Annotated in this window: 47 protein-coding genes and 2 pseudogenes (2 of these 49 running past the window's edge); 24 read left to right on the top strand and 25 right to left on the bottom strand. The window is 66.0% G+C overall.

The annotated features are described in order from the left end of the window. The 3 genes in view from E0E18_RS13590 to E0E18_RS13580 are tightly spaced (at most 8 nt apart) and all read left to right on the top strand, a layout consistent with a single transcriptional unit that may run on beyond the window. Positions 1-809 carry the 3' portion of an alcohol dehydrogenase catalytic domain-containing protein gene (locus E0E18_RS13590; RefSeq protein WP_066585018.1) on the top strand. It extends 310 nt beyond the left edge of the window, so 809 of the gene's 1,119 nt are visible here — the last part of the coding sequence; the start codon falls outside the window, past its left edge; its stop codon occupies positions 807-809. An 8-nt stretch (positions 810-817) separates the two neighbouring features. Beyond that, positions 818-2,386 carry a hypothetical protein gene (locus E0E18_RS13585; RefSeq protein WP_202616780.1) on the top strand — a complete coding sequence of 523 codons (1,569 nt, stop codon included), beginning with the start codon at positions 818-820 and terminating at the stop codon, positions 2,384-2,386. Continuing rightward, positions 2,383-3,852 (top strand): NAD-dependent succinate-semialdehyde dehydrogenase, encoded by a 1,470-nt coding sequence (locus E0E18_RS13580; protein ID WP_066585013.1) that lies wholly within the window; start codon positions 2,383-2,385, stop codon positions 3,850-3,852. Before E0E18_RS13585 ends, E0E18_RS13580 begins: the two co-directional genes overlap by 4 nt. A 21-nt stretch (positions 3,853-3,873) precedes the next feature. Here E0E18_RS13580 and E0E18_RS13575 read toward each other — a convergent pair whose 3' ends face one another. Together E0E18_RS13575 and E0E18_RS13570 are read right to left on the bottom strand one after the other, a co-directional pair. Next, positions 3,874-4,842 (bottom strand): SGNH/GDSL hydrolase family protein, encoded by a 969-nt coding sequence (locus E0E18_RS13575; protein ID WP_237559841.1) that lies wholly within the window; start codon positions 4,840-4,842, stop codon positions 3,874-3,876. A 43-nt stretch (positions 4,843-4,885) separates the two neighbouring features. Further along, complete coding sequence (locus tag E0E18_RS13570; protein WP_227871007.1) at positions 4,886-5,290, bottom strand: GNAT family N-acetyltransferase; 405 nt, start codon at positions 5,288-5,290, stop codon at positions 4,886-4,888. Positions 5,291-5,613: 323 nt separating this feature from the next. On the opposite strand from E0E18_RS13570, the gene E0E18_RS13565 reads away from it, so the two are divergent. The 7 genes from E0E18_RS13565 to E0E18_RS13535 all read left to right on the top strand — a co-directional run bounded on the left by E0E18_RS13565 (position 5,614) and on the right by E0E18_RS13535 (position 12,997). Then, entirely contained in the window at positions 5,614-6,750 is a 1,137-nt protein-coding gene (locus E0E18_RS13565; RefSeq protein ID WP_130841837.1) for a hypothetical protein, read from the top strand. A gap of 242 nt (positions 6,751-6,992) precedes the next feature. Then, positions 6,993-8,753, top strand: coding sequence for an FAD-binding protein (locus E0E18_RS13560; protein ID WP_130841835.1), 1,761 nt, complete (start codon positions 6,993-6,995; stop codon positions 8,751-8,753). Then, the gene (locus tag E0E18_RS13555; protein ID WP_130841833.1) at positions 8,750-9,166 is read left to right on the top strand and encodes a 4Fe-4S dicluster domain-containing protein; all 417 of its coding nucleotides are present in this window, start codon (positions 8,750-8,752) and stop codon (positions 9,164-9,166) included. Before E0E18_RS13560 ends, E0E18_RS13555 begins: the two co-directional genes overlap by 4 nt. A gap of 17 nt (positions 9,167-9,183) precedes the next feature. Then, the gene (locus E0E18_RS13550; RefSeq protein ID WP_066585001.1) at positions 9,184-10,188 is read left to right on the top strand and encodes an ABC transporter substrate-binding protein; all 1,005 of its coding nucleotides are present in this window, start codon (positions 9,184-9,186) and stop codon (positions 10,186-10,188) included. After that, entirely contained in the window at positions 10,185-11,105 is a 921-nt protein-coding gene (locus E0E18_RS13545) for an ABC transporter permease (RefSeq protein ID WP_066584993.1), read from the top strand. Before E0E18_RS13550 ends, E0E18_RS13545 begins: the two co-directional genes overlap by 4 nt. Beyond that, the gene (locus E0E18_RS13540; RefSeq protein WP_066584990.1) at positions 11,102-11,863 is read left to right on the top strand and encodes an ABC transporter ATP-binding protein; all 762 of its coding nucleotides are present in this window, start codon (positions 11,102-11,104) and stop codon (positions 11,861-11,863) included. Before E0E18_RS13545 ends, E0E18_RS13540 begins: the two co-directional genes overlap by 4 nt. A 132-nt stretch (positions 11,864-11,995) precedes the next feature. Then, positions 11,996-12,997 (top strand): oxygenase MpaB family protein, encoded by a 1,002-nt coding sequence (locus E0E18_RS13535; protein WP_161972314.1) that lies wholly within the window; start codon positions 11,996-11,998, stop codon positions 12,995-12,997. Between the two features lie 43 nt (positions 12,998-13,040). On the opposite strand, the gene speB is transcribed toward E0E18_RS13535, so the two are convergent. Together speB and E0E18_RS13525 are read right to left on the bottom strand one after the other, a co-directional pair. Continuing rightward, positions 13,041-14,030, bottom strand: a complete 990-nt coding sequence (gene speB / locus E0E18_RS13530) for an agmatinase (protein ID WP_227871008.1) — start codon at positions 14,028-14,030, stop codon at positions 13,041-13,043. A 93-nt stretch (positions 14,031-14,123) separates the two neighbouring features. Next, positions 14,124-15,485: an MFS transporter gene (locus E0E18_RS13525; protein ID WP_130841829.1), complete on the bottom strand. Its 1,362-nt coding sequence runs from the start codon at positions 15,483-15,485 to the stop codon at positions 14,124-14,126. A 663-nt stretch (positions 15,486-16,148) separates the two neighbouring features. Between E0E18_RS13525 and E0E18_RS13520 the strand changes: the two genes are divergently transcribed. The 3 genes from E0E18_RS13520 (at position 16,149) to E0E18_RS13510 (ending at position 19,792) form a co-directional block, all read left to right on the top strand. Further along, positions 16,149-17,504: a dicarboxylate/amino acid:cation symporter gene (locus E0E18_RS13520; RefSeq protein ID WP_130841826.1), complete on the top strand. Its 1,356-nt coding sequence runs from the start codon at positions 16,149-16,151 to the stop codon at positions 17,502-17,504. A 19-nt stretch (positions 17,505-17,523) separates the two neighbouring features. Further along, entirely contained in the window at positions 17,524-17,901 is a 378-nt protein-coding gene (locus tag E0E18_RS13515) for a PH domain-containing protein (RefSeq protein WP_066584978.1), read from the top strand. A 385-nt stretch (positions 17,902-18,286) separates the two neighbouring features. Then, on the top strand, positions 18,287-19,792 hold the full coding sequence (locus E0E18_RS13510) for a purine-cytosine permease family protein (RefSeq protein WP_130841824.1): 1,506 nt from the start codon (positions 18,287-18,289) through the stop codon (positions 19,790-19,792). A 3-nt stretch (positions 19,793-19,795) separates the two neighbouring features. Here E0E18_RS13510 and E0E18_RS13505 read toward each other — a convergent pair whose 3' ends face one another. From E0E18_RS13505 to E0E18_RS13485, 5 genes are all read right to left on the bottom strand, one after another. Next, on the bottom strand, positions 19,796-20,677 hold the full coding sequence (locus tag E0E18_RS13505) for a hypothetical protein (RefSeq protein ID WP_130841822.1): 882 nt from the start codon (positions 20,675-20,677) through the stop codon (positions 19,796-19,798). Between the two features lie 105 nt (positions 20,678-20,782). After that, a complete protein-coding gene (locus E0E18_RS13500) occupies positions 20,783-21,712 on the bottom strand; it encodes an ornithine cyclodeaminase family protein (RefSeq protein WP_130841820.1) in 930 nt (309 codons plus the stop codon). A gap of 41 nt (positions 21,713-21,753) precedes the next feature. Further along, positions 21,754-24,174, bottom strand: a complete 2,421-nt coding sequence (gene xdhB / locus E0E18_RS13495; RefSeq protein ID WP_130841818.1) for a xanthine dehydrogenase molybdopterin binding subunit — start codon at positions 24,172-24,174, stop codon at positions 21,754-21,756. Further along, positions 24,171-25,346, bottom strand: coding sequence for an ABC transporter substrate-binding protein (locus E0E18_RS13490; RefSeq protein ID WP_130841816.1), 1,176 nt, complete (start codon positions 25,344-25,346; stop codon positions 24,171-24,173). The genes xdhB and E0E18_RS13490 overlap by 4 nt, the downstream gene beginning before the upstream one ends. A gap of 59 nt (positions 25,347-25,405) precedes the next feature. Then, positions 25,406-25,918, bottom strand: a complete 513-nt coding sequence (locus E0E18_RS13485; protein WP_130841814.1) for a nucleoside deaminase — start codon at positions 25,916-25,918, stop codon at positions 25,406-25,408. 60 nt (positions 25,919-25,978) lie between these two features. Here E0E18_RS13485 and E0E18_RS13480 point away from each other — a divergent pair, with 60 nt between their 5' ends. After that, positions 25,979-26,938, top strand: a complete 960-nt coding sequence (locus tag E0E18_RS13480; RefSeq protein ID WP_202616778.1) for a LysR family transcriptional regulator — start codon at positions 25,979-25,981, stop codon at positions 26,936-26,938. Here the strand turns inward: E0E18_RS13480 and E0E18_RS13475 are convergent. Genes E0E18_RS13475 through E0E18_RS13465 form a run of 3 tightly spaced genes read right to left on the bottom strand, consistent with a single transcriptional unit; the run spans position 26,885 to position 30,139 of the window. Then, positions 26,885-27,259 (bottom strand): AtuA-related protein, encoded by a 375-nt coding sequence (locus E0E18_RS13475; RefSeq protein WP_237559840.1) that lies wholly within the window; start codon positions 27,257-27,259, stop codon positions 26,885-26,887. The genes E0E18_RS13480 and E0E18_RS13475 overlap by 54 nt on opposite strands. After that, entirely contained in the window at positions 27,259-28,665 is a 1,407-nt protein-coding gene (locus tag E0E18_RS13470) for an acyclic terpene utilization AtuA family protein (protein ID WP_130841809.1), read from the bottom strand. The genes E0E18_RS13475 and E0E18_RS13470 overlap by 1 nt, the downstream gene beginning before the upstream one ends. A 40-nt stretch (positions 28,666-28,705) precedes the next feature. Continuing rightward, positions 28,706-30,139 (bottom strand): CitMHS family transporter, encoded by a 1,434-nt coding sequence (locus E0E18_RS13465; RefSeq protein ID WP_130841807.1) that lies wholly within the window; start codon positions 30,137-30,139, stop codon positions 28,706-28,708. A 147-nt stretch (positions 30,140-30,286) separates the two neighbouring features. Here E0E18_RS13465 and E0E18_RS13460 point away from each other — a divergent pair, with 147 nt between their 5' ends. Next, positions 30,287-31,324 carry a LysR family transcriptional regulator gene (locus E0E18_RS13460; RefSeq protein WP_161972313.1) on the top strand — a complete coding sequence of 346 codons (1,038 nt, stop codon included), beginning with the start codon at positions 30,287-30,289 and terminating at the stop codon, positions 31,322-31,324. On the opposite strand, the gene E0E18_RS13455 is transcribed toward E0E18_RS13460, so the two are convergent. Beyond that, complete coding sequence (locus E0E18_RS13455; protein ID WP_130841803.1) at positions 31,275-32,156, bottom strand: alpha/beta fold hydrolase; 882 nt, start codon at positions 32,154-32,156, stop codon at positions 31,275-31,277. The genes E0E18_RS13460 and E0E18_RS13455 overlap by 50 nt on opposite strands. Positions 32,157-32,225: 69 nt before the next feature. On the opposite strand from E0E18_RS13455, the gene E0E18_RS13450 reads away from it, so the two are divergent. The 3 genes and pseudogenes from E0E18_RS13450 to E0E18_RS13440 form a co-directional block, all read left to right on the top strand. Next, positions 32,226-32,729, top strand: a complete 504-nt coding sequence (locus tag E0E18_RS13450) for a CGNR zinc finger domain-containing protein (protein WP_130841801.1) — start codon at positions 32,226-32,228, stop codon at positions 32,727-32,729. A gap of 27 nt (positions 32,730-32,756) precedes the next feature. Beyond that, positions 32,757-33,584 carry a haloacid dehalogenase type II gene (locus E0E18_RS13445; protein WP_337189544.1) on the top strand — a complete coding sequence of 276 codons (828 nt, stop codon included), beginning with the start codon at positions 32,757-32,759 and terminating at the stop codon, positions 33,582-33,584. A gap of 330 nt (positions 33,585-33,914) precedes the next feature. Continuing rightward, positions 33,915-34,787, top strand: a pseudogene (locus tag E0E18_RS13440) (IS30 family transposase); the annotation flags it as partial. 166 nt (positions 34,788-34,953) lie between these two features. Here E0E18_RS13440 and E0E18_RS13435 read toward each other — a convergent pair. Then, positions 34,954-36,552, bottom strand: coding sequence for an ATP-dependent nuclease (locus tag E0E18_RS13435; protein ID WP_130841799.1), 1,599 nt, complete (start codon positions 36,550-36,552; stop codon positions 34,954-34,956). 108 nt (positions 36,553-36,660) lie between these two features. Further along, complete coding sequence (lepA, locus tag E0E18_RS13430; protein ID WP_130841797.1) at positions 36,661-38,511, bottom strand: translation elongation factor 4; 1,851 nt, start codon at positions 38,509-38,511, stop codon at positions 36,661-36,663. A 255-nt stretch (positions 38,512-38,766) separates the two neighbouring features. On the opposite strand from lepA, the gene E0E18_RS13425 reads away from it, so the two are divergent. The 5 genes from E0E18_RS13425 to E0E18_RS13405 all read left to right on the top strand — a co-directional run bounded on the left by E0E18_RS13425 (position 38,767) and on the right by E0E18_RS13405 (position 42,655). Continuing rightward, positions 38,767-39,333, top strand: coding sequence for a type II toxin-antitoxin system PemK/MazF family toxin (locus E0E18_RS13425; protein WP_066584918.1), 567 nt, complete (start codon positions 38,767-38,769; stop codon positions 39,331-39,333). Positions 39,334-39,336: 3 nt separating this feature from the next. Then, the gene (locus E0E18_RS13420; protein WP_130841795.1) at positions 39,337-40,002 is read left to right on the top strand and encodes an alpha-ketoglutarate-dependent dioxygenase AlkB family protein; all 666 of its coding nucleotides are present in this window, start codon (positions 39,337-39,339) and stop codon (positions 40,000-40,002) included. Further along, the gene (locus E0E18_RS13415; RefSeq protein WP_066584913.1) at positions 39,995-40,618 is read left to right on the top strand and encodes a DNA-3-methyladenine glycosylase I; all 624 of its coding nucleotides are present in this window, start codon (positions 39,995-39,997) and stop codon (positions 40,616-40,618) included. The genes E0E18_RS13420 and E0E18_RS13415 overlap by 8 nt, the downstream gene beginning before the upstream one ends. Positions 40,619-40,829: 211 nt before the next feature. Continuing rightward, positions 40,830-41,099, top strand: a complete 270-nt coding sequence (gene rpsT, locus E0E18_RS13410; protein WP_066584901.1) for a 30S ribosomal protein S20 — start codon at positions 40,830-40,832, stop codon at positions 41,097-41,099. A 164-nt stretch (positions 41,100-41,263) separates the two neighbouring features. After that, positions 41,264-42,655, top strand: a complete 1,392-nt coding sequence (locus tag E0E18_RS13405; protein WP_066584898.1) for an NAD-dependent succinate-semialdehyde dehydrogenase — start codon at positions 41,264-41,266, stop codon at positions 42,653-42,655. Positions 42,656-42,841: 186 nt separating this feature from the next. On the opposite strand, the gene E0E18_RS14360 is transcribed toward E0E18_RS13405, so the two are convergent. Further along, positions 42,842-42,964 carry a hypothetical protein gene (locus E0E18_RS14360; protein WP_272914269.1) on the bottom strand — a complete coding sequence of 41 codons (123 nt, stop codon included), beginning with the start codon at positions 42,962-42,964 and terminating at the stop codon, positions 42,842-42,844. A 109-nt stretch (positions 42,965-43,073) separates the two neighbouring features. Between E0E18_RS14360 and E0E18_RS13400 the strand changes: the two genes are divergently transcribed. Further along, positions 43,074-43,988 carry an alpha/beta hydrolase family protein gene (locus E0E18_RS13400; RefSeq protein WP_337189543.1) on the top strand — a complete coding sequence of 305 codons (915 nt, stop codon included), beginning with the start codon at positions 43,074-43,076 and terminating at the stop codon, positions 43,986-43,988. Positions 43,989-44,000: 12 nt separating this feature from the next. On the opposite strand, the gene E0E18_RS14060 is transcribed toward E0E18_RS13400, so the two are convergent. The 9 genes and pseudogenes from E0E18_RS14060 to E0E18_RS13355 form a co-directional block, all read right to left on the bottom strand. Further along, positions 44,001-45,737, bottom strand: coding sequence for a hypothetical protein (locus E0E18_RS14060; protein WP_202616777.1), 1,737 nt, complete (start codon positions 45,735-45,737; stop codon positions 44,001-44,003). Between the two features lie 187 nt (positions 45,738-45,924). Then, positions 45,925-46,485 carry a hypothetical protein gene (locus E0E18_RS13390; RefSeq protein ID WP_130841791.1) on the bottom strand — a complete coding sequence of 187 codons (561 nt, stop codon included), beginning with the start codon at positions 46,483-46,485 and terminating at the stop codon, positions 45,925-45,927. A gap of 650 nt (positions 46,486-47,135) precedes the next feature. Continuing rightward, a complete protein-coding gene (locus E0E18_RS13385) occupies positions 47,136-48,611 on the bottom strand; it encodes an aldehyde dehydrogenase family protein (RefSeq protein WP_130841788.1) in 1,476 nt (491 codons plus the stop codon). Positions 48,612-48,690: 79 nt separating this feature from the next. Continuing rightward, a complete protein-coding gene (locus E0E18_RS13380; protein WP_130841894.1) occupies positions 48,691-50,541 on the bottom strand; it encodes a flavin-containing monooxygenase in 1,851 nt (616 codons plus the stop codon). Between the two features lie 492 nt (positions 50,542-51,033). Continuing rightward, entirely contained in the window at positions 51,034-52,017 is a 984-nt protein-coding gene (gene holA / locus E0E18_RS13375; RefSeq protein ID WP_130841786.1) for a DNA polymerase III subunit delta, read from the bottom strand. A gap of 98 nt (positions 52,018-52,115) precedes the next feature. Continuing rightward, positions 52,116-54,374, bottom strand: coding sequence for a ComEC/Rec2 family competence protein (locus tag E0E18_RS13370; RefSeq protein WP_130841785.1), 2,259 nt, complete (start codon positions 54,372-54,374; stop codon positions 52,116-52,118). After that, complete coding sequence (locus E0E18_RS13365) at positions 54,367-55,281, bottom strand: ComEA family DNA-binding protein (protein WP_130841784.1); 915 nt, start codon at positions 55,279-55,281, stop codon at positions 54,367-54,369. Before E0E18_RS13365 ends, E0E18_RS13370 begins: the two co-directional genes overlap by 8 nt. Positions 55,282-56,048: 767 nt before the next feature. Continuing rightward, a pseudogene (locus E0E18_RS14275) lies at positions 56,049-56,579 on the bottom strand (DegV family protein); the annotation flags it as partial. Positions 56,580-57,025: 446 nt separating this feature from the next. Continuing rightward, a protein-coding gene (locus tag E0E18_RS13355; protein ID WP_066584872.1) for a histidine phosphatase family protein crosses the window boundary here: on the bottom strand, positions 57,026-57,671 show its 3' portion. Its footprint extends 134 nt past the window's final position; 646 of the gene's 780 nt are visible here — the last part of the coding sequence; its start codon lies off the right edge, out of view; it ends in the stop codon at positions 57,026-57,028.

Raw genomic sequence — 57,671 nt, 5'->3', positions numbered from 1 at the left:
GGTGCCGGACCGACGGTCGTCTTCCCTGCGAGCGGGGCACGGCGTCCAACACCGCCGGAACCCTGCTCCACGGCACCCGTCACCTCACCCGCGACGGAGAGACCGTCCAGCACCACCTCGGAGTCTCCGGCTTCGCCACCTACGCCGTCGTCGACCGTGCCTCCCTGGTCAAGATCGGCAACGACGTCCCGCCGGCCATCGCCGCCGTGCTCGGGTGTGCGGTCCTCACCGGCGGTGGGGCCCTGCTCAACGCCGTGCAGCGCCAGCCCGGCGAATCCGTCATGATCGTGGGACTCGGCGGAGTCGGTATCTCCGCGCTCATCTCCGCGGTCGCGGAATCCGCCGACGGGCAGGGCGGCGACGTCATCGCCGTCGACGCACTCCCCGAGAAGCTGGAGCTCGCCCGGTCGCTCGGCGCGACCGCAGCCTACACGCCGGCCGAGGTCGCCGAGAAGGGCATCCGCACCACCCACACCCTGGAGTGCGCCGGACACCCCAGGGCCTTCGAGACCGCCTTCGCCGCGACCCGCCCGGGAGGGAGGACCGTCACCGTCGGCCTGCCGCACCCGGACGCCAAGGCCGAGATCGCCCCCGCCGTCGTGACCGGCGAGGCGCGCACCATCATCGGCAGCTACCTGGGCTCCGCCGTCCCCCAGCGCGACATCCCGAAGTTCGCCGACTGGTGGCGCTCCGGCAAGCTCCCCATCGAGAAGCTCATCTCCCGGACCATCCGGCTCGACCAGATCAACGAGGCCATGGACGAACTCGCTGACGGCAGGGCCGTCCGCCAGGTCATCCTCTTCGATTAAGGACCCCGATGTCACGTAACTTCGCAAGGCCCTGGAAGGTCGGGCCCTTCTCCGTCAACCTTCCCGGTGTCCACTACCGCTTCGAGTGGCAGGACTACACCCAGGGTCTCATCATGTGCGCTGTCGACCTCAGCGCCATCCCGCTGATGACCGAACTGCTCGGCATGCCTTTCGAGGCAGCCCTGTCGATCGTCGTCCTCAACGGACTGCTCTACCTGCTCCACCATCTGCTCGGCGACCCCGTCGTCCCCGGCTGGATCACCCCGGCGATCCCCCTGCTGATGCTCTACCTGCAGGACTACGACATGGACGACCGTGTCCACGCGCTCGTGGCCTTCCAGATAGTGCTGGGCGTGTTCTGTCTGTTCCTCGGTGCCACCGGACTGGCCGCGAAGGTGGTCCGGGTCGTACCGAACGCGATGCGTGCCGGCATCGTCGTCGGAGCCGGACTTGCGGCGATCCAGGGACTGTTCACGGAAGGCGGCAGGTTCGAGCAGTTCCCGTGGGCCATCACCATCTGTGTCGGTTTCGCGTTCTTCCTGCTGTACTCGAAAATGTTCCAGCGCTGGCAGCTGCACTACCGGTGGGCCCGGTTCGTGGGCAACCTGGGAATTCTCCCGGCGATGCTGTCCGCGGTGATCGTCGCCCCCCTGTTCGGTGAGGCGTCCTGGCCCAGCATCGAATGGGGCTTCAGCACCCCCGACTTCGCCACCCTGTACAGCGAGTACACCGTCTTCGGTGTGGGCTTCCCGCCCGCCTCCATGTTCCTCACCGCCGTTCCGACCGCCCTGGCGACCTACATCGTCGTCTTCGGCGAGGTGATCCAGGCCCGGGCCATCCTCGACGAGGCCAATGAGGTGCGCACCGACCGGAAGATCGAGTACAGCGAGAACCGCTCGCACCTCATCGTCGGTTTCCGCAACACCTTCATGAGCATCTTCGGTCCGGACACCGCCATGTGCGGCCCGTTGTGGGCGGCGATGACCGTGACCACCGTCGAGAGGTACAAGAAGGGCCGGAAGTCGATGCAGTCGATCTTCAGCGGTGTCGGATCCTTCCGCTGGGGGACGAACACCGGACTGTGGCTGCTGCCGATCGTCTCGCTCATGCAGCCGGTCCTCGGTGTCGCCCTCGCACTGACCCTGCTCATCCAGGGCTTCGTGTCCATCCGGGTCGGTCTTCTCGAGGCCAGGTCCCGCACCGAGCTGGGGATCGCCGGTGTGATCGCCGCGGTCCTCGCCACCAAGGGTGCCAGCTGGGGATTCGTCGCCGGCATCCTGCTGTGCCTCATATTCTTCGCCCGGGATTTCTTCCGCGGCGAGAACGACGGTGTTTTCACCGAGGCACCGGCCGGCAAAGCGTCCCCGGAGGACACGATCGGGTGGGCGGAGAAGGACGGTTTCGACGCCCCCGGTGTCTCCCCCGTCGCCGCCGCTGCGCCTACTGTTGAGGCCGGGAAGCAGACCGTCCAGGTCCACTCCACGACCCCGAACTCCGCGACATCGGACTCCGGTGGTCCGGAAAGTTCACAGAGTTCCATCTATCCCACAGATTTCACAGATAAGGACAAGCAATGACAGACATCTCCGCCGTCCTCGCCAAGGTCCCCACCGGCCTGCTCATCAACGGCCGGTGGCGTGACTCCTCCGACGGCGCGACCTTCGACGTCGAGAACCCCGCCACCGAGGAGAAGCTCGCCACCCTCGCCTCCGCCACAGGTGAGGACGCCGTGGCCGCCCTCGACGCCGCGGTCGCCGCCCAGGAGGAGTGGGCACGGACCTCCCCGAGGTTCCGCTCCGAGATCCTGCGCAGGGCCTTCGAACTGGTCACCGAGCGTGCCGAGACTTTCGCCACGCTGATGACCCTGGAGATGGGCAAGCCCCTGGCGGAGGCCCGGGGCGAGGTGACCTACGGTGCGGAGTACCTCCGCTGGTTCGCCGAGGAGACTGTCCGCCACTACGGACGCCACACCGTGGTTCCGGAGGGCACCCTGCAGATGACCACCCGCCACAAGCCGGTCGGCCCCTGCCTGCTGATCACCCCCTGGAACTTCCCGCTGGCGATGGCGACCCGCAAGGTCGCCCCCGCCGTCGCCGCAGGCTGCACCATGGTCCTCAAGCCGGCGAAGCTCACCCCCCTGACTGCGCAGTACTTCGCCCAGACCATGCTGGACGCCGGCCTGCCCGCAGGTGTCCTCAACATCGTGTCCTCGAAGTCCGCCTCCGGGATCTCCACCCCGCTCATGGCGGACCACCGGCTGCGCAAGGTCTCCTTCACCGGTTCGACCGCCGTCGGTGTCACCCTGCTGAAGGCTGCCGCCGACAATGTGCTGCGGACCTCCATGGAGCTCGGCGGCAATGCCCCGGTCATCGTCTTCGACGACGCCGACATCGACGTCGCTGTCGAGGGTGCCCTGGCCGCGAAGATGCGCAACGGTGGAGAGGCCTGCACCGCCGGCAACCGTATCCTCGTGCAGGAGGGCATCGCGGAGGAGTTCACCGCGAAGTTCGCGGAGAAGATCGCCGCCCTGAAGATCGGCAACGGTCTCGACGACGGTGTGAACGTGGGACCGATGGTCGAGGCCAAGGCCGTGGCCAACCTCGAGTCTCTCGTCACCGACGCCGTGGACAGGGGTGGCCGGGCCATCGTGGGCGGCACTCCGGTCGAGGGCGCGGGGCACTTCTTCGCCCCGACGGTCATTGTCGACGCCCCGAAGGACGCCCGCGTCTTCCGCGAGGAGATCTTCGGTCCGATCGCCCCGGTGTTCACCTTCAGTGACGAGGCCGAGGCGATCGCCCTGGGCAATGACACCGAGTACGGTCTGGCGTCCTACGTGTTCACCGGCGACGCCGCCCGGATGTACCGCATGGCGGACGGCCTCGAGTTCGGTCTCATGGGATACAACTCCGGTGTCATCTCCAATGCGGCCGCACCGTTCGGCGGTGTCAAGCAGTCCGGTCTGGGCCGCGAGGGCGCTGCCGAGGGCATCGAGGAGTACTCGACCGTCCAGTACATCGGTCAGCGCGACCCCTACGCCGTCTGACCGAAATGACCGGGCCGGGCGTTACCCGCCCGGCCTCCGCCCCCACAGATCCCTGACCCGGGCCGTGACCTGCTCTGCGAGCAGCTCATTGGTCCTCGTGGTCAGATGGACTCCCCCGGCGAAGATGTAGCTCTGGTCGGCGTGGGGTGCGACCAGTGAACCGCTGTCGCAGGAGGACGCCCCGGGTACCGCGCAGGCGTCGACGCTTCCGCCGTGGGCGAAACCGTGGGCCCCCGGTGCACCGACGAACCCGTCGACGAGGGCCCGGGTGTCGAAGACCCCCACCCTCGGATCACCCGGGAACTGTTCCTCCAGCCCGTGCAGCAGTCTGTCGTTGTAGGCGGAGACCAGCGCCCTGACTTTCTCCTGCCCGGCAGTGCCGGCACCACCGAACAGCGGCGTGTAGGCGAGGTCGAACACCGTGAACACGAGGACGTGTTCCGCCCCCGCCCCGAGAATTCGGGAGACCTGTCCGACTTCGGCGTCCGCTGCGGCGGAAACGGCCGCGTCGGCAGCGGCGGTGTCCACCCCGGCGGTGTTTCCCGCAGTGTTTCCGGCGAGGACGTCATTTGTGCCGATGAACAGGGTGACCAGCTGGTCCGGGGAGAATGACCTGTGCTCCGACAGGTACCGGTCAAGCTGCCCGGCGACCGGGAGGGGGCCTCCGTCAGTGGACGCGGTGACCCGGGCACCGCCCTCGGCGTAGTTGGGTCCACCGTCGACCGCCGGCGCGGTGGACAGCCCCAGGTCCCGGGCCAGGATCTGGGACCACACCAGTCCCGGCATTGTCGTGAACCGGGTACCGGAGGTGCCGGCGTCGGTGAGACTGTCGCCGAAGAAGACTGCGTCAGAGACGACATCCGCGATGCTTCCCACCTCTGACTGTGCACCGGCCCCGTCAGAGACCACCGCGCCACCGGTCCCGGAATCCTGGGACCGGTCCGCCGGCCCGCAGGAGGTGACGGTGGCGGCGGCCAGTCCGGCGGCCACCAGTCCGGCCCACCACCGGTCTGCCCACCACCGGTCGGCCCTGCTACGCCTGGTCAGCGACCCAGTCCTCGACCTCGTCGGTCACCGGTGCGACGGGACCGTCCCAGTTGTTCTTTCTGATCCATCCGGCGACATAGGAGCAGACCGGCACCACCCGGAGTCCCCGGTCCCGGGCCTCATCGAGGGCTCTGGAGACGAGGACACCGGCAAGTCCCCTGCCGCCGAATTCTTCACCGACCACTGTGTGGTGGAACACTCTTTCGGCGACTCCGTCGGCACCGGTGCGGTCGAGGAAGTGCGCCCGGCCGACGGGTTCACTGTCACCGGGGAAGAACAGACCGTAGGTCTCGCCGTCAGGAAGCAGGCGAACCTCGACCGGGGCCCCGGTACGGTCGGTGAGCTGTCCGTTCCCGGAACCCGTGCCGTCGCTGCTGTTCATCTCGCTCATGGTGGCGTCCTCATCCTGTTCTGTGCTGTCGGTCCCTGCCTGACCGGATGCATTCCTCAAAGAACACTCACTGTCACTGTAGTCCGTGCGCGTACCGGCCGGGCACCCGTTCCCACGATCATGGAACGGTCACTCCACAAAACCCCTTCTGCCGCGGTCTCCGCAACCCCCGGGCACCACCACGCCCCCGCAGCCTCCCCCACGAGATCTCCGGTCCCGATGCTAAGTGCCTGCAACTGCGGAAGCGGACTCACCGGACGTACGGGGTAAGAATCATCTGACAGTGCAGTACGTAATCATCTGACTACATCTGGAGTTCCCCGATGGCCTGGACACCCCACGATCTCCCCCACCTCGTCAGCCGCTTCGGAGCGGCCACCGCAGCACGCACCCGTCTCATGCAGCAGGCGTTCACCACCGGACATGCGGGCAGGACGCTTACCCTCCCACCACCGTCGTTCCACCAGGCGGGGGTGAGAGAGTCGATGATCACGGGGCTCGTCACCGGCTGCCCCCTGTACTGGATGGACGCCGAGGTCTGCGCACTTCTGCGCACCACCGCCCCCGGACTACCGGCATGGTCACCCGAGGAGCTGCTACCGGCGCCCCACGGCATCATCGCCTTCGAGAATGAGGTTGTGACCTACCCGGATCCGGACGGAGGCAGGGTCCGCGAACTCACCGTCGACGCCGTCGGCTGGCAGATCCACGACGGGCAGGTCACCGTCCACGCACTGTCACTGCGTCGCGGCGCCCGGACCCCGCATGACGCGGCACTCTACGACTCTCTCGCCGGAGCCCTGCGCAGGTACGCCCCGCATGTCACCGTGCCACCCGAACAGGAACTGTCGTCACCACTCACCGACGTCCTCAACTTCACCGTCGGAGTACCGGACACCGTCAACGCCGACGGCTCCGTGTCCGTCCCACCCGGGAGCCTGGGCTGGTCACGGAAGTCCACGGGACCGGAGGCCCTGGAGGCCCTGGAGGCCACCGCCCTGACCGTGCACTGCGACCTTCACGCCCGCCTGCTCCGCGTCCTCGGCGCCACCTGGGCGCTGCTGCGGCAGAGGGACGTCCTGGCCCCCGGAGAGCCGGTCCACACCCACGTCCGCGTCCCGGTCGGCACCTCCGCAGCAGAACCGGCAGAACGTGCAGAACGTGCGATGCAGACAGAGTCCCGCCACCGACCCCGCCGGTCCGCCACCACCCGGCAGCAGGTCCAGGTCAGGGTCTACAGGCTTTCCCCGTCGCTGCGGGAGTACTCCGGGGGTCCCGGTCACGGCCCTGCCGTGCGACGGTGGTGGGTACGCGGCCACTGGCGTCGGCAACCCTGGGGACGCAGGCAGAGCCGCCGGAAACTCGTGTACATCCTTCCCCACACCGCCGGAGCACGGGGAGTACAGGTCGACGGCGACGGGCCGGACGACAGGCCGTCAGTCACCGTGGTGAAGTTGTGACCGGAAAAATCCCGAAACCCCCCGGACTGTTCCATGACCCGACTGGTCACCGACCTCTACGGGTGGGGCACCGACCTGTTCGGCATGCAGACGGTCAGCTGGCTGGAGGCGCAGCTGGACGAGCGGTGACCTCCTCCCCGTTCTTCCCGGTGGGGTGACAGCGTCACCTGGGGAGCACTTTCATTCGCACAGAATCGTTCATTTCATCACCGCAGACAGCTCTGTCTACAGTGAGCATCCTTATGAACGCACGTTCTCCACGGTCCCCGGTCACCCGGGCACCGTCCCCCACAGTTGTCCGCGACGACGCGGACCATCTCGAGATCATCACCGGAGTGCTCGTCATCGGCGGCGGACCCGCAGCCACCTGGGCGGCACTCAACGCCGCACGCACCTCCGCCGGCGAAGGCCTGGGCGTCACCCTCGTCGACAAGGGATACTGCGGTGCGAGCGGGGTCGCGGCGACGTCAGGGGTAGGTCACTGGCTGACTCCCCCCGGTTCTCCGCTGCGGGACGAGACCTTCCGGATCAAGAACGCCACCGGCGGTGGACAGTCTGACCGTGTCTGGGTGGACGCCGTGCTCGACGAGACCTGGGCACAGATCAGCACCCTCCCCGCGATGGGCTGGGACCGGGTGGACCGGAACCGGCGCCAACCGAGCCTCGACCTCACCACGGACAACCCCTCCGGGGCACCCTACTTCCGGGGCCCCGCACCCGACTACCTGCGATTTCTCCGTGGTCAGGTGAAGAAGGCCGGCGTGACGGTCCTCGACCACAGCCCCGCGGTGGAACTGCTCGTCACCGACAACCGTGACGCCGTGGTCGGCGCCAGGGGCCTGCAGGTCCGCGCCGGCAGGAACTGGACCGTGCACGCCCACGCGGTGGTGCTCGCCACCGGTGGAACGACATGGCGCAGCCACTCCCTCGGCGGTGACACGAACACCGGGGACGGTCAGCTCATGGCCGCCGAGGCGGGCGCCGACCTGGCGGCGATGGAGTACTCGAACTTCCAGGGCATGGTGCCCTTCGGTACCTCGATGGACAAGAACGGCTACTTCATCAAGGCGGAGTACTGGACCGGGGACGGCACCCCGATCCACTACGATGACCTGCACTATTCGCGGGTCCCCCTGCTCGAGCACAGCGTGAAGGGCACCGTCTACGCCAGGTTCTCCCAGTTCGCCCCCGCACAGCGTGCGACCGCGCGGGAGAACATGCCGAATTTCTTCGCGGTCGTCGACAAGCTCGGGATCAACCCTTTCACCGAGCGTTTCCCCATCGACTGGGTTCACGAGGGCACGGTCCGGGGCACCGGCGGTGTCCGCGTCGACGACACCACCTGTGCGGTGGGTCTCCCCGGTCTCTATGCTGCCGGGGATGTGGCCGCCCGGGACCGTATCACCGGCGCCGCCACCGGGGCCGGCGGCCCGAACCTCTCCTGGGCCGTGGCCTCGGGGTCCTGGGCGGGCACACACGCCGCCAGGTTCGCCGCCTCGCGGTCCGGTTCCCCGCTGACCGGCCGGCCGGGCACGGCGTCCTCCGCGAGTTCACCCCGCGGGATCCGCCGGCACGCGGCCGGTCTCGGCAGTATCGCCACCACGTCCGTCGGACACGATGACGGCAGGACGCCGGACTGGCGCGAACTCACCGGGAGAATCCGGGCCCAGATGCTGCCCCTGACCAACGCTGTCTTCCGCTCCGAGGACCGTCTGGCGTCCATGCTCGGGGAACTGGACCGTGTCTGGGACCTGCTGCGGGACGCCTCGCCGCGGTCCCCCGTCGACGAGTACCGGCTACGGGAGGTGGCGGGAATGGCCGCGATGGGCCGTTGGGCGACCCTGTCCGCCCTGGAGCGGCGGGAGTCCCGGGCCATGCACTTCCGGGTCGACCATCCGCAGACCGACCCGGAGGCGACCTACAGACTGCTGGTCTCAGGGGTGCACCGGCCCCGGGTCCACCGACAGCCGTCCGGTAAGACCAGGGTGGGGGTGCCGGCATGATCGAAGTCATCGACCCGGACCGCTGCACCAGCTGCGGCCTGTGCGCCCAGATCTGTCCGATGAACGTGTTCACCCTCCGCCCGGACGGATTCCCGGTCATCGCGGACAAGGACCAGTGCCAGACCTGCTTCCAGTGCGAGGCCTACTGCCCCGCGGACGCCATGTTCGTCGACCCTTCGCGCACCGCTGACCGGCTGGTTCCCGGCGACGGAGGGGAGGATGACCTGGAACACCTGCGCAGTGAGGGTTTCCTCGGCCTGCACCGCAGGGCCGTCGGTTGGAGCCGCGCCTCCGGCGGACCGCCCCGGCAGGGCCGGGGCACCGGCACCACGTCACGTTCGCCGTCACGTTCGGCGTCACAGGCGACCGCACGCTCCACCGCCGGCCCCTCCACACACACGACTGCACTCTGACGAGAGAAGAGATACCCGTGAGATCAACTGTTTCAACCACCTTCCGCCGGCTCACCGGCGTCCTGGCCGGACTCACCCTGATCGCAGGCGTCACCGCCTGCGGAGGTGCCGACGCCGACGACGACAGCACCGGGCTCACCCCGGTCACCGTCGGCTTCCCGTGGAACGGCGGCGCAGGGTCCACACCCCGTGACACCGGCCCCTTCGGGTACGCCGAGTCCCTGGGACTGGCCGAACCGATCCTCGAGAAGCACGGCTTCGAGTTCGAACGCTACGTCGGGTTCAACAACGGCCCGCCCGTGGTCCAGGCACTGCAGAGCGGGGACGTCACTGTCGGTTCCATCGGCGACGTTCCTGCGGTCCAGGCCCGCGGCAACGGGCAGACGATCAGTCCGGTGCTGGTCAAGAAGCCGGCGTCCGGGATCTGGTTCCTCACCAACGATCCGGCCCTCGACAGCATCGACAAGCTGAAGGGGAAGAAGGTGGGCCTGCAGTTCGGCTCCAACTTCGACCGATACGGTCGCGCCGCCCTGGACCGTCACGGCGCCCTGGACGAGAACAACCTGGTCAACCTTCTCTTCGCTGACGCCCTGCCCGCCCTGCAGAAGGGAAGCATCAGCGCTGTGGCGGTCCCTGCGAACGTGGCGGCCGTCTGGCTGGAGAACAACGACTTCACGGTGGCGTCGAAGGCGGAGGTCGACGATCCTGACCTGCTGTCCACCAATGTCGCCGTGACCACCGACGACTTCCGCCGGGACCACCCGGAGATCACCGAGGCGTACTGGGAGGTCGAGAAGGCGGGCATCGCGGAGATCCGGAAGGACCTGGACAAATATGTGGCGTGGGCCGCAGATGCACAGAAGGTGTCCGTCGAGTCCGTCCGGGTCTCCAGCACCTGGCAGTACAGCGACGAGAGAATCGATCCGGACGGTGTGCGCACCCTGGAGAGTTCCCTGGCGTTCCTGCTGGACCAGGGCATCGTGAAGAACGGCTTCGACGTCAATGAATGGGTGAACTCATGAGTGTCTCACTGCAGGGGCACCGGGACGCCACCGGCACCGGTGGCGGAGAAGCCACTACGGCAGCCGGCACGTCCCTGCCCCCGTCTGACGGTGGAGACAGGACAGGGACCGGACTTGTCCCGCCCACGGTACGTACCAGACGCCGACAGCCGTGGTGGCTGAACCTGGTGCTCCGGGCCAGCGGCCCCGTGGTGCTCGTGATCCTGTGGGTCGCGGCGTCCGCGAGCGGAGCGGTCACCTCCCAGCAGTTCCCTGCTCCCTGGGAGGTGGGGCATGCATTCGCCGAACTGGCCCGGACGGGGGAACTGTGGGAGAACATGTCGGTGTCGTTGAGGCGTGTCGCGGTGGGACTTGTCACGGGCATCTCAGTGGGCCTGGTCCTCGGAATCGTCTCGGGACTGTTCCGCCTCGGTGACCAGCTCATCGATCCGACCGTGCAGATTGTCCGCACGATCCCTGTCCTGGCGATCACTCCGCTGCTGATCATCTGGTTCGGCATCGATGAACTGCCCAAGATCATCATCATCTCCCTGGCGTCCGGTATCCCGACGTACATCAACACACACCTCGGGGTCCGGCACGTGGACTCCCGCCTCATCGAGGCCGGCCGCGCCTACGGGCTGGGCCACCGGCAGCTGGTGTGGACGGTGGTCATCCCCGAGGCGCTGCCGCAGATTCTTCTCGGGTTCCGGATCGCCATGACGGCTGCGCTCGGGGCACTGGTCGTCGCGGAACTGTCCAACACCCAGACCGGGCTCGGTTTCCTCATGACTTCGGCCCAGCAGTACTTCCAGACTGACATCGTGGTCGCCTGCATCGTCATCTACGCCGCCGCGGGCCTGCTCGCGGACACTGTGGTGCGGGTGCTCGAGCGTGTGACCATGCCCTACAAGTTCTCCCGGGAGCCACGCAGATGAGCACTGTGACACAGACGGCGGCGGAGACGCGCACCTCCGTCATCGTTGACGGGGTCACCCGGAGTTTCGGGGGACGCCGCATTCTCGACGGAGTCTCGTTCACGGTGGAGCAGGGCGAGTTCGTCGCCCTGCTGGGCCGTTCCGGCGGCGGGAAGTCGACGATTCTCCGCATCCTCGCCGGGCTGGAGACCGCGGACTCCGGCACTGTGCTGACCAGGCCGAACAGGACGATCGTGTTCCAGGAACCACGACTGGTCAGAGGACGGAAGGTGTGGGACAACATCACCGTCGGCATTCCGGGCGGGCGCCGGGAGCGTCGCAGACAGGCGTCCGCCATCCTCTCGGAGGTGGGACTGGAAGGGTTCGGGGACGCCTGGCCGACATCGCTGTCCGGTGGCGAGGCTCAGCGTGTGGCCCTGGCGAGGGCCCTGATCCGGTCCCCTGAACTGCTCCTGCTCGATGAGCCTTTCGGGGCGCTGGACGCACTGACCAGACTGAAGATCCAGTCCCTCGTCGCGGCTCTGCACGGCAGGCACAATCCGTCGGTGCTGCTGGTCACACATGACGTCGATGAGGCGATCCTTCTGGCCGACCGGATTCTGGTCCTGCGTGACGGTGGGATCGGTGCGGAGTACCGGGTTCCTTTCGGACGCCGACGGTCCCGCTCCCTCCCCGGCTTCAGTGAACTCCGGGGCAGCCTGCTCGGTGAGCTGGGGGTGAGCGAGGAGATCGGGGTGGACGCCGGGGACGGACGCTGAGGCGGGTCCCCACCTTATTTCGTTTCCGAACCTTGACGGCACCCGGAATGTGACGTAGGCTACATCGTCAAACCTGTAGTGACCGCTACAGAAAGCCGCCGACGGCGGCACCCACCGACGATGGAGAAAGCCGTGTTCCAGCAGAGACACCCCGAACTCTGGGCCAACCGGACCCTCACGGTCCGGCAGGCCCGCCGCCTCATCGACGACCTGGACCCGGAGCAGGACTGCGCCGAGATCACCCACATCTCCCTCGAGGTGATGACTCCCCCGTTGTTCTCCCACATGGCCTACGCCTCAGGATTCGCACGGGGCACCACACACCCGGCGGAAGCCAGGGCGGTACACCGGGGCGCCGGCTACCTCCACGCCCCCGTCAACAGGGACAGGGACACGATGACCTTCTTCGGCCTGCTCCACCGCTACGGCCCGCACAGTCCGGAACTCCAGGAACTCGCCGACCGGATCCAGCAGATCCACCACGACGTCCGCGGTGTCGGCAACCAGCTCCAGCTCCACATCCTCGGGCTGATGATGTACGAGCCCGAACGGTGGGCCAGGGACCTGGGGCTCCCCGACTACTTCACCGACCGGGAACACCAGGCCCGCTACCACCTCTGGAAAGCCATCGGCACCAGGATGGGCATCCGCGGGATATGGGACAGCTACGGGGAGGTCGAACCCTGGATCCTCGCCTTCGAGGAGAAGCACGGGGCGCGCAGCAGCGAGGGAGTCGAGATCTACCGGGGACAGATCCGGGGCTTCGAAAAGTACTTCCCCCGACCGCTCCGCTTCCTCGCGGGCCCGGTCCTCACCGCCGGCCTGCCGGTCAGCGCACGCGACCATCTCGACGCACCCCGGGTCCCTGTGCTGGTCGACAAGGCCATGAGAGCCGTCGCCACGGTCGTGCGGTTGACCGAACCGGTCCGACCGGTGAACCTCTCCTCCACCTGGGTCAGGGACTTCAGCCGGATGGGCGACGATCCTGACATCTCCAGGATGGGTTACCAGCACGACACCTCCTCCGACCCCCGCTACGCGAAAGTCGCCGCGGCAGGCGAAGGCCACAGGTTCACCGTCGCCGAAGGCCTGCAGCCGGGGCGGGGCTGCCCCATGCACGGTGCCGGCATGTGACCTGCCGCAAGCACCAGGGAGCCGACAAATGGGGCTACCGGGGTCAGAGGGTCTTTTTCGCCATCAGAGACAGGACGTCATAGACCACCGTCGCTCCTGCCAGTGAGGTCACGTCAGCGTGGTCGTAGGCGGGTGCGACCTCGACCAGGTCCGCGGCGACGATGTTGAGTGAGCCGAGCATCCGCAGCATCAGCAGGAGTTCCCTGCTTGTCAGACCACCGACTTCCGGGGTGCCGGTGCCCGGCGCGAAAGCGGGGTCGAGAACGTCGATGTCGACCGACAGGTACACCGGCAGGTCCCCCACTCTCTCGAGCACCTGCTGTGCGGCCGCTTCCGCACCGATACGGTCGATGTCACTGCAGCGGATGACCTTGAATCCGAAGTCGGCGTCGTCCCGGAGGTCGATACTGTCGTAGATGGGCCCCCTCGTTCCCACGTGGATGGAATGGTCTTCGATGAGCAGCCCTTCCTCGAACGCCCGGCGGAAGATGGTGCCGTGGGTGACCGGCGCGTTGAAGTAGGTGTCCCAGGTGTCCAGGTGGGCGTCGAAGTGGACCAGTGCGACCGGGCCGTGCTTCGACACCGCGGTGCGCAGCAACGGCAGAGCGATGGTGTGGTCCCCGCCCACACTGATGAGGCGGCGTCCTTCCTTCTCCCCCAGCACCTCGGTGGCGTGCTGCTGGATCTGGTCCATGGCCGCAGGGATGTCGTAGGGGGTGCAGGGCACGTCGCCGGCGTCGACGATCTGCAGCTGTCGGAACGGCGCCACATCGAGTTCGACATGGAAGGCCGGACGGATCAGCCGGGACGCGCCCCGAACTCCGATCGGAGCGAAACGGGCACCCGGCCGGTAGGACGTACCGGTGTCGAAGGGGACGCCGAGGACGGCGATGTCGTAGTCGGGTACCGCAGTAATCTCCGGCATCCGGAAGAAGGTGGAGGCACCGGCGTAGCGGGGCATGGTCGTGGCGTCGACGGGGCCGACGGGATCCGGCACAGGGGTGAAGGATCGTGACGTGGACGGTTCTGACATTGGTTCTTGCCTTTCGGTCTGCAGGATGTGTGGGTTCTGTCGGGTGGATGTGACTGTCGTGCAGGTGACTGCCGCGACCTGTGCAGGGGTGGATCAGGCGGCGGCCGGGGTGCCTGCCTGGTTCGCCACGGCACTGAGGCTCTGCCCCTTCGTCTCCTCTCCCCAGGCGAGAGTGGCCGCAAGCCCTACGACGGAGATCGCGGCGCCGACGAGCAGTACCCACGAGATTCCCGCGTCAAGGGCAAAGGGCATGGCATAGGTGGCGACCGCGGCGCCGATACGGCTCACCGCGGTTTTCACTCCCACTGCGGTGGCTCTCACCTCGGTGGGGAAAAGCTCGTTGGGGTAGACGATCTGGAGGAAGTTGGCGGCGCCGTTGAAGAAGGCGAAGGCACAGATGGCGGCGAAGACGAGGGCCACAGGGCTGTCCTGGAACAGTCCCACACCTCCCCAGATCACCGCGACGATTGCGAATGTCCAGGTAAGAAGAGGTTTACGGCCTATGCGGTCGACGAGAAGGAGTCCGGGGACGCCACCGACGACGAAAAGCACGGCCAGGAAGATCTCGGCACCGTTGCCGGTCAGTCCGACCTCGGCGAGGATGTCGTAGGAGAAGGAGTAGATCGACAGCATGGGGATCACCTGGCACATCCAGAACACGGAGACGAACAGGGTCCGCCGCAGGTACCTGCCCTGGAAGAGCGAGCGCAGCGACGCCTTGCGTTCAGGTGCAGGTTCCCCCAGGTCGGCTACCCCGTAGCCGGGTCCGAAGGCCCTCCGGATCGAATCCTCCGCCTCCTCGGTGCGCCCCTGACTGACCAGCCATCTGGGTGATTCCGGGGTCCCCAGGCGCAGGCCGAGGGTCAGCACCGCGAAGAGCGCGGGACTGGCGAGCATCCACCGCCAGGCGTCGTCGCCCGCAAGTGACGTGCAGATCATTCCCACGACCGGCGCCACGGCGGCACCGATCGCCCAGACGACGAACGTCGCGCCGAGCATCCGTCCCCGGTACCTGGCAGGCAGGTACTCGGCGAGAAGTGACGTGGCGATGGGGTAGTCGGCTCCGATGGCCATACCGACCAGGAATCTCAGCAGGATGAGCTGCCAGACGTCTGTGGCGAAGAAGCTGACCACCGACAGCACCGCCAGAGCCAGGAGGTCGGCGATGTACATGATGTGACGGCCGATCTTGTCGGTGAGCCATCCGAAGACCAGCCCGCCGATGAAGATGCCGACCATGATCGCGGCAGCGATGAGGCCCTTGTCCGAGTTGGTGACCTCCATCGAGGTTCCCATTGACGCCCAGGTGAAGCCGATGATCGATATGACATAGCCGTCAATGAACGGGCCACCCGAGGAGAACAAGGTGAGCTTTCTGTGGAACGGTGTGAGGGGCGAATCGTCGATGAATCCGGAGAGTTTCGTGGTGGTGGGGCTGTGCCCGACGGCTGACATGGGTGCTCCTTGAAAAATGCGGAGGGACACCCCGGCGGACCCGTCCTGCGTCCCCGGGGCGTCCCGGGCGGTGTGCGCGGGTTGCCGGAGCCGCGTCCTCGGTCCCCTGACGGGAGCTCTGACGCGACTGTGACGGGGCCAGTGAAGGCGACGGTCGCCGGTACCGACGGTGCGTCGGCGTCAACAGGGACGCCGAGGGACCGTGGTCAGCAGGTTCGTGGCCGGAAAGTGACGGGTGAACTGACCCCGGTAGGGGTCACGGGACCGTTCGAGCCTGTACGTCCGATGTTTCCGGCACCACGACGCACGGTGAGGTTGGGCTGCAGGCGGACCAGTGGTGCGCAGTGCATGATCTCCAACTCCTTCCGGTGGGTGCACGGATCTGGGGGAGCCTGACTTCGACTCCGTTTCCAGAACGTACGGAAGGCAGGTTACCGCCGTGTTTCCGTCCGGGAACCGGTGAGCAACCGGACTGCTGCCCGGCTCGTTTCTTCGTTTCCCCGTACCCGGATCCGGAATGGCGAAGTCCCGGCGCCGGAGGCACTGAGGGACAGGGGCTCCGCAGGTGTGCGGCCGTACACAGTGACATGCGGGATCATCCCGTTACCGGGGCGACACTGACCTGCAACACGGTGAAACCCGGAGAATCTAGGGTTCCGGGACATGAGTCCAGAAAATGACAACGGAAAGATTCCGCTCGCACCAACGGAGACCTCCCGCCCCGTACCGCAGCGTATCGGGACGACAGGGCCGGGACGCCTCCGTCTCGCATTCAGACATCCCGCGGTACTCATCGGCCTGGCCGCGGTCCTGGGGGTCGTCGCCGGTCTGGTCCTCGGCGACTGGGCCGCGAACCTGAAGTTCATCGGCGACATGTTCATCAGGCTCATCCAGATGTCGATCGTTCCCCTGGTCATGGCGTCCGTCATTGTCGCCACCGGGTCGATGACAGGTACCGGGACCGGGCGACTCGCTGCGCGTACCTTCGGCTGGATGCTCGGGTTCTCCGCGGTCGCCGCCGTTCTCGCGTGGGCGCTGGCAGGGGTTTTCCGTCCCGGCCAGGGCATGGTCTTCGACGGCGATCTGGACCCCTCGCTCAGGCAGGAGGCGGACCAGGCCGGCGGCTGGCAGGAGACCCTCCTGAACTTCGTGTCCACCAACATCGTCGAGGCGATGGCTAACGCGGACATGCTGCCCGTCATCGTGTTCTCCCTCCTGTTCGGTATCGCACTGAACTCCTGGATGTCGGCGACCGGCAACAGGACACTTCTCGGGCTGTTCGAGGGGATCCAGAACGTGGTCCTGGTGATGATCCGGTACGTCATGTACACCGCACCGGTCGGAGTGTTCTGTCTGCTGGCGTCCCTCACCGGTGAGCAGGGACTGTCGGTGGTCACGTCCGCTCTGTCCTACCTGGGGGTCACTGCTCTCGGCGTCCTCATTCTCCTGGCCCTGTTCCTGCTGGTCGTGTGGGCACGGACCCGTCTCAACGTGCTGAAGTTGTGCGGCAAGCTCGCCGAGCAGACGGTCATCGCGGTGACGACGACAAGTTCCGCGGTGACCTTCCCCACCGTGCTGCGGAACACGGTGGAGAAGGTCGGGGTGAGCCGTCGCGTCGCCAACTTCACCCTCTCCATCGGTCTGACGATGGGCTCCTACGGGGCGGTGCTCAACTACATGATCGTTGTCATGTTCCTGGCCCAGGCGGGAAATGTGCAGCTCAGTGCAGGACAGATCGTGCTCGGCGTATTCCTGTCCATCATGCTCAACATGGGCACCATCACCGTTCCGGGCGGTTTCCCCGTCGTGGCGATGTTCCTCGCCGCCTCACTCGACCTTCCGGTCGAGGCAGTGGGACTGCTCATCGCGGTGGACTGGTTCACCGGGATCCTGAGGACTTTCCTCAACGTCAACGGTGACACCTTCGTGGCGATGCTGGTCGCACGGTCCGACAACGAGATCGACCACGACGTGTTCTACGGCCGCAGGGCCGTCACGGAGGAACCGGCAGACCGGTGAAGCATGATAGCGTGCACCCATGGCAGCTGAACTGGACGTAATCACCTCCTGGCTTTTTCAGTCGGAGGTTCCTATTCCTGACGACATCGGCCCGCTCCTGGTACCCGGGGAGCAGCCCGTGGCCGCGTACAAGACTTTCCGGGATTCCGCCGTCTTCACCGACCGGCGCCTGATCGTGCGTGACGCCCAGGGGATCCGTGGGAAGAAAGTCGAGATGTACTCACTTCCGTACTCGGCGATCAACATGTGGTCGACCGAGAACGCGGGAACACTGGACTTCACCGCAGAACTCGAACTGTGGACCCGTGCGGGGAAGATCAAGATCAGTCTCGGCAAGCAGGTCGACGTCAGGCGGATAGACAATCTCATCGCGCAGATCCTTCTGACCGACCGCTGACCCGTTCCGACCGGGGTTTTCTTCTTCAGGGCGGGGTCAGGGCAGAGATGCTCCGGAGGACGAGGTGGCCGGCGGGGGCCGACCGGGCCGGCGGGGGCCGACCTGGCACACCGACCGGGCTACGCCCCGGGCAGGTGCGGGCGGGTGAGGTAAACGGGGTGGGCCGCCGGCAGAACCCGTCAGAAGTCCGTCATTTCCTCCCGGTTAACTTTCCGTCTTCGGTCTGTCAGCCGGAGGACCTACCGTCTAGCATCATTCGTGTTCCGCGCAGAACACCATAAGTAGTCTCCTGAACAACTTATGCGGCGACGGCCGCCTCTTCCCCACCACCCCTGATCCTGCCTTTCACCGGGCAGGAGTCCCCGCCGACCTCTGAAGGAACACCATGTCCTCCCCCGAGCCCGGTGTGGTGCTCAACGCCGCACCGAAGACCACGAAAATTGAGACCCACGGTATCGCCACCATCCCCCACGAGGACCGCACTTCCGGATGGTTCGACCTGATGCGGATGCAGTTCGGCGGTGCCAACACCTTCGCCACCGCCCTGTTCGGCAGCGTCGCCGTATCCCTGGGCCTGTCATTCTGGCAGGCGGTTGCTGCAGTCGTCCTGGGTGTGGCCGTCGGCACCGCAGTGCTGGCGCCCATGGGCCTCTACGGTCCACGGACCGGCACCAACAACGCAGTGTCATCCGGGGCGATTCTGGGTGTGAAAGGACGCATCGCAGGATCACTGCTGTCCTTCCTCACCGCCGTCGCGTTCTACTCGATATCCGTGTGGGTCGGCGGTGACGCCATCGTCGGCGCCCTGACCCGGATCACGGACGTCAGTGACTCCACCGGACTGCGCACGGCGATCTACGCTGCCATCGGCTTCACCGTCATTGTCGTGGTGACCTACGGCTACCAGTTCATGCTGATGGTGAACAAGATCGCGGTCATCACGAACACCGTCCTCATGCTCCTCGCCTTCGTCGCTTTCGCGGGATCCTTCGACCCCTCCTACAGCCCGGGGCCGGACGCCTACGCCCTGGGATCCTTCTGGCCGACTTTCGTCGCCGCCGCTCTTGTCGCGATGAGCAACCCGATCTCTTTCGGCGCCTTTCTCGGCGACTGGTCCCGTTACATCCCTGCCGACACCCCGCAGAGAAAGATCATCGGGGCGACGTTCCTGGCCCAGGGGCTCACACTCGTCCCCTTCCTCTTCGGTGTCGCTACGGCAACCCTCGTCTTCGGCGAGGAAGACTACGTCGTCGCGCTCATCCAGGTTTCTCCGGGCTGGTATGCCGCACTTCTCATCGTCGTCGCCTTCATCGGCGGAATGTCCACCGGCACCACCGCGCTCTACGGCACCGGGCTGGACTTCTCCTCGGTGTTCCCCCGGTTCAGCAGGGTCCAGTCCACCATCGGCCTCGGTGCGGTGGCCTTCCTCTTCATCGTCACCGGACGCCTGTTCTTCGACCTCCTCGAGGTCGTCAACGCTTTCGTCGGGGCGATCCTGGTGACGACGACTCCCTGGATCGTGATCATGACCCTGGGTTATGTGTTCCGCCGCGGCTTCATCGACGCCGATGCCGTCCAGGTGTTCAACCAGAGGAAGAAGGGTGGCAGATACTGGTTCCGTGACGGTGTCAACTGGCGGGCAATGTGCGCCTGGCTGCTCGCATCCGTTCTCGGCCTGCTGTTCGCCAGCTTCCCGCCGATCATCGTCGGCCCTTTCGCCGACCTCGGCGGGGGGATGGACCTCAGTCTCGTCGTCGCGGTGGTCAGCGCTGTCATTCTCTACACCGGCCTTCTCTTCCTCTTCCCGGAGCCGGACTACGCGTACAGCGACCGCGGATCCTTCCTCGTTCCGACCCGGAGCGAACCTGTGCCGGCAGTCATCGACGAATAGGCACTACAGCTTTCCCCGGACCCGGTTACCGGTGCCGACGCACATCTTCACGTACCCGGCGATCCAGGTACCGGCCAGCGGGGCCACCGGCAGGTCCGCGGGAAGGGCGAGGGTGAGAGGAACCGCGGCGTCCACCACCGTCCGGTACCAGTCCACCCCGGTCAGACTGTTGGTCACCCGCTCACTGGAGAGCACCTCTCCACTGACGAGTGCGCAGGGTTCGGCGTCCTCCGGATCCCCGGTGCTGTGCACCCGGAACAGGGAAGGGCACACCAGTCCCACCGGCACCTCGCCGGCCTCCCGCGCCGCCGCCCGGAAGGACGCCTCGTCCACGAAAACGTTGGTGTCCACCGACACGGCGGTCACAGAAGCCTGCGGAACACTGATCTCCCCGTAGAGGTCCAGCCTCCCGTCCACGGTCCTCGCCTCCGGGACCGAGCGGGCGTCATCACAGGTGGCGAAGAAACGCGCCACGACATCACCCTCATCGGTGTACAGGTCAACGTGCGTGACCTCACCGTGGACACGGACCAGCCTGGCGGGCAGCAGCGGGGCACCCTCGGCGGGGTACAGCCCCGCGACCGTCGCGGTGGTCCTGCCTCCCGCGGAACCGGGCTCCGCCGGTCTGTCCCACATCAGCAGCCTCGCCCCGGAGGGATCGTCGTAGCAGCGGTATGACGCGGGTACTCCGGACGCCGGAACTGCCACGGACCCGGAGCCGCCGGATGCACGGTCGCGTGCACGGTCACGCGGGACCCCCGCACCCCCGGAGGGGCCACCGGTGGCGCCGGCGCTGCGGACAAATTCGGTCGCTGAGAGGACGAGGGACTCCCGGTCGGTGGCGTCGAAGCCGAGAGAGTGCAGGTCAGGGGTGATGATTGTCATGATGCGAACTGTAGCCCGGGGGCGGGACAGGTTACCCCCGACCGGTGAGCGACTGTTCGAAAGCCGGTGATGATCGGCAGCAGGCCGGACGAAGGCCAGACCAGGTCAGGACCGGTACGCCAGTGCCGCGACGACAAGATCCTCCCAGCCCATGCCGACTGTCTTGTAGAGGGCCGGGCCTCTCCGTCCGTCAACCGGGCGCGCCGGACCGTCGAGCACCAATGAACGCAGAGTCCGCAGATCATCGGCAGTCACCCCACCCTCCCCGAGGGCCATGACGATATCGCCGGCCTCACGCAGGGCCGTGTCCACGTCCTCGACATAGACGGTACTGCGCTCGACCAGGGCCGTGTCCACCTCCCTGACATCCGGCTCGTGTGACCCCATGGCGACGACCACGGCGTCGTCGCGGACAGTCCCTCCCCGGAACAACGGCCGGGCGGCGCTGGTGCAGCACAGCACCAGGTCGGCGTCAGGAACAGACTCGGAAGAGGTGGACGCGTAGGCGTCAAAACCAACTCCTACCAGTCGGGAAGCCATTTCATCAGACTTCTCCGGCGTCCGTCCCACGACCGCAACGCGCCCGATCTCACGCACCGACGCGACTGCGGCCATGTGCCCGAACGCCTGTGGCCCGGTGCCGAACAGTGTGACCCGCAACGGGGCGTCCTCCCGGGCCAGGTACTTCACACCGAGAGCGGACAGGGCCGGGGTCCTGATCTCGGTCAGCGCCGCACCGTCCAGGACAGCCAGAGGCTCCAGAGTCGCTGCGGACATCAGCAGGTACGTCCCCTGGATCTTCGGCAGACCTGCCGCCGGGTTGTCCGGGGCGACAGAGGCGATCTTCACCCCCACGAAACGCCCTGCCTCCGCCGGCATGAGCAGCAGTGAACCGTGCGTCAACGGCACGTTTGAGCGGGCCGGCGACGTCGCCGGGTCGAAACCCGTCTGCAGGGCTGCGTCCAGCGCCTCGACAGCATCTTTCACGGACACTCTGGCGCGAATCTGGTCGGCGGTGACAGACGGGAGAGACATGTACTCCATCTGTACCGGAAAAGCCCGGCCAGAGACACCGTTCACACCAGGTTCCGCACACCGGCGTCCCCCGGTTCTGCAGTACCCGGCGCCGCGGCGCGTACACGCTCCACCGCCCAGAACAGTTCTTCCGGTGTGGAGGGAAGTGCCAGGGCAACGCGGGGACGCCGGGGGGTCGGACATGTGGGTCCGGGCGTCGGCGTCCCGAAGGCTGCCACTGCCTCGCGCAGTGCCTCACGTACCGCCAGCGCGAGTGTGAACGGCGGCTCCCCGACTGCCTTCGATCCGTAGACAGCGCTCTGCCCCTCCCCTCCGACACCCTCCCGGTCAGGCTCCTGTTCAAGGAAGCGGACGTTGATCTGTTCCGGCATCTCCGACAGGCTCGGGATCTTGTAGGTTCCCGCGGAGCTGGTCAGCAGTCTCCCCCTCCCCGGCCCGTCCGAGCAGTCCCAGCGCAGGTCCTCGAGGGTGAGCCAGCCTGTTCCCTGCACGAAACCCCCTTCGATCTGACCCCGGTCGACAGTCGGTGCCAGGGACTGTCCGACATCGTGCACGATGTCCACCCGACGTACCGTGCAGGAGCCGTCGAACCTGCTGATCTCGACTTCGGCCGCCGCCGCCCCGTAGACGAAGTAGCGGAACGGTGTCCCGGTGACACTCCCGGCGTCCCAACTGATCCCGGGGGTACGGAAGAAGCCGGACGCCGACAGCTGCACGCGTCGCAGGTACGCGGCCTGCACGACCTCCTCCCAGGTCAGGGTGTGTGCGGCATCGGTCGGCGCGCCGTCGGCGCGGACGCGGCCGTCACCGAAGCGCACCTCGTCGACGCCGCAACCCAGCAGGTCCGCCGCGACGCCCCGGAGCCGGTCGATGATCTCGTCGCAGGCCGCCGTGACGGCACCTCCGTTGAGGTCCGCCCCTGAACTGGCCGCCGTCGCCGAGGTGTTGGGGACCTTGTCCGTCCGGGTCGGTGCCATGCGCACCAGTGACCGCGGGACACCGAGCGCAGTCGCCGCGACCTGCAGCATCTTCGTGTGCAGTCCCTGTCCCATCTCTGTGCCACCATGGTTGACCAGGACCGATCCGTCCTTGTAGACGAGGACAAGGGCGCCGGCCTGGTTCAACGGCATGTATGTGAATGAGATGCCGTACTTGACGGGGACGACCGCCAGTCCCCGCCGACGGTCCGGATGGGAGGCATTGAAGGCGGCGGTCTCCGCCTGCCGTCGTTTCAGGTCGGCGTCCCTGTTCACCTGGTCCCATGCGGCGCGCAGCCGGTTCACCTGGGTCACCTTCTGACCGTAGGGGGTGGTCTGCCCCGGCCGGTAGAAGTTGCGTTGCCTGACAACCCCCGGGTCCAGGCCGAGTACGGCGGACGCCTGACCCATGATCTCCTCGATGAGTACCATGCCCTGCGGGGCTCCGAACCCCCGGAACGCGGTCTGGGAGGTTTTGTGACATTTCGCGATGCGGCCGTGTACCCGCACATGGGGCAGGTGGTAGGCATTGTCGACCGAGCACAGTGACCGTTCCAGCACCGCCTCCGACAAATCCAGGCACCATCCCCCGTCGGAGGTCATGGTCGCGTCGAGTGCGGTGATCCGGCCGTCGTCGGTGAACCCTGCCTTCCAGGTGAACAGGTAGCCGTGCCGTTTTCCTGTCATCACGATGTCGAGTGCCCGGGGCAGGCGCACCCGTACCGGCCGTCCGGTGCGTACGGCTCCGATCGCCGCGACGGCCGCGAACCCGTGGTGCTGCATTTCCTTGCCGCCGAAACCGCCTCCCATGCGCAGGCACTGCACGGTCACCGCATGGGCGGGGACGCCGAGGACATGGGCGACGATGTCCTGCATTTCGCTGGGGTGCTGGATGCTGGCATGGATGAACACCTGCCCGCTCTCGTCGACCAGGGCGATGCAGGTCTGGGTCTCCAGGTAGAAGTGCTCCTGCCCGCCGATCTCGAACTCCCCGTCGATGATGTGGTCCGCGGCGGCGAACCCTGTGTCCACGTCCCCGCGGCGCAGTACCGGCTGCACGCCGTGGAAACTGCCCGCCTTGACCGCGTCGGTGATGCTGACCAGGGACGGCAACGGCCGGTAGTCCACCTCGACCGCCGCGGCAGCGATCCTGGCCTGTTCGAGGGTTTCTGCGAGCACCCAGGCGACCGGTTGACTGTGGAACATGACCTCCACGTCTCCCCCGGGAAACAGGGGCTGGTCGTGGCGGGTTCCGGCGTCGTTGACCCCCGGTACGTCGGCGGCGGTGAGCACCAGCACAACCCCGGGCATGGAGGACGCCGCGGCCGTGTCGATCCCGAGTATCCGGGCGTGGGTGTGGGGGGAGGTCACCGGCCACGCCTGGAGGACGCCACGGAGACGTCCCTGCAGGTCATCGGTGTACAGAGCGGTTGCGGTGACATGACCGACCGCGCTTTCGTGGACGTCCGCGGAACCGAGGGTCACAGTGACACGCCCGGGTCGAGGAACCGGTTGGTGTACAGGTCATCCGTGGTCAGTCCTTCCTTCACGGGTGTGCCCTGGCCGGCGAAGACGGGGGTGAGCTGGTCGATGAGCCGGGACGAGCGGCCGGAGTCGAATGATCCGAGAGTGCCGTCGGTGCCGTTGCCGACGAGTTTCTCGTCCCGCATCATCGTGACCGCGTAGTCTGCCATGCCTGAGCTGTAGATCCATCCGGCGTTGAACTTCCCGACGGTGTCGACGATGAAACTGTTGGTCGCCTCCGGTGAAGTCATGTAGTTCTTCTGCGCGCGCTGGATCACCGGTACCAGTTTCTCCAGGCAGGCTGACTGCGCGTCGAGCTGATCGGTCTTCACCGCCAGTGTGGACTTGTAGGTCTGGAAGCCGGTCTCGTGGACAAGCTGGTAGTCGACCGGTCTGTCCCATCCCTCGACCTCGTGCTCGTACTGGTAGGGCTCACTGGAGGAGAAGCCCTGCTGCGCCTTCTTCCCGCCCGCGGCGACGAAATTCGACGGTGAGCCGTCGTAGCTGGAGTCGGTCTGCGATTCATCGAGGATTCCGGCACCGGTGAGGTATTTCATGTACGTCTCGTCAGAGAAGTAGAGGACATCGGCCCCGGCGTCCTTCAGGTCGGCAATGGAATGCACCTGCGGATAGGTCTGCGGATCCCACATGATCATCAGCGGGCTGATGTCCAGGGTGGAGAAGACCGAGGTCGTGGGCATGTCCGCGGAGTGCTGCACAGCGGAGTCCATGTTGACGTAGCCGAGCATGATGTCCGGATCCTGGTACATCAGCGAGGTCACCGCCTGGTTGCCGATGGCGGGTCCACCGGAGCGGATCTCGACGTTCACCCCGGTGTAGCCGAGGTCACCGTCGACGAGCGGGCCGGTGACTTTCTTGGCGTCCGTGTCGACGGTGATGGCGTCGCTGCTCTCCCCCGACGGGTCGAGCAGTTCGTAGAGCAGGCCCTCCTCAGCACCCGGGAACCAGTCTGCCTGGACTGTGACGGTCGACGGGCACACCGCGGACAGGTCGGTGGCGCCGATCTGCCCGTCATAGGCGGGTGCTGCACTGTCCCCGTCACTGCAGGCGCCGAGGCTGACGGCGGTAGATGCGGCGAGGCTGACGGCGGTGATGGTGCGGAAGTTCTTCACGGGGATCTCTTCTCGTTGGTCGCAGGGGCTGGTCGGGGGTTGAACAGCTGGGGTGGGCGTCAGGATCGCCAGAAACCGGTGTGCGGTTCAGCGGCCTCGTCCTCGAGCAGCGGTCCGATGATCTCGATACGGCGCTGTCCGCGGGCGGCGACCTCCCGGCACGGCAGATCCATGGTGGGGTTCTCCGGGTCGGCACCGGTCAGGGTGGCGAGACGTTTCTCCGACAGGCCGTAGACGATCCGTCCGATGCCCGTCCAGTAGACGGCCCCCGTGCACATCGCACAGGGTTCCGCGCTGGTGTAGAGAGTGGCGTCCGCAAGATCCTCGGCAGGTCGCGACCTGGCGGCCGCGGCAGCGGCGGTGAGCTCCGCATGCTGGGTGGGGTCACCTTCCGGAGGCATGGAATTGTTCCCCCTCCGGGAGATGACCTGGCCGTCACGGTCCACGACAAGTGCGGCGAACGGGTGCCTGCCCCGGTCCTTCGAAGCGGCGGACAGTGCTATAGCTTCCCGGAGGAAGCGCAGGTCGGTGGTTGTGGGCAGGGAGTCACCCTCGTCAGTTGCGGTCGTCATGGTCCGGCACAGTATGGCGGCTGCGGCGATAGGGGAAGTGAGGAACCATCGACCGTTCCGATGGATGACCACTGCGACGGCCGGCCTGCGGCCCCCGGTGACACGATGTACGTTGCCGGTATGCGACTGACTCTGGAACAGGTCGAGGCCTTCGTCCTCGCGGCACGCCACGGCTCATTCTCCGCCGCGGCGCGGTCCATGGGTCGCAGCCAGTCCACGGTCAGCACCGCGATCGCCAACCTGGAGATCGCCCTGGACACGGAACTGTTCGACCGGTCGTCACGGTTCCCCCGGCTGACCGCCGCGGGGGCGGCGCTGCTGCAGGAGGCGGAGGCACTCTACAACCGGGGGATCGAGTTCGAACGACACGGGGACGCGCTGGCCTCCGGGCAACCGACCAGGATCACGGTGGCGGTCGGCGTCCCCCACCGCCAGGTGACGCCCGTGTTCGCCCGGTTCGCCGGAAAGTACCCGCACGTGGACCTGACGATCCAGAATCCCGCCAACGGCGACGTCGCCTCACTGGTCATGCAGGACGAGGCACTGCTCGGAGTGACATTCGCCATCCCCCGGTACCCGGAGGAGATCGCGTTCCGACAGATGGGGCGGCTGGTCATCGCCCACGTGGTCCACCGGTCGCACCCCCTCGCCGCAATCCCCCGGCCGTCCTTCGAGGACATGAGGGACTTCCGTCACCTCGCGTACACGGCCCACGCCCAGACCCTGCCGACGACCGAGTACCTGCAGTCGACCCAGACCTGGTTCTCAGACTCCTACCAGTCGCTGATCCACCTCGCACTGGCCGGCGTGGGATGGGCGACCGTACCGCGGCAACTGGTGCTCGACGAGATCGCGTCCGGCGAGCTCGTGGAGTTGGAAATGGGTGCCTACCCGTTCACCGACTGGTCGGTGAACGTCGACGTCCTGTGGCGACGGGGACGCCGCTTCCCGCCGGTCGAGGAGTGGTTACGGCTCCAGCTGTGCCGGCACCGGGTGCATGAGGTGGGGCGGTTCAGCTGAGGGGCTGTCGTCCTCCGCGTCTTCCAGCGGAAGGGTGAGCATGTGGTAGCTCAGGGTCTTGCCGTGGCCGTCGAGCACCGGTGATCCTGTCACCCCTCCTCCGAGCACTCCCCTCAGTTCGGCGACGAAGGCTTTCACCGCGGGTATCTCCCGCAGTGTCACGGTCGCCACGTCGCACCGGAAGTGCCGGGCGACCGCCGTCGCTGTCAGTCGGGTGCGCAGGTGGTGGTAGTCGACGGTGGTCCGGGGCAGCACCGCGACGATGAGGGTGTCCCCCTTGTCACCGGCCCTGGCGTCGGCGTAGTCGTCAAGTCTCTTCATCACCGTTCTCCTTCCGGTCGTGTGTCCGGGTCAGTCTCTCCCGGGATTGTCCGGGGGGCGCCGGCGGATGTCACGGTGGCCACAGCCGGTTCCACCAGGTGTCTCGGCAGGAGTGTCGACCGGACGGCGAGGACCTCACCACGGCCCTTGCGCGCCCCTCCACCTCCTGCGGGTCCTGAGCAGTACAGTGCCTCCATTTCCCAGCCGATCGCTTCCGCCTGCGTCTCTGTCGGTACCCTGCCTGCCACCCGGAGACGGACCTCCGGCGGATCCGCGGGTACCGGTGCCATCCCCCGGAAGGCGGCGCCGGTACCGATGAACTCGGCGTTGAGTGCGGCCGGGTCCACCCCGTGGATTCTCACCAGCCGGTCGGAGACGACTGACCAGGCAAGCTCGGCGCGTTGCCTGGCCCGGGGGCCCGCATAGGTGATCTGCCCTTCCCCCGTCCAACCGCTGCGGAACCCGAGGGTGACTTTGAGGGTTCCGGTGCGGGGGCGGCCTGTCGCCCCCGATACACGGACGGAGTCGGGGCCCAGGGTGGTGATGCTGATTCCGGTGAAGTCGGCGACGACGTCGGGGGTGAGGTGGGGGGGGGGGTCGGCGTCCTCGTAGAGCGGTTGTTCCCTGACTGTCTGCGGGGTGATTTCCCCGCCGGTACCGGCGAGTTTTCCGAGGACCGCGGTGCCGTCCTCACTGATGTCGGCGAAGGGGAATCCGAGGTCCGCCATGCCCTCCACCGGTTTGGTGACAGGGTCGGCGAAGTAGCCGCCGGTGAGCTGTCCGGCGCATTCCAGCAGGTGGCCGACCATGGTCCCGGCGCCGAGCCTGTGCCAGTCGTCGAGCTGCCACCCGAATTCGTGGACCATGGGTGTGAGGAAGAGGGAGGGGTCGGCGAGTCGTCCGGTCACGATCACGTCGGCACCCAGGGCGAAGGCGGGGAGGGCCTGTTCGACGCCCAGGTAGGCGTGGGCGGAGACGAGTCCGTCGTTGTCGGCGGACAGGGGCCGACCGGTCTCCCATATCTGCGGGTCTGTGTCGGTGACCTGGGTGAGCACACCGTCGCCGGTGAGGACGGCGACTGTCACCTGTCGGTCCGGGAGGATCTCGGAGGCGATGCGTGCGATGAGGCGTGCGGCTGCTTCGGGGTTCGCTGCCCCGGAGTTGGTGACCACGGTGGTTCCGTGGGCGACGGTGTGCGGCAGCACCGCCCGCATGCGTGTCTCCAGCAGGGGGTCGTATCCGGTGTCCGGGTCGTTGAGTCGTCGCAGCTGGCCTGCAGCGACGGTGCGTTCGCCGAGGCATTCGAAGATGAGGTAGTCCAGGTTCCCGTCTTCGGCCAGTTTCACGGCGGGGTCGAGGCGGTCCCCGGCGAAGCCTGCGCCGGATCCTATTCTGATGGTCTTCATGACGTGTCCCTTCGTGGTTGTCAGAGGTCCGGAGGTGGCGTCAAATGCTCAGTGCGCCGGTGACCAGCGCGGTGAGTGTGATGACGACTGTTGTGCCCCAGGCCCAGAGGAAGGTGAACTTCTGGTGGTCCCCGAGTTCGACCTTGGCCATGCCGATGAGGATGAAGGTGGAGGCGGTGAGGGGGCTGAGCGGGAAGCCGGTGGTCATCTGGCCGGCGATGGCGGCGTGGGCGATCATCGCCGGGTCCACTCCCATGGCCCCTGCGGTTTCGGCGAACACGGGGAGGACGCCGAAATAGAAGGCGTCCGGGGTGAACACCAGGCTCAGCGGCATGGATATCACCGAGAGCGTCACCGGCAGGGCGTCGGCCATTCCCTGGGGGATGAGGTCGGCCAGTGCCCGCGCCATCTCCTGGATCATGCCTGTTCCGCCGAGAACACCGGTGAAAACTCCGGCGGCGAAGACCATGGAGGTCACGAGGACCACACTGGACCCGTGTTTCTGCATCAGTTCCTGCTGGTCCTTCCAGCTGGGGATGTTGATGCACAGGGCGATGACGAAGGCGACGAGGAAGCAGATCTCCATCGGGATGCTGTGGGTGAGCATGACCACGATGAGAACCACTGTGAGCAGGGCATTGGTGATCATTCGCCAGCGTGGGACGTCGGTGTCGTTCCACTGGTGGGCCGCTGCGTGGTCGAAGTCGGGGTGGTCTCCGCTGACGGTGCCGGTGGTGGTGACGGTGCCGGTGGTGCCGGTGGCGTCACTGCTCGTCGCGTCGGTGCCGGTAGCGTCACTGCTGCCGGTGTCGCCGGTGGCGGCTCCCACCGTGACTTTCTCGCGGGCGTCGAGGGTGATTCTGCCGAGCCTTCGCCGTTCGCCGCGGCCGAGGAGGTAGCTGGCGACCAGTACCCACACTCCCCCGGCGATCATCGGGATGATCATCGGTGTGAAGATCTCTGAGGACGGCAGGTCCAGGGCGGCCATGGCGCGAAGTGTCGGCCCGCCCCAGGGCAGCAGGTTCATCAGGCCTGCGCCGAGTGCGACGACGGCGGTGAGCACGAGTGGCCGCATACCGATGCGGCGGTAGATCGGAAGGAATGCCGACAGGGTGATCAGGAAGGTGGCGGCACCGTCGCCGTCGAGGGAGACGCACATGGTGACGAGTGCTGTTCCGACGGTGATTTTGACCGGGTCGCCTTTCGCCCAGCGCACGATGGTGCGGATCAGCGGGTCGAACAGTCCCTGTTCCATCATCAGGCTGAAGTAGAGGACGGCGAAGGTCATCATCACGGCGACCGGGGCGACCTTGAGGACGCCGTCAGCCATGTAGCTTCCGAGGTCGGGGCCTTCACCGGCGAGGACGGCGAAGACGACCGGTACCAGGACGAGTCCGACGAGGACAGATGTGCGCGTGAACAGTGTGAGTGCGAGGAACACCCCCACGGTGAGAAAGCCGAACAACGCAAGCATCGTGGGCTCTCCTCTCATAGGTACTGCGGCGGCCGTAGGGCACCAGGATGTGATGCAGACGACACGCCGCGTGGACGGAGTTGAGTATGAGCCACGCCACTTAGTTGTGTCCAACAACAATGTAGCATAGATTAATGATCCATGCGCATGAATGAGATCACCGTCGATCACATGCGGACCGTCATCTGCATCGCCGACCAGGGTGGATTCACCGCGGCTGCCGACACTCTCGGGCAGTCCCAGTCCTCGCTCAGCAGGATTGTCGCCCTGGTGGAGCGGACGGTCGGCACCCGCCTGTTCGACCGGACGACACGGAAAGTGGTCCTCACCGACACCGGTGAGGAGTTCGTCCGGACCGCCCGACTCATCGTCGGAACCTACGACCGTTCGGTCAACAACTTCGTCAGCTACCTCAACGGCCCGAACGGGAACCTGAGAATAGCGACCCTCCCCTCCCTCGCCGCCACCTTGCTGCCGCCGTTCATCCACCGGTTCCACCACGCGTTCCCCCATGCGACGATCGACCTCCTCGACCTCAAGGCGGCCGACATCCTCGGCCTATGCAGGGAGGGTTCCGTCGACCTGGCCGTCACCGCGGAGGACGCCGAACTGTTCCACCCGCTCCCGGACCATTTCCGGTTCACCCCCGTCGCCGAGGACGAATTCGTCTGTATCCTGCCGTCCTCCCACCCCCTCGCCGCGCAGGAGTCGGTCTCGTGGACCGATCTCGCCGGTCAACCTTTCGTCTCCTTCACCGGAGCCAGTTCCGTCCGGAGGATGACCGACCGGATCCTCGGCGGTGCCGGTATCGTACCGTCCCGGACCGTCTCCGCCGGGACAATCTCCGCGGTCGCCGGACTGTGCGCCGCCGGCCTGGGCATCTCGGCCGTCCCCGGGTTCGTGGTACCCATGACCAGGGTGGCGGGGGTGACGATCCGCCCGCTGGTACCGCTGGACACATCGGTGCCGGTGACCCGGCGCGTCGGTATCCTCCGGGACTCGACCCGCCCCCGCACCCCTGAGGTCACCGAGTTCCTGGCTCTGCTGTTGTCCTCCACCGCCGGAGAGAACAGGTTGCCCGAGTTCACCCACTGGGTCCGTGGAGCGGGGGAAGCCGCAGGATCCCCTCAAATCGTCACTTCCCGGCCGGGATCTCCCGTACTCCGGCCAGCCACTCACGGATGATCGCCGCAACCTGGTCACCGTGGGATTCCAGGAGGAAGTGCCCGCCGTCAAGCAGTTCGATGCGGGCGTGCGGGGCGTCCCTGCGGAACGCTTCAGCTCCTGCACTGCCGAAGATCTCGTCGTTTCGGCCCCACACGGCGAGAACAGGAACCTGTGACGTGCGGAGCCATGCGTGGACCCGCGGGTACAGGGGCAGGTTGGAGCTGTAGTCGCCGAAGAGTGCGAGCTGGATGCTGTCGTTTCCGGGCCGGGCGAGCAGTGCGAGGTCGTGCTCCCACGCGTCCGGGTCCACCGTGTCCGGTTCCGGGACGCCGTGCAGGTACTGCCACTCGACAGCCTCCCTCCCGAGTGCCGGGCGCAGGGCCTGTTCGTTGGCGGGGGTGGGATCCTGGCCGTAGGCCCAGATCGGGTCCCAGAACTCCGGGACGAACCCTTCCTCATAGGCGTTGCCGTTCTGGGAGATGACGCCCTCCACCGCTGCCGGGTCGGCGAGTGCGAGACGCCAGGCGACGGGAGCGCCGTAGTCCTGGACGTACACGGTGTACCTCCTGACCCCCAGAGCCCGGAGGAATCCACGTGTGACGTCGGCGAGTGCGTCGAAGGTGTAGGTGAATTCCTCCACCGCGGGGGCGGACGACCGGCCGAAGCCGACATGGTCTGGTGCGATCACGTGGTAGTCCTCGCCGAGGACGGGGATCAGGTGGCGGAACATGTGGGAACTGCTGGGATATCCGTGCAGCAGGAGCAGGACCGGGGCGTCCTGTGGTCCGGCTTCCCGGTAGAAGATGTCGAGCCCGTGGACCGTGACCGTGCGGTGGCGCACAACAGACATCACTAACCTCCAAAACGTTGCTTACTGGTTATCCGTACCGTAGCATAGGCACCGATGGGAGGTCGATGCATGATCGACGAGGAAGAACTGCTGCTGGGCGTCCTGAACACCGCACCACTGAACGGAGGACACCCCGAAGAACACCTGACAGGTGAGCGCGGTGCGGACCTGGCCAGGACTCTCGGAGGTACCGGTTCCCCGGAGGAACTGGAACAGCTCAGGAGGGTCCGCGACGCACTCCAGTCACTGATCCGCGGCCGAACGGAAACCCTCGGCGCCCTGCAGCAGGTCATGGACGAGGTCCACATGGTGGGCACGGTCACCCCGGGAGGACTCAGCTGGAGCCTCGCCGCACCGGACGACGTCCGACTTGCCGCGCAGGTCATCCAGGCCTGGTCGGCGGTCAGTCAACGCCTGCCGGGACGGCTCAGGGCGTGCGCGAACGAAGAATGCAACCTCTACCTCATCGATCACACCCGTCCAGGAACGGCAAAGTGGTGCTCCATGTCCACCTGCGGCAACCGCATGAAAGCACGGGCCCACGCCGCGCGCCGTCGCTCCCGGTCCCGCTGACTCCCACGACCCAGGTTAGGAACCCAGATGCCCCGCCACACACCCCACGAGACAGTCCCCGAAACAGCCCACGAGGCATCCACTGCCGCCCCAGGTGTCCCCCGCCGTGCTGTGCTCCCCGAAGAGATGACCGCTGTCAAGGCACTTGTCTTCGACGTCTTCGGAACAGTGGTCGACTGGCGCGGAGGTGTGGCCCGGCAGTCCGCGCCGTTCCTCCGCCGCCACGCCCCCGCCGTCGACCCGTACGACTTCGCCGACCGGTGGCGCGCCGAATACCAACCGGCCATGGAACGCGTCCGCAGCGGCGAACGCCCGTTCGTCCGCCTCGACGAACTCCACAGGGAGAATCTTGACCGTGTACTTGCCGGCCTCGGCACCGACCCGGACGCCGTCGCCGTCGCTGAGCGGGACGAGCTCAACCTCGTCTGGCACAGGCTGGACCCCTGGCCCGATGTGATCGCCGGTCTCCGCTCACTTCGCGAGCGGTACATCATCGCCCCCATGTCCAACGCCAACGTGCGCCTCGCACTCGACATGGCCAAACGGGCCGGACTGCCCTGGGACGCGATCCTCGGCGCCGAGGTGGTGCAGTCCTACAAGCCGGCTCCGGAGACCTACCTGCGCACCGTGGACATCCTGGGGCTGGAACCGTCCCAGGTCGCCATGGTCGCCGCGCACAATGACGATCTTGCCGCTGCCCGGGCCTGCGGACTGCGGACGGTCTTCGTACCCCGCCGGACCGAGAACGGACCCCGGCAGGTCACCGACCTTGAGGCGGAAAGTGACTGGGACATCGTCGCCGAGGGTTTCGGGGAACTCGCCCGAACACTGGGTGCGGGTGGTTCCGGAATCTGAGGCAGGCCGGGCCCAGATCGAGGTCCGGGACACGCACCGGTGCCCGGACACTGCCCGTCCAGTACACGGCCGATCATGGCAGCAGGTGACGAGAAAGCCTGTTCTCCGATGACCAAAGACAGTGTGATTCTGTCACCTGGCCCACCTGCCCCGCATTGTCCTCCGGGGTCAGCTCGACGACGGGGTGGATGGGGAGAATGGGTGCATACCGTGGCTCTCTCACGCTGCAATATCGGTAGGAGAACCTCCGGGCCGGCAGCTGCACCGCTACCTCGGCTCGGCGAAATCGACTGACACCTGGGGTGGCTTCTCCCCGAGCCGTGACAACCGCTTGCTGGGCCGGTGACGGCGGGGTGGAAGGGCCGGGGCAAGCCACACCGGCAGGATCGTCAGTGGGCGACGGCGTGGAGTCCGGAGCAAATCTCTCACCGGCTTGAGATCGATTTCCCTGATGATGAGTCCATGCGTATCAGTCACGAAGCGATCTACCAGTCGTTGTTCATCGAGGGTCGTGGCGCGCTCAAGCGGGAGCTGGTGACCTGTCTTCGCGCCGGGCGGGCACTGCGCCAGCCTCGGGCACGAGCACGGAACAAGCCGCAGGGGCATGTCACCGCGGAGGTGGTCCTCAGCAAGCTGCCCGCCGAGGCCGCTGACCACGCGGTTCCTGACCACGGGGAGGGCGACCTGATCATCGGTACGGCCCGGTCCGCGCTCGGCACGGTCATTGAACGCTCCAGCCTGGCGACGCTGCTGGTGCACCTACTGAGACTCCAGGGGTGGGGCACGACACCTCCCACGAACAGCGGTCCATCGCTGAGCGCGTACGGTGCCGAGGCGATGAACACTGCGCTGACGGCGTTGATAACCCGCCTGTCCGAACAGCTTCGCAAGACCCTTGCCTGGGACCGCGGCAAAGAGCTCTCCGGGCACGCGCGGTTCACCCTCGACACCGGCACGAAGGTGTTCTTCGCCGACCCACACTCGCACTGGCAACCACCCGCGAACGAGAACTCCAACGGGATGCTGCGTCAGTACTTCCCGAAGATTACGGACCTATCGATATGGTCGGCTGAGGACCTTGAAATCGTTGCCCTCTCACTCAACAACAGGCCCCGAAAAGTCCTCGGCTGGCGCACTCCGGCCGAAGCTCTCAGAGAGCAGCTACACTCACTCCAACAGACCAGTTTTACATCAACCGGTTGAACCCGCCTACTCGACACTGTTTTCCTACCGAAGGGTCACACAGGAGAAATTGCATTTCCGCCAATTCCAAGTGGCGATAGCGCATGAAATTGAAACATCCTCCAATACTACCGCCACCCTCTTGCTCCCATTCATAAATCCAGTCAGTTTATTACAGAACTAATAATTAGTCAATCAGCGGCAAGACCCCGAAAGATCCTTTCCAAATATCCTCTACCTTGTTCGAGAATAGTTCGCACCAGCACGAAATGAAGGCCCCCTCGACAGCCGAAGTAGCCATAAAGTCTAGATACTCGGCAACTTGCGAAAATAACAAATGAGGATCTGTATTAGTCAAGCGAATCTCCCCGCAAACTCTACGCACTCGCTCTTGGTCGCTTGTATCCAACGAAAGACGCAGAGTTAGACGACCAAGCGCATTCTTCTTTCCCCCTTCGTCGAATGAATCAACGATGTCCTCGAAAATAGCGATTTCAGGATCTCCTTCGCCCGGACCAAAAACCAAGTCCCTGAAAGGGCTTCGAGCTATCGGATGCTGAATCAATTCGGAATTTATGCTCCGAACTGCCTTCATGTCACCGTCCAAGAATCCCACCACAGGGAAAGTGATCGTAGGATCTGAGTTATGATGCTTAGCATGAACCCTCACTTGCCCCTCACCCCCTAATGCATGTATATCAATGCATGACAGGTCCACTTTTTTCTCGCCACCGTGGTCAGGAACTCGCATGGTGCGAAGGGATTGTTCGGCTAACGCAGAAGAGAACTTATCTTCAGTGAAGATTGCACATTTTGTGTCGATTTCCCCCGTTAACGCGCGGAGCGATGCGACATCAAGTTTTCCTTGATAGAGTTTTCCCGCACTTACCGACCAAACCGCATCTCCGGGGAGCACTGATAGTGCATCATTTGAATGTGTCGTGAATATTACTTGAACTGACTTCTCCTTTGCGACTTTGATCAGGTATTCCACTAGCCTTTTTGTCGCAACCGGGTGGAGACCGTTTTCAATCTCTTCAATTAGAATGAGTGCCTGCTCTCCCGCATTCTCAACTTCGTCGACAATTGATATAATAGATGCTTCGCCTGCGCCAAAGTGAAATTCTGAATAGCTCGCCTGCATCTGCCCATCACCAGCGGATGCATAGATCGCCTTGCCGGATGTGTGGGCATTCACATCCGCAGCTTCATTGCCAACTCGAATGTATGAATCTGCAGGCTTTCCGAGGATGCTCTCAACGGCCGATCGAGTTCTTCCGTCTAGCGAAGATTCAAACTCTGCAGAAAAGCTTCCACCGATAAACTTACTGAGGTTTTTTCTTTCCGCCGCTGGAATTGTTCTCGATATACCGATATACTTTACAGGCCGCTTGATGGCATCGCGATTCCACTTTGACTGTCTATAACTAGCAGTCATCCTAGACTCATTGCCAATCTTCTTCGACCTCGTCGGGGCGTAAAATTTATACTCTACTTTCCATCCTCTCATAGATTCATCATACTTTCCAGCTCGGGCGAAGAAGATTCTCGGAGTGAGATCCTTGCATATCAGACCAGCTGCCCCAAGAACTGACGATTTTCCCGATCCGTTAGGTCCGATAATCGCAGTGACTGGAAAGTCGAACCTTATCTCCGTGTCGGTTAGTCCTCGAAGGTTTTCGATCTCAATCTTCCGTAGATAGTGCTCATATTTCTCCCCGCTTACTCGCTTTCTGAGGTTTTGTATTTCACTATCTCTAACTTGTGACCGAGCGTCGGTTCCCATTTAGATCTCCTTGGTAGATAGTGCATGCTAGTTCGTGCGAGTATATTTCCATTCAGAATCTGCAGACGAAAATCGGTGCGGCCAGCAAGTTCTTCTGCGAGAGAAAAGCTAACCCTCATCCGTCGACAGAGCAGCAACAAACGCCTCCTGCGGCACGGACACCGACCCGATGGCCTTCATGCGCTTCTTGCCTTCCTTCTGCTTCTCCAGCAGCTTCTTCTTGCGCGAGATGTCACCACCATAACATTTACTCAGCACATCCTTACGCAACGCACGGATGTTCGTACGCGAGATGATCTTCGACCCGATGGCCGCCTGCACCGGCACCTCGAACTGCTGGCGGGGGATCAGCTCCTTGAGCTTCTTCGTCATCTTGTTGCCGTAGTGCAGCGCATTGTCACGGTGCACAATCGCGGCGAAGGCGTCCACCGGCTCCCCCTGCAGCAGGATGTCCACCTTCACCAGGTCGGCCAGCTGCTCCCCGTCCTCCTCATAGTTCAGCGAGGCATAGCCCTTCGTCCGCGACTTCAGCATGTCGAAGAAGTCGAAGATGATCTCCCCCATCGGGATGTAGTAGCGCAGCTCCACCCGGTCAGTGGACAGGAAGTCCATGTTCTTCATCTGCCCGCGCTTTTCCTGGCACAGGGTCATCACCCCGCCCAGGAACTCCTCCGGCACGATGATGGTCATGTTGACCATCGGCTCGTAGACTTCCTTGATCTTGCCCTCCGGCCAGTCCGACGGGTTCTGCACGTGCATCACATCGCCGTTCTCCGCGACGATCTTGTACACCACGCTCGGCGCAGTCGAGATCAGGTCCAGGTCGAACTCCCGCTCCAGACGGTCCCTCGTGATCTCCATGTGCAGCAGTCCCAGGAAACCACAGCGGAACCCGAACCCCAGGGCGGTGGACGTCTCCGGCTCGAACGTGAGCGAGGCGTCATTGAGCTGCAGTTTCTCGATGGCTTCGCGCAGGTCCGGGTACTGGTCGGCGGATACCGGGAACAGGCCCGAGTACACCATCGGCGTCGGCTCGGCGTAGCCCTTCAGTGGCTCGGTGGCGCCGTTCTTCTCCGTGGTGACCGTGTCACCCACCTTCGACTGGCGCACATCCTTGACCCCGGTGATGATGTAGCCCACCTCCCCCACTCCCAGACCCTTCGCCTTCGTCGGCTGCGGGGAGACCACACCGATCTCCAGTGCCTCGTGCGTGGAGCCGGTGGACATCATCGTGATCTTCTGGCGGGGCTCCAGTTTTCCGTCCACGACCCTGATGTAGGTCACCACTCCGCGGAAGATGTCGTACACGGAATCGAAGATCAGTGCCCGGGCCGGGGCGTCCTCATCCCCACCCGGGGCGGGGACCAGCTCACAGACCTTGTCCAGCAGCGCCGGGATCCCCTCCCCTGTCTTCGCGGAGATCCGCAGCACATCCTCAGGCTCACAGCCGATGATGTTCGCGATCTCCAGGGAGTACTTGTCCGGGTCCGCGGCGGGCAGGTCGATCTTGTTGAGGACCGGGATGATCTCCAGGTCCTTGTCCATGGCCAGGTACAGGTTCGCCAGTGTCTGCGCCTCGATGCCTTGTGCGGCGTCCACCAGCAGGATCGCACCTTCACACGCCTCGAGGGCGCGGGAGACCTCGTAGGTGAAGTCCACATGGCCGGGAGTGTCGATGAGGTGCATCACCAGCTGCTCGCCCTTGTGCGGGCCCGAGCGCGGGACCCAGGGCAGGCGCAGATTCTGCGCCTTGATGGTGATACCGCGTTCACGTTCGATGTCCATGTTGTCGAGGTACTGGTCGCGCATGTCACGTTCCTCGATCACCCCGGAGAGCTGCAGGATCCGGTCAGCCAGAGTCGATTTCCCGTGGTCAATGTGGGCGATGATGCAGAAGTTGCGGATACGGCTCGGCTCGGTGAACGTCTCCAGTGCGTAGTTCTGCTGCTTCGGCGCCATGCGGGTCCTCCTGGGTGATGCGCTGCCCCCGCTCCGGCCTCTGACCGCACCGGCGGGGCGTGTCCCGTCCGACGGGCTCTGCCGGACGGGTGGATATCAGGTTGAGCCTACCAACCCGCCGCCCACCGCTCCTCCCCGGATGCGCGCGCATCCCTGCCGCTCCGAGCGCAGCACAGACCACAGCACACAGCACCACACAGACCACAGCCACGACCGCCGGGTAACGGCAGGACAGACGGCAACGGTGTGACTACCATGAACCCCATGCCGGAGTCCTCCACCACCTACACCAACCCGGTCCGCCTCTTCAGCCGCTTCCTGGACCGGCACTTCCACCACCGCGGCCACCTTGACGAAGGCATAGACGAACTCCACGCCAACCTGGGGCTTTCCGACCGCGCACCTCTGGACCGTGAGGACAACCAGATCACCGTGACCGTACCGACCAGCTCGATGAACCGTCCGGTGATCTACGCACCGGACATGGACGGCCAGGTCGACCCCGGAGAGGTGGTGTGGTTCCGGGTGGTGAAGGGCAGGGACGCCGAACCCGAACTCAGGGCATGTCTCATCGTCGGCAGGAATGAGCACCACACCCTGCTCGGCATGCTCATCAGCTCCAACCCCGAACACCGTGCGGAGAGCAACTGGGTGCCCATCGGAACAGGACTGTGGGACCCGAAGGGCAACAAGTGCTGGGTGAGGGTCGACAAGATCGTCGAGATCCCCGAAGCCAGGATCCAGCGGCGGGGAGTGTTCATGCCGGAACGTCGTTACGACCGGATCGCCGCCGAACTGCGTAACCGGCACGGGTGGTCCTGACCGGTGACGTCACGCCACTTCCCGGAACCCCTGTTCGAACTGCCGGAGCCTCCCAGGCAGCCGGTTGAGCTTCCCGCCGGCGCGGTCCTGCTGCCCGGGTGGCTGACCGTCCACCAGCAGCAGTGGATCGCCGGGCAGTACCGTCGGTGGGCCGCCGGGCCCGTACCTCCGCGGCGTCCCCGCTACGGGTCGGGCCAGATGAGTGTGGAGATGCTCTCCCTGGGCTGGCACTGGGCCGGCGGCGGTTTCTCCAGGAGGGCCACCGACGTCAACAACGCCCCCGTTCTCCCCGTCCCGGACTGGGCCGTGACGGTGGGACGCCAGGTCACCGGCGACGCCTCGTACACGCCGGACACCCTGCTGGCCAACCTCTACGGCCCGGGGGCGACAATGGGCATGCACCGGGACTCAGACGAAACCTCTCCTGCCCCGGTCGTCTCCCTGTCGATCGGTGACACCTGCAGGTTCCGTTTCGGCAACGCCGACTCCCGGTCCAGGCCCTACACGGATGTGGAACTGCGGTCCGGAGACGTCTTCATCTTCGGTGGTCCTGCCAGGTGGAACTTCCACGGCGTCCCGAAGGTGTTCGACGGCACCGCTCCGCAGGGGTGCGGTGTCACCGGTCGCCTCAACATCACGCTGCGGGAGACGGGACTGGCCCGTGCCTGACAGTGGGCCCGGCTCCGACCTCGTCACCGGGGCTGACGGACGCGCCCGCCCCACCTGGGCGTCCTCGGACCCGCTGCTGCGTGACTACTACGACACCGAATGGGGCATGCCCGTGACCTCCGAACAGGGCATGTTCGAGCGGCTGAGCCTCGAAGCGTTCCAGTCCGGGCTGAGCTGGGCGACGATACTGCGCAAACGCCCGGCGTTCCGCGCGGCGTTCGCGGACTTCGCCCCGGACCGCGTCGCCGCGTTCACCGACGCCGACGTGGAACGGCTCATGGAGGACGCCACGATCGTGCGCAACAGGCGCAAGATCCTCGCCACGGTGGGAAACGCCCGCGCCACCGTCGCCATGAGGGACGGTGACAGCGCCGACGGCAGCGATCTCGCGTCCCTGGTCTGGTCCTTCCGGCCGGCGACGACACCGGCCCCCGTGACACTGGCGGAGATCCCCACCTCCTCGCCGGAGTCCGTCGCGCTCGCCCGGGAGCTCAAGAGACGCGGATTCACGTTTGTGGGACCGACGACAATGTTCGCCCTCATGGAGGCGGTGGGGATCGTCGACACCCACCTGGTCGGCTCCTGGCGGCGGGGGTGCTCGGGGGTGTGGTCGTGAGATCGGTCGTCTCCGGTTCGACCCGTTGGATCGGTTAGGTAGCGGCGTCCCCGACGTGTAAGATCTCCCAGGTTGACCCGCGACCGTGCGTGGCGCAGTCACCGCACCCGGCAGGACCTTGGGCCGGATGTCAGAGACCGTGACTGCGGTTGGCCCGCACGGAAGTGGCGAACGATTCCGCATTTCCACCGTTCAGGAAGAGGTATTCCCCGTGGCAAACATCAAGCAGCAGAAGAAGCGCGTCCTCACCAACGAGATCGCCCGCCGTCGTAACCAGGCAGTCCGTTCACGCCTGCACACCGAGACCCGCAAGTTCCACGCTCTCGTCGAGGCCGGTGACGTCGAAGGTGCCGAGAAGCAGCTGCGTGTCGCCACGCGTCTCTTCGACAAGGCGGCGACCAAGAAGGTCATCCACAAGAACAACGCCGCGAACAAGAAGTCCGGCCTGGCCGCCACCTTCAACAAGCTGGCCGCCAAGTAGGTTTCCGGCACCGGGACGCGACAGCGTCCACCGCCCGGCCCGCCTCCCCCGACACCGGGGAAGGCGGGCTGACCTGTATGTGTGCAATATCACCGGGCGCGAATGCCACAGGTGGACCTAACCTCGGACAGTGACAAGAGCTCCCGAGCGAAAGGACCGCAGAAGTGGCCTACGCAACCACCAATCCCTACACCGGTGAGGTCGTCAAGACCTTCGACACCGCCACCGCCGAGGACATCGACGCGGCGATCACCACCGCCGACGCGACCTTCCACACCTGGTCGACGACCCCGGTCGAACAACGCGCCGCCGTGCTCGCCAAAGCCGCCCAGATCCTGCGCGACAACAAGCACGACTACGCCGAAACCCTGACCCTGGAAATGGGCAAGCTCATCGGCGAAGCCGAAGCCGAGGTCGAACTGTCCGCCGGGATCCTGGAGTACTACTCCCGCTACGGCGCCTCCCACCTCGCCCCCCGCTACCTGCCGGCCGAAGGCTTCGGCGACCAGGACGTCGCCCTGGTCAACGACCCCCTCGGCGTGCTCTACGCGGTGGAGCCCTGGAACTTCCCCTACTACCAGGTCGTGCGCATCTCCGCGCCGCAGACCCTGGCCGGCAACACCGTCATCCTCAAGCACGCCTCCAACGTCCCCCAGTCCGCCCTGCGGATGGTCGACCTGTTCCGGCAGGCCGGGGCCCCGGAAGGAGTTCTGACCAACGTCTTCGCCGCCCACGACGCCACCGACCAGATCCTGTCGGACCCGCGGGTCCGCGGTGTGGCCCTGACCGGGTCGGAGGGTGCGGGGGCTGCGGTGGCCGCCACCGCGGCGAAGTACCTGAAGAAGTCCACCCTGGAACTCGGCGGTGCCGACGCGTTCGTCGTCCTCGACGACGCCGAGGTCGACAAGGCTGCCCGGTGGGCCGCGTTCGGCCGGCACTGGAACGCCGGTCAGGTGTGCGTGTCGTCGAAGCGTCTGATCGTCGTCGACGCGGTGTACGACCAGTTCCTCGCCGAGTACAAGAAGCACGTCGCCGCCCTGGTCGCCGGTGATCCGACGGATCCGGCGACGACGCTGGCACCGTTGTCGTCGCAGAAGGCCGCCGATGATGTGCTGGCCCAGATCGAGGCTGCCCGGGCCGAGGGTGCGACGGTGGAGACCATCGGTGCGCCGGTGCCTGAGCAGGGTGCGTTCGTCCGCCCGGTGCTGATCACCGACATTGCGGAGGGGTCGGTGACCTCGCAGACGGAGTTCTTCGGTCCGGTGACCCAGCTCTACCGTGCCGCTGACACTGATGATGCGGTGCGTATCGCCAATGACACTCCGTTCGGTCTGGGTGGGTCGGTGTTCTCCACTGATATTGAGCGGGCGCGTAAGGTCGCCCGTCGTATCGACACGGGCATGGTGTACATCAACCAGCCCACGGGTGTGAAGGCGGATATCCCGTTCGGTGGTGTCAAGCACTCCGGTTACGGTCATGAGTTGATTGACCTGGGTATCAAGGAGTTCGTGAACCAGAAGGTCGTTGTCGTCACGGACATTGACGGTTCGTTCTGACCCGGTTGACGTGAACCGGTTGATGTGACCGCCCCGGTGGGGGCGGGCACCCCGGCCCCGTGCCCTGTCCGCAGGGACACGGGGCCGACCCGTACCCTGACCTGCACGCGCGGGGGCGGCGGAGTGCCTGTACCGAGGACCATATGCACAGGGGACGGGGACAGGACCACCGGACGCAGGTACTGTTCAGCCCATGGCACGTTGTTCCACATGCTTCCCGGTGCTGCTCTCCACCTTGTTGTCCACGGTCCTCCTGGTCTCCTGCGGGTACGGTGACGTTTCCGGGTCAGGTTCCTCTTCAGGGGCCACAGGCGCTCCTGAGTCTGCGGGAGCTGCAGGTTCGACGGGTTCTAGCGTGCCGGGGGATCCGTCGGGGGTCGGACCCCGTCCCACTGCGGAGGTGTTTTCGGAGGCTGTGGTGTCCACGGAGTTACCGGCCGGGGAGTCCCGTGACTCCGGTTTCACCGAGCATGTTGTCTATCCGGTGCGGGGCGGTGTGGCTGATCCTTCCCAGAACTGGGCGGATTTCTATCTTCCCCCGGGAAGGCATGACGAGGATTCGGTTCCTCTTGTGGTGTTCATTCACGGTGGTGCCTGGCGTTCGGGGGCGACGGGGGCCCGCAGGATTGCCCGGGACCTTACTTCGCGGGGCGTTGCGGTTCTGAATGTCGAGTACCGTGCGGTGGACCGTGGTGGCGGGTGGCCTGTGACGTTCTCGGATGTCGCTGACGCCCTGGATTATGTTCCTGAGCTGGACAGGCGTCATCCTGAGATCACTGTTGACGATGAGACTGTCGTGGGCCACAGTGCCGGTGCACAGTTGGCTGCCTGGGCGGGGACCCGGGGTGACCTGGAGAGGGGTGAGATCGGTGCGGACCCGAGGTTCACGCCGACCAGGGTGGTCTCCTTGTCCGGCCCCCTGGATATGCGGTGGTCTGCAGAGCATGGTGATGACAATGTGGTGAGGGTTCTGGGCGGTTCTCCCTCGCAGGTCCCTGACCGTTATGCCGCGGTGGATCCGATCCAGAACATCAATCCTCGTATTCCGGTGGTTGCTGTCCACGGAACAGATGACAGTGTGGTGCCGGTGGATGATTCTCGGCGGTATGTGTCCCGGTTGTCTGCTGAGGGGGGCCGGGCAAAGCTCGTCCTGTTGACCGGGGAGGACCATGTGTCTTATCTGAAGCGGTCATCGCCCAGGTATGACCGGGTACTGGACATCATCCACGGGGTGTCCACCTTGTCGCCGGAGGATCTGGGCAGGCGGTTGGACGGGGGCACCGCCCACGTCGCGCAGGGGTCAGCCTCGGTGACCGCCTCTCCCGGGGCGTAACTTGTGTGGGATTCAGCGGATAACCGGCTTGACTGTTCCGGTGTCCCTGCCGAGGAACTGCTTCAGGAAGTAGGTTCTCACCGGGTCTCTTCTGTTCCTTCCTTTTCTCCCTGATGTTCTCCCCGTTGCGGTGAACGGGGACGTGGAGGGCCGTCGACCGGCCCTGGTGCCGGTCACCGGTGTTCCTGTTCCGACGGCACCCGGTCCGCCGGCTGACCCCGGTTGCCGGTTGCCGGATGTCCCGGGTGCCCCGGGAACTCCGGGGGCAGGGGCAGTCCCGTGTCCGGCTGCAGCGTGGGGCGGAGTGCCGGGTGTCGGTGTGCCCGGTGCTGACACGGCGGTACCGGGTGTGCCGGAGACGGGGCCTCTTGCTGTCGACAGTGCGCCTGCTCCGACGGGATTGTTTCGCGGCGCACTGCCGTTTCCTGGTGTGGTCGTCGTACCACCGTTGACTGGCGCTGTGTGACCGGCGCCGGCGAGTGCCCGGGGCAGGAGTGGTTGGGTGACACGGTTCATTCCATTATTGGTGCCGGTGGTGGAAGGACTGTTGCCGCGTTGGCCTGGTACCACTCCGGGGTTGTACTGTCCGGCTCCGCCGGGGCTGCCTGTCGCAGGCGTTACCGGGGTCGTGGTGGTTCCCGCTGTGCCCCGGGTTCCGGCCGTTGCCGTGTTCACTGTGGTGGCGGGGGCCGTGGTCCGGTCCAGCGGGGCGGGTGGAGTGGTCGGACGTGTTCCTGAGGGTACGACTGTGCTGCGTCCGTCCTGTCCGGTTGTTTGCGGGGAAACTGCTGGCGGGCTGAGATGACCTCCCGGTGTTCCTGTGGTCCCGTTGCCGTTGACGGGGGTGGTTCCCCGTGGTTCGAGGTTTCCGGTGTGGGCTCCTGCTGTCATTGTGCCGGGATTACCGGCCTGTGGGACGTCCCGGGTGTACGGCATTACGGTAGCGGTGTGACCGTCGGCAGCCACTCCGGCGGATACGGTGGTGGGCATGGCGGAGAGATTTGTGCTTTCCGGGGTTCCGGTACCCAGCATTCCACCGCCGTGGTGTCCGACGGGTTCGGTGCCGAGGTTCGTCACCGGTGGGCGTGCGGTGTCGAGAGCGGGCTGGAGGAATCCGGTGACGAATGCTGTGACATCGGCTCTAGTTGCCGCTTCCGCTGCTGCTCTACCTGCTACAGCGGCTGCCGGGTCCAGTGCTGCAGTGGCGGCCACTGCTGCTGTGCGTGCCTCTGCCTCAGCCTCGAGTGACAGCAGGCGGGTCAGGGCAGCTATCCTGATCGGGGGCAGTTCGGCCATGGCTCTGCCCATGGCGACGGCATTCGCAGCTATGACGGTACCGCGCGCCACGGTGGATTCGATCGATGCCGTGGCATTTTCGAAAGCGGAGCCGCGGGTGGTTGCCGCGAGGATTGCTGCTGCGCGTTGCAGTGATTCCACGGCTGCTGTGATTCTGGCGCCTGTCGACATCCAGTGTCCCGAAGCTGCGAGGATACTGCTGTCGTCTCCGACGAACATTGCCGTCAACGCTTTGAGCTGGCTTGCTGCTTCTGCAGCTGCCACCGGGGGAATGTAGCCGAGGTCTGTGACCGGAACGTCATTTCTTGTCGACATGGTGAAGACTCTGCATTCGGCAGGCCCTTGGGTGACGCGGGTCGTGCGGTCGAAAGCTTCGGCGGAGTTCTCCTCCTGGCACCGTAGCGCGTCGGTGAGACTGCCGAGTGTGGAATGAAGGAAGTCGATTTCCGCCATCAGTGATGCCGTCGCCGTAGCCAGCGATCCCGGGTGACCTGTGAGATAGGACGCGTACTGCGAGGCCACCGTGGCCAGCGCCGGCGAACTCGTGAAACCCCCGACGCCAAGCGCGGGAAGTGATTCACTATTGATTCTATATGAGGCACCAGAAATAAGATCAGATATCTCTGACATAGAAAGCCAGTCAAACGAAATCATTGTTTCCCCCCATGGAATTACTTAATGACTGAATAATCCTGCCTGAATCTTCACACGATTCGAAACGTGAAACTGTTCCAAAATAGGCGAACACGACATAATCGTCCGATTTATGACGATCAAGTGCGACACATCCGAACTGCGAAGCGAGTTTTCCTTCCTCCAGAAACTCGTACCCCCATTCGTCAGGTCCTGCTGTCACATTCCCCTGCGACATCGTGTCTAGGGAAGCATGTGACCCCCAGAAGAACCCGATGCCCCCGGTTGCCTCATTGGCGGCAGGACCAAACACTGAACACTGGACATAATCTGCACCCACATCGCGTTCGGAGCCCACCCGGAAACCCAGGTCAACCATCCGCTGAACGACTTCGGGCGCGCACACATCCGGCAGGTGTGCCCCCTCAGGAGACCCGGCGTCCGCCCCCAGCTGCCGCACCGGGACCGGTGATCCCACATAGCGTTGGGACTCCCACACCAGATGGTCCAGCGGATCCTCCGGCTCGGTCTCGAACCACAGTCCGGAATGCCCCGCAGGCTGCAGCATCCGACCGTCGTCGCTGACCTCCGGCCGTCCCACAGCACCCGGGCCGCCGGAAGTCCCGACCTCGGCAGCCGACGAACTGCCCGCGGCGGGCGACGCCACTTCCCCACCCCCCGCTGCGCCCGTCGTACCTCCTCCTGCACAACCGACAGCCGTGATCAACAGTGCGACGAGCACCGGAACAAGTGGCACCCCCGTCGCTCCCCGACCCGCCCGCGACCTGTGCGCCTGCCGTACACGCCCCGGCTCTGTACCGGTGGACGCCATATTCTGACCCCCTCGAACCACTCCCCCGGACGACGCCTCAAGGCGTCCTTCCCCTCTGAACTGTGTAGCTCAGCCTCCAAAACCATAGCTCGGCCGACGTCCGCACACAAGCCCCCGTACCGACCTCCCCCTGCCCGAAACCGGAACCACCTCCACAGCCGCGACAGCCGCATCACAGCCACAGAAAGACCCCACTCCCAGGGTGCGGGAGCAGGGCCTCAGCTCTCCCGCGGAGTGTGGGTGCGGTCGAGTTCGTGGTCCACTATATGTCTTCTACCAGCAGAATCCCAGAATAGCCCACTTCGGGGGTGTAGATGTCCCATTCCGTGGGAATCTCACTGTTTTCCGCCGGCCTTCCCGAGGACAGGCAGCCGTCGCCTCCCCGGTCAGCCGTTGATCACCTGCGGAACCGACACCGCCTTCAGCCCCTCCACCCCGAACTCGAGCCCATACCCGGACCCCTTCACCCCGCCGAACGGGATCCGCGGATCCACTGCCCCGTGGGCGTTGATCCACACCGTCCCCGCCTCCAGCCGGGACGCCACCTCCCGCGCCCCCTCTGGACGGGAAGACCACACCGAAGCCCCCAGCCCCGCCTCCGACCTGTTCGCCTCCGACACCGCCCACTCCAGGTCGGAATACCTGACCACCGGCAGAACCGGACCGAACTGCTCCTCCTCCACCAGCCGGGCATCCGGGGCGATGTCGGCGACCAGGGTCGCCGGGTAGAAGAATCCCGGCGCGTTTCGCACCGGGTTGCCGCCGCACAGGATCCGCGCACCCGATGCCCTCGCGTCCTCCACCAGTCCGTCGACGATGTCGAACTGGCTCCGGTTCTGCAGCGGCCCCAGCAGGTTCCCCTCCTCAAGCCCCAGACCCATCGGCACCTGCCGGGCAACCTCAGCCAGTCCGGAGCAGACCTCGTCGTAGACGGAGTCCGGGACATACAACCGCTTCAGGGCTGCGCAGGTCTGACCGGTGTTGATGAACGCACCCCAGAACATGTCCTCGACAACGGACCTGCGGCGGTCGGCGTCCGCCCCGTCGAAAATGTCCTCCAGGACGATTCCCGCGTCATTGCCGCCCAGTTCCAGGGTGAGCCGTTTGAGGTTGCCCGCACTGGCCTCGACAATCCGGCGCCCGGTCGACGTGGACCCGGTGAACAGGACCTTCCTGATCGCAGGGTGCCCGGCGATCACCGCCCCCACCTCACGCTCACCGGGGACCACCGTGAGGACACCCGGGGGAAGAACCTCATTGAGAACCGCGCACAGGGCAAGTACCGACAGAGTCGTGTTCTCCGACGGTTTCACGATCACCGCATTACCCATCCGCAGCGCCGAGGCGGTCTGCCACACGGTGATCATCATCGGCCAGTTCCACGGCCCGATCGCGCCGACAATGCCCACCGGGCGCCACCTCAGGGTAGCCCGGGTGCCACCGTCGTCGACCACGGTCTCCACCGGGACCTCGAGGGACGCCGCGGTACGCAGCCAGCTGACGCACGCCCCGACCTCGAACCTGGCGTTCGGCCCGTTGAGCGGCTTGCCGGTCTCCCTGCTCAGCAGCTCCGCAAGAGGTTCGGCGACCTGTTCGACGGCGTCCGCCGCCTTCTCCAGCAGATCGGCCCGCTCCCCGGAGCTCCAGGACGCCCAGTCCGGCTGAATGTCCCGGGCCGCCTCGACAGCTTCATCGACCTCCTCGGCGCCGTGGACAGGGGCAAGCCCGATGACCTCGCCGGTCGCCGGGTCATGGACGGGGCGGGAGGCGACGACATCGCCGTCCGGGCGACGCTCCAGTGGGACAGTGACCAGCGACAGCAGTTCGCGGTACGTGGCAGGAAGTGATTTCGGTGCAGACATGACCCCAGCCTACGTATTCCCCCCGGAAAACGAACCGGAAAACGCCCCGGAGTGCGACCCGGTGAGCGCCTCCGGACAGCTACCTCCTGTGGTGGGACTCCGCCGGAGCGTACACGGGGGTGTCCAGCCCTTCATGACGTGCAGCGAGCTGAAGGGAAAGGTACCGGGAATAGTGCCGTCCCTGGTGGAGGTTCCCGCCCATGAACCACAGGTTCTCCTGCCGGGTGGGCTTCCACATGTTACGCAGTTCACCCTCCCACGGACCCGGGTCCTTGGTGGTGTCGGACCCCAGCCCCCAGCACTTGCCGACCTTGTCGGCGACTTCCGGGCTGATGAGTCGCTCCGCCCATCCGTTCATCGATCCGAACCCTGTGGCCAGGACAACCACGTCCGCCTCAATCTCGGTACCGTCGGTGAGGACGACACCGTCCTCGGTGTAGTGGTCGATCCCCACACCGGAGTGCAGTTCGATGGAACCGTCGATGACCAGCTGGGACGCGCCGACGTTGATGTAGTAGCCGGAACCGCGGCGCAGGTACTTCAGGAACAGGCCGGTCTCGTCGTCACCATAGTCGAGCATGAATCCGGCCTTCTCGAGATCGGCGTAGAACGCGGCGTCCTCCCTCCTGATCGCGTCAGAGCCAGGCTTCTGGGCCAGGGGGAGCAGTCGGTAGGGCCAGGAGGCGAACATCAGGTCCGCGGTGTCGGTGTCGATCCCGGCGTCCAGGGCGTCCTCGGAGTAGAGCGGGCTGGTGACATGTCTGATGAACATGTCCGAGTTCACGATGTACGTCGACGACCGTTGGATCATCACCGGGTGGGCACCGTTCTCGTAGAGGTCGGCGCAGATGTCGTGTGCGGAGTTGTTCGCTCCGAGGACAACCACCCGGCGTCCCCGGTCCACCGCGCCGCCCGGGTGCTCCGAGGAGTGCCGGATTTCACCGCGGAACTTCTCCTGGCCGGGGAAGGTCGGCTTGTTGGGTACCCCGGACATGCCGGTGGCCAGGACCAGCTGGGTGGGGCGGAGGACCACCTGCTCGCCGTCACGGTCGACGACGACCTCCCAGGTACCCGATGCCTCGTCGTAGGAGGCACGCTCGCAGGTGGTGTTGTTCCAGTAGTCGAGATCCATGATGCCGGTGTAGTGCTCCAGCCAGTCACCCATCTTGTCTTTGGGGGTGAACACGGGCCAGTCATCGGGGAACGGCAGGTAGGGCAGGTGGTCGTACCACACGGGATCGTGCAGGCACAGGGAGTGGTACCGGCCACGCCACTGGTCACCCGGCCGGGCGGACTTCTCGACGACAAGTGTGGGGACGCCGAGACGCTTGAGCCGGGAAGCCAGCGCGATACCTCCCTGACCTCCTCCGACGATGAGGACATAGGGCTGTTCCGTGTAGCCGAGGGTCTCACGGCGTTCAGCCCGCCTGTCCGCCCAGTTGCGCCGGTCGGTGTGGACGCCGTGCTCGGCACCGGTGACACGGTGGCGTCCCTTCTTCTCGGGCCGGGCCTTGAGCTCACGGGCGGAAGTGAGGAGGGTCCAGCACCGGTCCACCGGAGCTTCCGGAGTTCCTTCGTTCTTCAACCGGATCAGGGCCCGGGAGGTCACCACGGGGGTCTCGAAGGTGACGAAGGCGAAGATGTCGGTGCCGGAGCCGTCCACGGCGTCCTCGACCACGGCGTCACGGTCGATCGCGATGTCACTGATGACGAGGTTGCCGGTGCCGTGGGTTCCCCGCACCAGGTCCGCGACGGCATCGCGGTGTTCGGCGGTGTGCAGGTTCCAGGTGAAGGTGGTCAGGTCCCGCCAGTAGCCTTCCTCGACGAAGAGGTCGGCGGTGGCGGTGGCAGCAGTCTCGACGTCGGGTTCCGCCAGTGCCTCGGCGAATTTCCTGAACCAGGCCAGGACCCGGTGGTTGAGGGACGCCACGGTCGGGTCGGACGCAGTTTCCGGTGCCGTTCCTGTGGTGACTGGGGTTCCTGGGGCTTCTGGGGTGCCGCTGGTGGACTGGTCGATCGTGGGAGCAGACAAGGAGATTCCTCTCGGTCGGGCCGCGGGGGCACACCGGACATCTCGGGCCCGGATAGGGTTCTTCATCGGCACGTCACGGCAATGGGCTCTACATCACATCCATATATGTATGTGGTGTGCATCACAACCATGACGACCCTCCCCACGCTAACCGCCCACCCCGGCCCCGACCACCGTGATAAGTACATACATGTGACAAAACACTTTTACTGCGAACGTATATCGAGGTGACAGCTACTGGACATCGCCGGAACTGTCCGGCCGACGGGGGTGATTTACCACCCCCGTTGCCACCTCAACCCCGACTCACCTCAACCCCGAGCTCACCTCAACCCCGAGCTCACCTCAACGCATCAACCGTCTGTCCGTGGCGCCGGGGGCTCCCGCATGTCAGTTCTGTGTTCCGGCGAGAACCGCGATCCTGCGCACCGCATCCTCCACCGCGTACTCGGGATCAGCTGCCCATCCCTTGACCCCGGCATCCAGCTCCGCGACGACCTGGACGGCCGCCGCCACCCCCGCGGCGGACCAGGATCGTGCCAGTCGTACGGTCTTCTCCAGCTTCCACGGGGGCATCCCGAACTCCGCGGCCTGGGACCGTGCATTGATCCGACCGACCCCGTGCACTTTGGCGATGTCTCCCACCATCCCGGACAACGCGGAGGCAAGCAGCACGTGGGGGACGCCGAGCTGCAGCGCCCGGCGGGCGGAACCGACCGCCCGGTCGACCCGGCCGGTGACCGCGTACTCGGCCACATCGAATCCCGACACTTCGGCGGTGCCCTGGTAGTAGCTGTGGACTGCGGCGACCGTGACCTGACCACCGGTGTCGGAGACGAGCTGGCTCACCGCGGCCGCCAGCTCCCGGAGGTCTGTACCCACTGACTCGATGAGTGCCTCGGTGACATCCGGGCTGACTCTCGCCCCTGCTGCCCGGAACTCGGATTCGACGAACGCCGTTCTTTCCCTGCCGCGGAGCTCTTCGGCGGAGAGGACCCGGAGTGCACCCCTGGGGGCTTTCCCGGGAAGACTGCTGACCAGCGACTTCTGACGACCTTTGCCGGTGTGCTGCAGGATCAGGACGATCCCGGGCACGGGCTCCGCGACGGCCTCTTCGATCAGCTTCACAGTCTCCTTCGACGCCTCCGCCAGCCCGGTGACCACGACGATGCGGTCCTCGGCGAACAGTGACGGGCTGAGCAGTTCCGCCAGTTCACCGGCATCGATTTCACTGGTTCTTCGGATTTCCACGGGCAGGTCAGGATCCCCGACGGATCTGCGGACACGGTCGACGACTTCCTGTCTGCGCCTCTCTGCGAGGAACTCATCCCCACCGACGATGAGATTGACCTGCGCCGTGTCCAGTTCTGCCATGCCGACAATCCTAGACCGGCGACAGGACCTCTCGGCGCCGTCTCCGCGAGCTGTGACCGGGCACCTTGACCGGGCACCTTGACCGGACCACCCCCCGACTACCCTGGTCCGCCCGCGTGCAGTCCGTCGGGGGCCAGCAGCACCGTACCGTCCCGGCACGGGTACGCCACCGGGACGCCTTCCGGGGTCCTGCTCGGCATACCCCGTGAACGTCCGCAACCTGTGACCACGTACAGGTCAGGTCGTTGCGGTGACGGTCGTGCCGGAGCACCTCCGGAACCGGAGGCAGTGTCCGATCTCAGTGACCTCTCGTGTACCAGGACACCGGCATCATCCGGGAAGACGGCAACCCGTGGATCCCGGCTTCCCGCCTGGCGCTGTTCCGGGGCCACCAGGAGTTCCGGTGGCCCTCCTCCACCGGAGCCGGCAGGTTTCACCCCCACCGTCCATCCGCGGATTCTCCGGTACCCGCTGTCCTGCCCACCCAGATCCTCCCACCACTGTCTGTCGAAGGACGCGCCGAATCTTCCCCCCGGGACTGCCCCGGGATACGGTCCAACCTCCAGTACACCGGCGCGCGCCGCCGAGCACCCGGCTGCCACTGCCGTGACCAGAACTGTCACGGCCACCCCTCGCCACCTTCCGGACACCACCGCCACAACCGTTGCGCCCCCCACAGGTAGTGTCGCCGCAGCGGTCACCCATCCGGCAGCCATGATCAGTACAGGCACCCCGGACAACGTCTGTGCCACCCAGGTGATCCACAACGCGCACGGTGCGCACACCCACAGCACCGCCGTCCCCGCCGGCACTGAGACTCCTGCGACCAGTGCCCCCAGCATCCCGGTCACGGTGACGACCGGCACCACCGGACCGACCAGCACATTGGCCAGCACCGCAGTCGGTGAGACAACTCCGGTCATGTGGGCGATCACGGGTACCGTCACCACGTCCGCCGCCAGACTCACCCCTGCGAGCCTGCACAACGCGGCCTGCCAACCGGTGATTCTCGACCCTCCGCGACGTTCACGGGCCCTGCTCCACATCTGGATCAACCGCCTCGACACCAGCGGAGCCAGCGCAACTAGTCCCACCGTGGCGACAACGGACAGAATGAAAGAGTAGTCCACCGCAAGTCCCGGATCAACGGCCAGCAGCAGCAGGACAGCGGCAGAGCACGCGGCGAAACCGTGCGTACGCCGGGAGCTCAGCACCGCGACCAACCCCACCAGACCGGTCACCGCCGCGCGCAGCACACTGGGTTCAGTTCCGACGACAATGACGAAAGCGACCAGACTCAGCGCCGCAGAAACCACCCTGACCTTCACGGATGCCCCGAGAGCACCACAGACGACAAGAACTGTCGCGCTGATGATGCTCAGGTTCGCCCCGCTGACGGCGCTGAGGTGACTGAGCCCGGTCGCCAGGAACTCACCGCGGAACACGGGATCCTGACCACTGACGTCACCGACGACCATCCCGGGAACGAGCTCTGCGGCCCCCTCCGGCAGTCGGGACGCCGCCTCCGCCAGACCGTCACGGAGGTGACCGGTCACCGCCCGGAATCCTTCCGGGTCCCTGACGGCCTCAGGCACATCTGACGCGGACAGCACGACCGGTACAAGTCCGGGACGGTCCGAGGGCTGCACCGTCGCCGAGATCTCCAGTGCTGTTCCCGGTTGCAGGTCGAGCAGCGCAGCCACAGGGTCACCGGAGCCTCCGCCGGCTACCTGCCGACCGTCACCCGCAGAGTCGGCACCTGCAGAGTCGGCACCTGCCGCATACGGTTCAGAGACGAACAGGGGCAGCCGCCCCAACCCGGGAACCTCCACCGGCAGGTTCACCCCACCGTCGACGAGTTGCCGTGGCGTACCTGCAATTTCGAGGACGCCCCGCCATACCCGAGTGTTCCCGGCAGACCAGGGGTGGGCGTCCACCCGGCGAACGGCCAGTCCCGCACGGGCAGCCCAGACGAAGGCACAGGCCGATGACACCGCCACCACCCGGGCCACCGTGACTGTCGACCAGGCGTCACCGGCAGCGACCCCGGCGTCGAGGTCATGCACGACGCGGACGTCCCGACCACCCCGACCACCCCGGGCGACAGTCACGGCGACGACTGTACAGACCGCAGCACAGACGAGAACCGGCCACCAGGACCTGGTGACCAGGACGAACGCCACCGCACACCAGGTTGCGGACGCCACCGGAACGAGCCGGAGGTCCGGTCCCCTGCGCCGCCGCAGCACCACCGGGCTGTGGAGGTCACGGTCCGGCACAGTCCAACCCCGGCCGGAACCCGGCGCGGGGGTGAGATCCGGGTCAGGATGACCACCCTCCGGTGCGCGGTCAGACACCCACCATCTCCTTCATCGCCTCGAACTTCGCCGGTCCTATCCCCTTGACCTCCATGAGCTGCTCAGGGCTGGTGAACGGACCGTTGTCCTGTCTCCACGCGACGATCGACTGCGCGGTCTTCTCCCCCACTCCCGGCAGTGCGGTCAACCCCGCGGCATCCGCGGTGTTGATGTTGACCTTTCCCGCCCCTGCCGTTCCCGCCCCCGCGGCACCCGGGGCCGGGGCTGCTGTCTGACCTGCAGCCCCTGCCGCGGCACCCGCCGGTACAGCTCCACCTGTGCCACCTACCGGACCACCACCGGGGTAGCTGACCCTCGACCCGCCGGGATCGACGACGATCTGCATGCCGTCGACCACTTTCTCTGCGAGGTTGATTCCCTCCAGGCTGGCCTCTGCCCGGACCCCGCCAACCAGGTCAAGAACCTCACCGACCCTCGTTCCCGCGTCCACGGTCCGCAGCCCTGGCGCGTCCACAAGTCCCTGTACTGCGACGACCGCCACCTCCGTCCCTTCCTGCTGCCCCGGGGATCCGGGAGAGCCGGAAGCGCCCTGCACCTCCCCCACCTCCGGCGCCTGCTCCGATGAGGTGGAGGCCGCCCCCGCCGCGGGCAACTGGACTCCGGTGGGCGACAGCCCTGCCACCGCAACCGCGGGATCCCCGCTGTCCCCTCCTCCGATATCCCTGATGAGCATCCACCCTCCCGCTACGACCGCCAGTACCGCGACGACCGTCAGCAGTGCACGTGCCGGCCGCGGACCCATGGTGGTGCGGCGGTGGAACCTGATGTCGGCGAGTTCATGTCCGGGTACCGGCCCGGCCAGCGCCTCGACCCTGTCCTTCACTGAACCGACGGCCCGTCGGGTACTGTTCCGGAGCTTTCCCCCGTCTGCTGCTTCTCCACCCATGGCGGCCAGCAAACCACGGACAGGGAAGGCCGGAGCCGTCCGAGACACCGGAAGCCGAGGAGTCTGTGGACAACCTGCCCCCTGGGGACAACCCGGGGTCAGCTTTCCCGGGCAGCCCCAGACCGGTCAGCCCAGACCGCTCAGCCGTGGACCAGAGTGATTCCGACGGCTTCTGGACCGGTGTGGACCTGCAGAGCAGGCGAGAGATCGACCACGGATATGACCACGCACTCCGGAAGGCTCCTGCGCAGGGTGTCCCGAAGTTCCTCGGCGATCTCCGGGTATCCGGCCTGGTGGATGTCCAGGTGCATCGGCACCTTCGGGAGGTTCCGCAGCGGAACCGGTTCCTCACGCCGCTTGAGCAGGCGGAATTCGTGGTCACCACCGAAGGTGAACACGCGAGGTCGTTCTGCCCCTGCATCTGCCTGCGTCGGGTCGGAATCCTTCCCCGCATCCGAGGCTGACCCTTCGCCGGCCCCTTCGCCGGCCCCTTCGCCTGCCCTTTCGCCGGCTCCGGGATCTTCCGGGGCACTGCCGTCCCCCGGACCGGACACCGTGTCAGTTTCCGTGACCTCTTCCACGGTTCCGGCGTCGGCGTCCGCACTGCCCCGTCGACCACCGTCAGCCGTCCCGGAAGCCTGCAGTCCACCGGCAGGCCCGTCGTCCACGCCAGCGGCGGCACGCCTGCCGGAATCCCGGCCACCGGGACCCTCAGCGTCGGCACCGCCTTCACCGGTTGACTGACCGGTGCCGTCCGCCACCTCCGCCGCATCCGTCGCTGCCTGTGAGGCCGCCTCACGGTAGGCGTCCTCGGCGAAGGAGACCAGCCGGGCCATGGCTTTCGCCTGGGTCCGGGTCTTCGCCGCAAGTTCGATCTTTCCGCCGCTCAGGCGCAGGATCGGCCGGATGGCCAGGGCAGTCGACAGCAGCCTCTGGGCGGTGGACAGGCGACCGCCACGTGCCAGGGCGTCGAGCCGGTGGACGTAGAGCCAGACATTCGCACCGTCGAGTACTCGCCTGGCGGCCGCCGTGCACTCCTGCAGGTCTGCACCGTCGGCGGCGCGACGGGCGGCGGCGACTGCGGCCTGTCCCAGAACCATCCCCGCCGAGCGGGTGTCGAGGACCTCGACAAGTCCGTCGAAGACGGCAGCTGCCTGTACCGCCGCGGACCAGGTCGAGGAAAGCTCACGCGACAGGTGCAGGGCCACCACACCGTCGTCACCGCCACGCTCGAGCAGTCGGGCGTATGCGGCAGTGAGTTCCAGCGGTCCCAGCCCGGCCGTGGTGGGTTCCTCGTCCCCGCGTTCCCCGGCACCGTCCGGGGGGCTGTCAGTTCCACCGCCGGCGGCCGGGGCACCGGCGCCTGCGCCCTTGCCCCCGGTCTCCCCCCCCGCCGTCGTTGCAGCGGGGACGCCCTGCTCACCTCCCGCCGGTCCGTCCGTGGGTTCCGCATCCTCACCAGCTTCGCCGTCGACACCGGACCCACTGCTGTCCGCCGCAGCCCGGCCGGTGCCGGCACCGTGCTGGTCGCGCGCCTGGTCGGTGTCGTCGACGGTACCGTTGCCGTCCACCGGGGACACGGAATGGGAAACCGAAGTCGCCGGAGAGGAGGCCGGGGACGCCGACCCCGCAGCTTCCGGGGAACGGAGCTTCCCCCGGGTGTGGATGTCAAGGACCGTGATCCCGTACTCCGCGGCGAGCGCCGCCGGCAGACAGGCCGTCGAATCTGTCACGACGTGGACCGTCATGCGGCACCACCCGAGACTTCCGCCGGATCCGGTTCACCGTCGGTGTCCGTCCCCTCGTCCGCGTTCACCACCGCCACCGGGGACGGGGCGGTCACCCCGACATTCCAGCCTTCGAGGAACCACCGTGGACCGGACCACCACGGTGTTCCGGAGTTCGGCGTCCACATGTCACTGGGGCGCGCGACCAGCTGGCACCAGCGGGTGTTCCCCAGGCCCCCGAACATGGGGTAATGCTCAATCGGTATACCCAGAAGTCTGCACGTCAGAGCAGAGATCGTCCCGCCGTGCGCCACGATCAGCACTGCGCCGGACGCCCAGGCGTCCCCCGCCATCAGTTCGTCGACGACCGCGCCCGCGCGCGCGGAGACCTCCAGCCGGTTCTCACCGCCCGGCGGCGCCCAGCGCGGGTGGAGACGCCAGTGGGCCCGTGCGCCCGGGAACGCCTCGTCGACCTCCTCATGTCCCCTCCCCGACCACTCACCCAGGTCAGTCTCCCGGAGTCTCGGGTCTGTCGTGACGTCCAGGGATGAGGCATCGGCGATGGCCCGGGCGGTGTCCGCCGCGCGTTGCAGGTCGGAGGACACGACCGTCCCGATGGGCCAGTCGGCCAGGCCCCTGGCGACCTGTGCCGCCTGGGCGCGG

It is taken from the genome of Corynebacterium neomassiliense, assembly GCF_900626215.1.
Classification (GTDB): Bacteria; Actinomycetota; Actinomycetes; order Mycobacteriales; family Mycobacteriaceae; genus Corynebacterium; species Corynebacterium neomassiliense.
The sequence above is the reverse complement of the archived record's forward strand: the minus strand, read 5'-3'. Positions and strand labels throughout refer to the sequence as shown.

Coding starts and splice junctions, on each gene's coding strand:
- E0E18_RS13585 (WP_202616780.1), top strand. CDS start 818: ATGTCACGTAACTTCGCAAGGCCCTGGAAGGTCGGGCCCTTCTCCGTC.
- E0E18_RS13580 (WP_066585013.1), top strand. CDS start 2,383: ATGACAGACATCTCCGCCGTCCTCGCCAAGGTCCCCACCGGCCTGCTC.
- E0E18_RS13570 (WP_227871007.1), bottom strand. CDS start 5,290: ATGAGCGAGATGAACAGCAGCGACGGCACGGGTTCCGGGAACGGACAG.
- E0E18_RS13565 (WP_130841837.1), top strand. CDS start 5,614: ATGGCCTGGACACCCCACGATCTCCCCCACCTCGTCAGCCGCTTCGGA.
- E0E18_RS13560 (WP_130841835.1), top strand. CDS start 6,993: ATGAACGCACGTTCTCCACGGTCCCCGGTCACCCGGGCACCGTCCCCC.
- E0E18_RS13555 (WP_130841833.1), top strand. CDS start 8,750: ATGATCGAAGTCATCGACCCGGACCGCTGCACCAGCTGCGGCCTGTGC.
- E0E18_RS13545 (WP_066584993.1), top strand. CDS start 10,185: ATGAGTGTCTCACTGCAGGGGCACCGGGACGCCACCGGCACCGGTGGC.
- E0E18_RS13540 (WP_066584990.1), top strand. CDS start 11,102: ATGAGCACTGTGACACAGACGGCGGCGGAGACGCGCACCTCCGTCATC.
- speB (WP_227871008.1), bottom strand. CDS start 14,030: ATGTCAGAACCGTCCACGTCACGATCCTTCACCCCTGTGCCGGATCCC.
- E0E18_RS13525 (WP_130841829.1), bottom strand. CDS start 15,485: ATGTCAGCCGTCGGGCACAGCCCCACCACCACGAAACTCTCCGGATTC.
- E0E18_RS13520 (WP_130841826.1), top strand. CDS start 16,149: ATGAGTCCAGAAAATGACAACGGAAAGATTCCGCTCGCACCAACGGAG.
- E0E18_RS13515 (WP_066584978.1), top strand. CDS start 17,524: ATGGCAGCTGAACTGGACGTAATCACCTCCTGGCTTTTTCAGTCGGAG.
- E0E18_RS13510 (WP_130841824.1), top strand. CDS start 18,287: ATGTCCTCCCCCGAGCCCGGTGTGGTGCTCAACGCCGCACCGAAGACC.
- E0E18_RS13505 (WP_130841822.1), bottom strand. CDS start 20,677: ATGACAATCATCACCCCTGACCTGCACTCTCTCGGCTTCGACGCCACC.
- E0E18_RS13500 (WP_130841820.1), bottom strand. CDS start 21,712: ATGTCTCTCCCGTCTGTCACCGCCGACCAGATTCGCGCCAGAGTGTCC.
- E0E18_RS13485 (WP_130841814.1), bottom strand. CDS start 25,918: ATGACGACCGCAACTGACGAGGGTGACTCCCTGCCCACAACCACCGAC.
- E0E18_RS13480 (WP_202616778.1), top strand. CDS start 25,979: ATGGATGACCACTGCGACGGCCGGCCTGCGGCCCCCGGTGACACGATG.
- E0E18_RS13475 (WP_237559840.1), bottom strand. CDS start 27,259: ATGAAGAGACTTGACGACTACGCCGACGCCAGGGCCGGTGACAAGGGG.
- E0E18_RS13470 (WP_130841809.1), bottom strand. CDS start 28,665: ATGAAGACCATCAGAATAGGATCCGGCGCAGGCTTCGCCGGGGACCGC.
- E0E18_RS13465 (WP_130841807.1), bottom strand. CDS start 30,139: ATGCTTGCGTTGTTCGGCTTTCTCACCGTGGGGGTGTTCCTCGCACTC.
- E0E18_RS13460 (WP_161972313.1), top strand. CDS start 30,287: ATGAATGAGATCACCGTCGATCACATGCGGACCGTCATCTGCATCGCC.
- E0E18_RS13455 (WP_130841803.1), bottom strand. CDS start 32,156: ATGTCTGTTGTGCGCCACCGCACGGTCACGGTCCACGGGCTCGACATC.
- E0E18_RS13450 (WP_130841801.1), top strand. CDS start 32,226: ATGATCGACGAGGAAGAACTGCTGCTGGGCGTCCTGAACACCGCACCA.
- E0E18_RS13445 (WP_337189544.1), top strand. CDS start 32,757: ATGCCCCGCCACACACCCCACGAGACAGTCCCCGAAACAGCCCACGAG.
- E0E18_RS13435 (WP_130841799.1), bottom strand. CDS start 36,552: ATGGGAACCGACGCTCGGTCACAAGTTAGAGATAGTGAAATACAAAAC.
- lepA (WP_130841797.1), bottom strand. CDS start 38,511: ATGGCGCCGAAGCAGCAGAACTACGCACTGGAGACGTTCACCGAGCCG.
- E0E18_RS13425 (WP_066584918.1), top strand. CDS start 38,767: ATGAACCCCATGCCGGAGTCCTCCACCACCTACACCAACCCGGTCCGC.
- E0E18_RS14060 (WP_202616777.1), bottom strand. CDS start 45,737: ATGGCGGAAATCGACTTCCTTCATTCCACACTCGGCAGTCTCACCGAC.
- E0E18_RS13390 (WP_130841791.1), bottom strand. CDS start 46,485: ATGCTGCAGCCTGCGGGGCATTCCGGACTGTGGTTCGAGACCGAGCCG.
- E0E18_RS13385 (WP_130841788.1), bottom strand. CDS start 48,611: ATGTCTGCACCGAAATCACTTCCTGCCACGTACCGCGAACTGCTGTCG.
- holA (WP_130841786.1), bottom strand. CDS start 52,017: ATGGCAGAACTGGACACGGCGCAGGTCAATCTCATCGTCGGTGGGGAT.
- E0E18_RS13365 (WP_130841784.1), bottom strand. CDS start 55,281: ATGGGTGGAGAAGCAGCAGACGGGGGAAAGCTCCGGAACAGTACCCGA.